59 protein-coding genes, 1 rRNA gene and 1 pseudogene (1 of these 61 only partly in view) are annotated in these 56,937 nt (G+C 58.2%); 42 read left to right on the top strand and 19 right to left on the bottom strand.

Annotated elements, in window-relative coordinates:
• Positions 1-209 precede the first annotated feature (209 nt).
• The 8 genes from rrf to BUB29_RS09600 all read left to right on the top strand — a co-directional run bounded on the left by rrf (position 210) and on the right by BUB29_RS09600 (position 7,541).
• Positions 210-326, top strand: a 5S ribosomal RNA gene (gene rrf / locus BUB29_RS00005).
• Positions 327-467: 141 nt separating this feature from the next.
• Positions 468-1,013 carry an IS3 family transposase gene (locus BUB29_RS00010; protein WP_033523138.1) on the top strand — a complete coding sequence of 182 codons (546 nt, stop codon included), beginning with the start codon at positions 468-470 and terminating at the stop codon, positions 1,011-1,013.
• Positions 962-1,813 (top strand): IS3 family transposase, encoded by an 852-nt coding sequence (locus tag BUB29_RS00015; RefSeq protein ID WP_081966294.1) that lies wholly within the window; start codon positions 962-964, stop codon positions 1,811-1,813. The genes BUB29_RS00010 and BUB29_RS00015 overlap by 52 nt, the downstream gene beginning before the upstream one ends.
• A gap of 572 nt (positions 1,814-2,385) precedes the next feature.
• Positions 2,386-3,075 carry a phosphatase PAP2 family protein gene (locus BUB29_RS00020; protein ID WP_234356134.1) on the top strand — a complete coding sequence of 230 codons (690 nt, stop codon included), beginning with the start codon at positions 2,386-2,388 and terminating at the stop codon, positions 3,073-3,075.
• Between the two features lie 382 nt (positions 3,076-3,457).
• Positions 3,458-4,105 carry an oligoribonuclease gene (gene orn / locus BUB29_RS00025; protein WP_033523137.1) on the top strand — a complete coding sequence of 216 codons (648 nt, stop codon included), beginning with the start codon at positions 3,458-3,460 and terminating at the stop codon, positions 4,103-4,105.
• A 37-nt stretch (positions 4,106-4,142) separates the two neighbouring features.
• Positions 4,143-5,558 carry a DEAD/DEAH box helicase gene (locus tag BUB29_RS00030; RefSeq protein WP_033523136.1) on the top strand — a complete coding sequence of 472 codons (1,416 nt, stop codon included), beginning with the start codon at positions 4,143-4,145 and terminating at the stop codon, positions 5,556-5,558.
• A 279-nt stretch (positions 5,559-5,837) separates the two neighbouring features.
• On the top strand, positions 5,838-7,262 hold the full coding sequence (locus tag BUB29_RS00035) for a polysaccharide deacetylase family protein (protein ID WP_051914911.1): 1,425 nt from the start codon (positions 5,838-5,840) through the stop codon (positions 7,260-7,262).
• A 96-nt stretch (positions 7,263-7,358) separates the two neighbouring features.
• Positions 7,359-7,541, top strand: coding sequence for a hypothetical protein (locus BUB29_RS09600; RefSeq protein WP_143155101.1), 183 nt, complete (start codon positions 7,359-7,361; stop codon positions 7,539-7,541).
• Here BUB29_RS09600 and BUB29_RS00040 read toward each other — a convergent pair.
• Complete coding sequence (locus BUB29_RS00040) at positions 7,521-8,657, bottom strand: sensor histidine kinase (RefSeq protein ID WP_033523135.1); 1,137 nt, start codon at positions 8,655-8,657, stop codon at positions 7,521-7,523. The genes BUB29_RS09600 and BUB29_RS00040 overlap by 21 nt on opposite strands.
• Complete coding sequence (locus BUB29_RS00045; protein WP_033523134.1) at positions 8,650-9,444, bottom strand: response regulator transcription factor; 795 nt, start codon at positions 9,442-9,444, stop codon at positions 8,650-8,652. Before BUB29_RS00045 ends, BUB29_RS00040 begins: the two co-directional genes overlap by 8 nt.
• 339 nt (positions 9,445-9,783) lie before the next feature.
• Between BUB29_RS00045 and BUB29_RS00050 the strand changes: the two genes are divergently transcribed.
• Positions 9,784-11,607: a proline--tRNA ligase gene (locus BUB29_RS00050; protein WP_033523133.1), complete on the top strand. Its 1,824-nt coding sequence runs from the start codon at positions 9,784-9,786 to the stop codon at positions 11,605-11,607.
• Positions 11,608-11,940: 333 nt separating this feature from the next.
• Positions 11,941-12,651, top strand: coding sequence for a single-stranded DNA-binding protein (locus BUB29_RS00055; protein ID WP_051914913.1), 711 nt, complete (start codon positions 11,941-11,943; stop codon positions 12,649-12,651).
• A 12-nt stretch (positions 12,652-12,663) separates the two neighbouring features.
• On the opposite strand, the gene BUB29_RS00060 is transcribed toward BUB29_RS00055, so the two are convergent.
• A complete protein-coding gene (locus tag BUB29_RS00060) occupies positions 12,664-14,745 on the bottom strand; it encodes a M13 family metallopeptidase (RefSeq protein WP_033523132.1) in 2,082 nt (693 codons plus the stop codon).
• 162 nt (positions 14,746-14,907) lie between these two features.
• On the opposite strand from BUB29_RS00060, the gene BUB29_RS00065 reads away from it, so the two are divergent.
• The 3 genes from BUB29_RS00065 (at position 14,908) to BUB29_RS00075 (ending at position 17,759) form a co-directional block, all read left to right on the top strand.
• Positions 14,908-15,513 carry an HdeD family acid-resistance protein gene (locus BUB29_RS00065; RefSeq protein WP_051914916.1) on the top strand — a complete coding sequence of 202 codons (606 nt, stop codon included), beginning with the start codon at positions 14,908-14,910 and terminating at the stop codon, positions 15,511-15,513.
• 24 nt (positions 15,514-15,537) lie between these two features.
• Positions 15,538-16,314, top strand: a complete 777-nt coding sequence (gene map, locus BUB29_RS00070; RefSeq protein WP_033523131.1) for a type I methionyl aminopeptidase — start codon at positions 15,538-15,540, stop codon at positions 16,312-16,314.
• 152 nt (positions 16,315-16,466) lie between these two features.
• Positions 16,467-17,759 carry a citrate synthase gene (locus tag BUB29_RS00075; protein ID WP_051914917.1) on the top strand — a complete coding sequence of 431 codons (1,293 nt, stop codon included), beginning with the start codon at positions 16,467-16,469 and terminating at the stop codon, positions 17,757-17,759.
• Positions 17,760-17,903: 144 nt separating this feature from the next.
• Here the strand turns inward: BUB29_RS00075 and dapD are convergent, their stop codons facing one another.
• Entirely contained in the window at positions 17,904-18,893 is a 990-nt protein-coding gene (gene dapD / locus BUB29_RS00080) for a 2,3,4,5-tetrahydropyridine-2,6-dicarboxylate N-succinyltransferase (RefSeq protein ID WP_033523130.1), read from the bottom strand.
• Positions 18,894-19,050: 157 nt separating this feature from the next.
• Positions 19,051-19,698 (bottom strand): alpha/beta hydrolase, encoded by a 648-nt coding sequence (locus tag BUB29_RS00085; protein WP_033523129.1) that lies wholly within the window; start codon positions 19,696-19,698, stop codon positions 19,051-19,053.
• Positions 19,699-20,004: 306 nt separating this feature from the next.
• Here BUB29_RS00085 and BUB29_RS00090 point away from each other — a divergent pair, with 306 nt between their 5' ends.
• The 18 genes and pseudogenes from BUB29_RS00090 (at position 20,005) to BUB29_RS00175 (ending at position 35,318) form a co-directional block, all read left to right on the top strand.
• Positions 20,005-20,661, top strand: a complete 657-nt coding sequence (locus tag BUB29_RS00090; RefSeq protein ID WP_033523128.1) for an amino acid ABC transporter permease — start codon at positions 20,005-20,007, stop codon at positions 20,659-20,661.
• Positions 20,648-21,322: an amino acid ABC transporter permease gene (locus BUB29_RS00095; protein ID WP_033523127.1), complete on the top strand. Its 675-nt coding sequence runs from the start codon at positions 20,648-20,650 to the stop codon at positions 21,320-21,322. Before BUB29_RS00090 ends, BUB29_RS00095 begins: the two co-directional genes overlap by 14 nt.
• Positions 21,315-22,166, top strand: a complete 852-nt coding sequence (locus tag BUB29_RS00100; RefSeq protein WP_033523126.1) for an amino acid ABC transporter ATP-binding protein — start codon at positions 21,315-21,317, stop codon at positions 22,164-22,166. Before BUB29_RS00095 ends, BUB29_RS00100 begins: the two co-directional genes overlap by 8 nt.
• A gap of 15 nt (positions 22,167-22,181) precedes the next feature.
• Positions 22,182-23,078, top strand: coding sequence for a cysteine ABC transporter substrate-binding protein (locus BUB29_RS00105; protein WP_033523125.1), 897 nt, complete (start codon positions 22,182-22,184; stop codon positions 23,076-23,078).
• A gap of 377 nt (positions 23,079-23,455) precedes the next feature.
• Positions 23,456-24,454, top strand: coding sequence for a ketopantoate reductase family protein (locus BUB29_RS00110; RefSeq protein WP_033523124.1), 999 nt, complete (start codon positions 23,456-23,458; stop codon positions 24,452-24,454).
• Positions 24,455-24,564: 110 nt separating this feature from the next.
• Positions 24,565-25,434, top strand: coding sequence for a MetQ/NlpA family ABC transporter substrate-binding protein (locus BUB29_RS00115; protein WP_033523123.1), 870 nt, complete (start codon positions 24,565-24,567; stop codon positions 25,432-25,434).
• Between the two features lie 101 nt (positions 25,435-25,535).
• On the top strand, positions 25,536-26,615 hold the full coding sequence (locus tag BUB29_RS00120) for a methionine ABC transporter ATP-binding protein (protein WP_033523122.1): 1,080 nt from the start codon (positions 25,536-25,538) through the stop codon (positions 26,613-26,615).
• Between the two features lie 2 nt (positions 26,616-26,617).
• Positions 26,618-27,277, top strand: a complete 660-nt coding sequence (locus BUB29_RS00125; protein WP_033523166.1) for a methionine ABC transporter permease — start codon at positions 26,618-26,620, stop codon at positions 27,275-27,277.
• A gap of 66 nt (positions 27,278-27,343) precedes the next feature.
• A complete protein-coding gene (locus tag BUB29_RS00130) occupies positions 27,344-28,522 on the top strand; it encodes a pyridoxal phosphate-dependent aminotransferase (RefSeq protein WP_033523121.1) in 1,179 nt (392 codons plus the stop codon).
• Positions 28,523-28,955: 433 nt separating this feature from the next.
• A pseudogene (locus BUB29_RS00135) lies at positions 28,956-29,309 on the top strand (ABC transporter permease subunit); the annotation flags it as partial.
• Positions 29,302-30,072, top strand: a complete 771-nt coding sequence (locus BUB29_RS00140; protein ID WP_033523120.1) for an amino acid ABC transporter ATP-binding protein — start codon at positions 29,302-29,304, stop codon at positions 30,070-30,072. The pseudogene BUB29_RS00135 and the gene BUB29_RS00140, both read left to right, overlap by 8 nt.
• A gap of 71 nt (positions 30,073-30,143) precedes the next feature.
• Complete coding sequence (locus BUB29_RS00145) at positions 30,144-31,253, top strand: glutathione S-transferase family protein (RefSeq protein WP_200784140.1); 1,110 nt, start codon at positions 30,144-30,146, stop codon at positions 31,251-31,253.
• A 58-nt stretch (positions 31,254-31,311) separates the two neighbouring features.
• The gene (locus BUB29_RS00150) at positions 31,312-31,542 is read left to right on the top strand and encodes a hypothetical protein (protein WP_033523119.1); all 231 of its coding nucleotides are present in this window, start codon (positions 31,312-31,314) and stop codon (positions 31,540-31,542) included.
• Positions 31,539-31,832, top strand: a complete 294-nt coding sequence (locus BUB29_RS00155; RefSeq protein WP_073117532.1) for a GNAT family N-acetyltransferase — start codon at positions 31,539-31,541, stop codon at positions 31,830-31,832. Before BUB29_RS00150 ends, BUB29_RS00155 begins: the two co-directional genes overlap by 4 nt.
• Positions 31,833-32,094: 262 nt before the next feature.
• Positions 32,095-33,309: a trans-sulfuration enzyme family protein gene (locus BUB29_RS00160; RefSeq protein WP_033523117.1), complete on the top strand. Its 1,215-nt coding sequence runs from the start codon at positions 32,095-32,097 to the stop codon at positions 33,307-33,309.
• Between the two features lie 219 nt (positions 33,310-33,528).
• A complete protein-coding gene (locus BUB29_RS00165) occupies positions 33,529-33,906 on the top strand; it encodes a GntR family transcriptional regulator (protein WP_033523116.1) in 378 nt (125 codons plus the stop codon).
• Position 33,907: 1 nt separating this feature from the next.
• Positions 33,908-34,714: an ABC transporter ATP-binding protein gene (locus tag BUB29_RS00170; RefSeq protein WP_234356113.1), complete on the top strand. Its 807-nt coding sequence runs from the start codon at positions 33,908-33,910 to the stop codon at positions 34,712-34,714.
• Positions 34,715-34,769: 55 nt separating this feature from the next.
• A complete protein-coding gene (locus tag BUB29_RS00175) occupies positions 34,770-35,318 on the top strand; it encodes an ABC-2 transporter permease (protein WP_051914919.1) in 549 nt (182 codons plus the stop codon).
• Between the two features lie 283 nt (positions 35,319-35,601).
• Here the strand turns inward: BUB29_RS00175 and BUB29_RS09865 are convergent, their stop codons facing one another.
• Positions 35,602-35,934, bottom strand: coding sequence for a hypothetical protein (locus BUB29_RS09865; protein WP_162832079.1), 333 nt, complete (start codon positions 35,932-35,934; stop codon positions 35,602-35,604).
• 103 nt (positions 35,935-36,037) lie between these two features.
• Positions 36,038-36,958 carry a MobQ family relaxase gene (gene mobQ, locus BUB29_RS09870; RefSeq protein ID WP_162832078.1) on the bottom strand — a complete coding sequence of 307 codons (921 nt, stop codon included), beginning with the start codon at positions 36,956-36,958 and terminating at the stop codon, positions 36,038-36,040.
• Between the two features lie 571 nt (positions 36,959-37,529).
• On the opposite strand from mobQ, the gene BUB29_RS00185 reads away from it, so the two are divergent.
• On the top strand, positions 37,530-38,402 hold the full coding sequence (locus BUB29_RS00185; protein ID WP_143155102.1) for a hypothetical protein: 873 nt from the start codon (positions 37,530-37,532) through the stop codon (positions 38,400-38,402).
• 86 nt (positions 38,403-38,488) lie between these two features.
• On the opposite strand, the gene BUB29_RS00190 is transcribed toward BUB29_RS00185, so the two are convergent.
• The 6 genes from BUB29_RS00190 to BUB29_RS10375 all read right to left on the bottom strand — a co-directional run bounded on the left by BUB29_RS00190 (position 38,489) and on the right by BUB29_RS10375 (position 41,028).
• The gene (locus BUB29_RS00190; protein ID WP_051914925.1) at positions 38,489-38,830 is read right to left on the bottom strand and encodes a DUF3847 domain-containing protein; all 342 of its coding nucleotides are present in this window, start codon (positions 38,828-38,830) and stop codon (positions 38,489-38,491) included.
• A gap of 66 nt (positions 38,831-38,896) precedes the next feature.
• Positions 38,897-39,091, bottom strand: a complete 195-nt coding sequence (locus BUB29_RS00195; RefSeq protein WP_033523115.1) for a transposase — start codon at positions 39,089-39,091, stop codon at positions 38,897-38,899.
• A 280-nt stretch (positions 39,092-39,371) separates the two neighbouring features.
• Positions 39,372-39,539 carry a DUF4368 domain-containing protein gene (locus BUB29_RS10360; protein ID WP_234945661.1) on the bottom strand — a complete coding sequence of 56 codons (168 nt, stop codon included), beginning with the start codon at positions 39,537-39,539 and terminating at the stop codon, positions 39,372-39,374.
• A 12-nt stretch (positions 39,540-39,551) separates the two neighbouring features.
• Positions 39,552-40,475, bottom strand: coding sequence for a recombinase family protein (locus tag BUB29_RS10365; RefSeq protein ID WP_234945662.1), 924 nt, complete (start codon positions 40,473-40,475; stop codon positions 39,552-39,554).
• Positions 40,382-40,873, bottom strand: coding sequence for a recombinase family protein (locus BUB29_RS10370; RefSeq protein ID WP_327020836.1), 492 nt, complete (start codon positions 40,871-40,873; stop codon positions 40,382-40,384). The genes BUB29_RS10365 and BUB29_RS10370 overlap by 94 nt, the downstream gene beginning before the upstream one ends.
• Before the next feature lie 23 nt (positions 40,874-40,896).
• Positions 40,897-41,028, bottom strand: a complete 132-nt coding sequence (locus tag BUB29_RS10375; RefSeq protein WP_268751040.1) for a hypothetical protein — start codon at positions 41,026-41,028, stop codon at positions 40,897-40,899.
• A 53-nt stretch (positions 41,029-41,081) separates the two neighbouring features.
• Between BUB29_RS10375 and BUB29_RS00215 the strand changes: the two genes are divergently transcribed.
• Positions 41,082-42,413, top strand: coding sequence for an O-acetylhomoserine aminocarboxypropyltransferase/cysteine synthase family protein (locus BUB29_RS00215; protein WP_051914931.1), 1,332 nt, complete (start codon positions 41,082-41,084; stop codon positions 42,411-42,413).
• Between the two features lie 57 nt (positions 42,414-42,470).
• On the opposite strand, the gene BUB29_RS00220 is transcribed toward BUB29_RS00215, so the two are convergent.
• The gene (locus tag BUB29_RS00220) at positions 42,471-43,835 is read right to left on the bottom strand and encodes an ATP-binding protein (protein ID WP_033523114.1); all 1,365 of its coding nucleotides are present in this window, start codon (positions 43,833-43,835) and stop codon (positions 42,471-42,473) included.
• Positions 43,836-44,221: 386 nt separating this feature from the next.
• Between BUB29_RS00220 and BUB29_RS00225 the strand changes: the two genes are divergently transcribed.
• The 8 genes from BUB29_RS00225 to BUB29_RS00255 all read left to right on the top strand — a co-directional run bounded on the left by BUB29_RS00225 (position 44,222) and on the right by BUB29_RS00255 (position 51,451).
• Positions 44,222-45,109: an SPFH domain-containing protein gene (locus tag BUB29_RS00225; RefSeq protein WP_033523113.1), complete on the top strand. Its 888-nt coding sequence runs from the start codon at positions 44,222-44,224 to the stop codon at positions 45,107-45,109.
• Between the two features lie 388 nt (positions 45,110-45,497).
• Positions 45,498-46,190, top strand: coding sequence for an iron-containing alcohol dehydrogenase (locus tag BUB29_RS10380; RefSeq protein WP_420796172.1), 693 nt, complete (start codon positions 45,498-45,500; stop codon positions 46,188-46,190).
• A 40-nt stretch (positions 46,191-46,230) separates the two neighbouring features.
• Positions 46,231-46,653 (top strand): hypothetical protein, encoded by a 423-nt coding sequence (locus BUB29_RS10385; RefSeq protein WP_420796173.1) that lies wholly within the window; start codon positions 46,231-46,233, stop codon positions 46,651-46,653.
• Positions 46,654-46,693: 40 nt separating this feature from the next.
• On the top strand, positions 46,694-47,758 hold the full coding sequence (locus tag BUB29_RS00235; protein ID WP_107315270.1) for a methionine ABC transporter ATP-binding protein: 1,065 nt from the start codon (positions 46,694-46,696) through the stop codon (positions 47,756-47,758).
• Positions 47,755-48,432 (top strand): methionine ABC transporter permease, encoded by a 678-nt coding sequence (locus tag BUB29_RS00240; protein WP_033523112.1) that lies wholly within the window; start codon positions 47,755-47,757, stop codon positions 48,430-48,432. Before BUB29_RS00235 ends, BUB29_RS00240 begins: the two co-directional genes overlap by 4 nt.
• Positions 48,433-48,534: 102 nt before the next feature.
• Entirely contained in the window at positions 48,535-49,395 is an 861-nt protein-coding gene (locus BUB29_RS00245; protein WP_033523111.1) for a MetQ/NlpA family ABC transporter substrate-binding protein, read from the top strand.
• A gap of 51 nt (positions 49,396-49,446) precedes the next feature.
• Positions 49,447-50,301, top strand: a complete 855-nt coding sequence (locus BUB29_RS00250; protein ID WP_033523110.1) for a DUF1684 domain-containing protein — start codon at positions 49,447-49,449, stop codon at positions 50,299-50,301.
• 70 nt (positions 50,302-50,371) lie between these two features.
• On the top strand, positions 50,372-51,451 hold the full coding sequence (locus BUB29_RS00255; protein WP_033523109.1) for an iron-containing alcohol dehydrogenase family protein: 1,080 nt from the start codon (positions 50,372-50,374) through the stop codon (positions 51,449-51,451).
• A gap of 118 nt (positions 51,452-51,569) precedes the next feature.
• On the opposite strand, the gene BUB29_RS00260 is transcribed toward BUB29_RS00255, so the two are convergent.
• The 4 genes from BUB29_RS00260 to murI all read right to left on the bottom strand — a co-directional run bounded on the left by BUB29_RS00260 (position 51,570) and on the right by murI (position 55,783).
• Positions 51,570-52,808 carry a MalY/PatB family protein gene (locus tag BUB29_RS00260; protein WP_143155103.1) on the bottom strand — a complete coding sequence of 413 codons (1,239 nt, stop codon included), beginning with the start codon at positions 52,806-52,808 and terminating at the stop codon, positions 51,570-51,572.
• A gap of 144 nt (positions 52,809-52,952) precedes the next feature.
• Complete coding sequence (locus tag BUB29_RS00265) at positions 52,953-53,954, bottom strand: LysR family transcriptional regulator (RefSeq protein WP_081888376.1); 1,002 nt, start codon at positions 53,952-53,954, stop codon at positions 52,953-52,955.
• Positions 53,955-54,010: 56 nt separating this feature from the next.
• The gene (locus tag BUB29_RS00270) at positions 54,011-54,841 is read right to left on the bottom strand and encodes a patatin-like phospholipase family protein (protein WP_234945663.1); all 831 of its coding nucleotides are present in this window, start codon (positions 54,839-54,841) and stop codon (positions 54,011-54,013) included.
• A 162-nt stretch (positions 54,842-55,003) separates the two neighbouring features.
• Complete coding sequence (murI, locus tag BUB29_RS00275; RefSeq protein WP_033523107.1) at positions 55,004-55,783, bottom strand: glutamate racemase; 780 nt, start codon at positions 55,781-55,783, stop codon at positions 55,004-55,006.
• Between the two features lie 96 nt (positions 55,784-55,879).
• On the opposite strand from murI, the gene dapF reads away from it, so the two are divergent.
• Entirely contained in the window at positions 55,880-56,770 is an 891-nt protein-coding gene (dapF, locus tag BUB29_RS00280; RefSeq protein WP_033523106.1) for a diaminopimelate epimerase, read from the top strand.
• Positions 56,771-56,904: 134 nt separating this feature from the next.
• Here dapF and BUB29_RS00285 read toward each other — a convergent pair whose 3' ends face one another.
• Positions 56,905-56,937, bottom strand: partial view of a vitamin K epoxide reductase family protein gene (locus BUB29_RS00285; protein ID WP_051914933.1) — the 3' end only. It continues 642 nt past the right edge of the window; the window shows 33 of its 675 coding nt (coding positions 643-675); its start codon lies beyond the right edge, outside the window; its stop codon occupies positions 56,905-56,907.

The raw sequence follows: 56,937 nt of genomic DNA on the forward strand, positions 1-56,937 counted from the left end.
AAGGGGTGGAGCTGACCGGTACTAACGGGGGAAAGGCAATCACACAACACGCCATGTTGTTTTTGGCGTTGCCCGTATTGCGTCCTTCGGCTTGTTCCCCCGGCAGGGAGCATCCGTTTGGTCCACGGAACGAATTCGCGTCCATTGTCCGGTTCCCGAACCGCCACATGCCACCGTCCCCCCGGCGGGGGGGGGATAGGTTGAAGATTTGCGGCGACCATAGCCAAGGTGAGACGCCCGGTCCCATTCCGAACCCGGAAGCTAAGGCCTTGCACGGCGATGGTACTGCACCTGAGAGGGTGTGGGAGAGTAGCACGTCGCCGCTTTTATTGTTGATGGCGTTGAGCCCTTGGTAGAGTCCTCCGGGATTCCCAAGGGCTCTCGTCATACTAGGGGGATTTGAACCGCACCCCGATTGTTGGACTGAAGAAATTCAGATTCGATGATCGGAGGTGCGGTTTCTTCATATGCGTACGGACCGCAGGAAACACTACGACGACGAGTTCAGGCGCGAGGCCTTGGAACTCATCAAGGCCGGGGCGGGAAGCAAATCGCTCGCCCGCAGGCTTGCCATACCGAAGCAGACCGCGAGAAAATGGATCCTGCTGTACAGATCCAACGGCGAGGAGGCGGTCATGGGAGCGAAGGGCAACAGGCGGTACGATTGGGAGACGAAGGTCGCGGCCGCGCGCGACCGCGTCGAGAACGGCGCGACCAAGGCCGAGGCCATGGCCAGGTACGGGATCGTGAGCGTCACCGCGCTGGAACGCTGGTGCCGCGACTACCGGGTCGGCGGCGCCGAGGCGCTGCGCCCCAAGCCCAAGGGCAGGCCGAAGGGCGCGAGGTCCAAACCGAAGGCGAAGCCCACGCGCGAGCAGGAGCTCGCCGAGGAGGTCGCGTACCTGGAAAAAGTGCGCGCCCTGCGGGCGTCGAGGTCACGAGGCGCGAGCGGAGCGCCGTCGTGCAACGGCTCGCAGGGCTCGGGCACCGCCTCGGCCACCTCCTCGAGATAGCGGGGCTGGCCAGATCCACGTACTTCCACCACCTGTCGCACCCGGAGCATGTGACACGCCCCGACCTGGAATCCCCGATCCGCGAGATCTGGAGGCGGACGGCCAACGGGTGCGGCCACCGGCAGGTCCGCATGTGCCTGGTCCGCGAGTTCGGTCGGCGCGTGTCGGCCAAGACGGTGCTCCGGGTCATGCGCCGCATGGGACTGCGGTGCCGGATCCGCGCCGCGAACCCGTGGAGGCGCTACAGCTCGTACAGGGGCGACTCCGGCGGACGGGTGCCGGACCTGCTCAAGCGCGACTTCACGGCCGAGCGGCCATTTGCCAAGCTCGGCACCGACGTCACGGAGTTCAAGGTCGCGGGAGGTAAGGCGTACCTCGCGCCGGTGTACGACATGGGCAGCAAGGAGATCGTCGCCTGGGACATCAGCCGCAGCCCCGACCTCGAACAGCAGAAACGGCTGCTCGCGATGCTCGCGGAACGCCTGCCCGCGGGCGCGGCCCCGATCCCGCGCCCCGACATGGGATGGCAGTACCAGCACAAGTGGTGGAGGGACAGGCTCGGGGAACTGGGCATACGCCAGTCGATGAGCCGCAAGGGCAACTGCCTGGACAACGCCGCGACCGAACAGGTGTTCGGCCACCTCAAGGACGAGTTCCACAGGGGGGGGACGTTCGGCTCGTACGAACGGTTCAGGGCCGAGCTCGACGCGTACATCGTGCACTGGAACACCAAGCGACGCCAGATACGGCTCGGGGGACGCACCCCGGAGGAGTTCCGGGGTGCGTCCCCCGTGGCCTGAGACTGTATCCTAATAAACAGCGTCCAACAATCGGGGCGCAGTTCAATTCCGGTTCCCGGGTTCCCTTCCTTTTCCTCGGGGGATCGGCCCCCGGTTTTCCTTTTTTGTTTGTCTTCGGGCCCCGGATGCGCGCGACGCGCATGCCCCGGGGGTCTTCCGCGTATCCGGGGCCTGGGAATACATGGATCAGACGAGACAGATATAGGATGTTCCTCCGTACCGCCCGCGTTTTCCATGCGCTGCGTCCACCATCTTGGAACCATGCCGACGAGTAATCGGTTGATGCTCAATCGCCTGATGACAGTCATGTTCGACATATCGCCCGTTTGATCGACGAATGAATTTGGCGATGACATTAAGCCCTCAAGGAATGTCGGAACATGTGAATTACGTAAAGTTGCCCATCTTTTGAGTCATATCGGTTCTGAAGGGCGTTTCTGTACGATTTTGGCCAATACGTGCGCTTCCCGTGGATGTCACCGACAAAGTGTGGTCAATAACGAGGCTGGAATGCAAGAATGGCGGGTATGCGTTTGAACAGAAGAACAACGGCAAGTGTCATCATCACTGCAATGATTTGTCTGATTATCCCCTTCATAGGGTTCCGGCTACGCTCATCGACGAACGTAGCCGTTTTCGAGACGAACATCCTGCGTGCATTGACGGCATGGCCGGAAAGCCTCAGGGATTGCTCCACGGTGCTCGCGTTCATGTTCTCCACGCTTGGGTGCATATCGATCCTGGTGGTGCTTGCCGTCATCGACTTCAGAATCGTCGGATCGATACGTGCGGTAATAGGTGACGTCATCATCGCCGCACTGCCGTTCGCATATGTGACGGGCATCAAATGGCTTGTGGAACGTCCCCGTCCGGTGACGGCCGCCGATTCCGCGCTGCTGCCGGGCGATCCAAGCTTCCCCAGCGGACACACCGCCGCCGCGGCCATCGTCGCGGTGATGATCGTGCTGACGGTGCGTAACGCCGCCTACCGGAAGTCCGGCAATACGTCGGGAACCGTACCCGAATACGCCGATCAGGTTCCCTCGGCGGAACGACGGGGGAGTGACACCTCATCCATTGTACGAACCTATGAGCATTGCGCGGCCGTCGTGGGCGTGGGCATCGTCATCATGGTGGCATGTTCCCGACTGCTATTGGGATTGCATTTTCCGACCGATGTGGTCACGTCGGCCATCGTCTGCCCGCTGATTTCCTACATGCTGTGGCGGTTGCGGGAGGACATGCGCATAGCGAAGGCATGACGCAAGACCAGACGCGACATTCGAGACGAATGCGTGACGAAGCCCGCGGGTAGGGCGTCGCGATGGGAATAGGGAGAGGCGATTCCGAGACGCCCCACCAGCTGGCCTTATCGTATGCGGTGCGTGGATCGTCGATTCGTATGGCCTGATGCGATAATCAGACGCGCTTGATGCCGAGGACGGAGATGGCTGCGATGGTGGTTATGGCGATGGCGGTCGGGAACATGATCGTGTAGGAGCCGGTCATGCTGACGATGGGCACGGCAGACCTGGATGCAAGGGCAAGGTGCGATCCGCACTGACGTTCTCCCTACCTCGCGGTATCTTCGTATGTTCGGCTTCCCGGCCGTACATGAGAACACGACAATGAAACGAGGCAACGATGGTAGATGCGCATGACGGCGAAACATACACCGCGGAAGGGTCGCGTCTGATTTGGATCGACTGCGAAATGACCGGTCTGGATATCTTCGGCGACGAACTGGTGGAAGTCTCCGTGGTACCCACCGATTTCGACCTGAACGTGCTGGACGAAGGTGTCGACTACGTCATCAAGCCCAGCCAGAAGGCCGTCGACCACATGAACGATTTCGTGCGCAACATGCACACCCGTTCCGGCCTGATCAACGAATGGGAGAACGGACTGTCGCTGGAGGAGGCGCAAGCCAAGGTCGTCGAGTACGTCAAGCGGTTCACCCCGGACGGCGTCAAGCCGCTGCTGGCCGGCAACTCCATCGGATCCGATAAGAAGTTCCTCGACCATTACATGCCGGGACTCATGGAACATCTGCACTACCGTGTCATCGACGTGAGCACGCTCAAGGAGCTCGCACGCCGCTGGTACCCCGCCGTGTACCGCAACCGCCCGCCGAAGAACGGCGGTCACCGTGCGCTCGCGGACATCATCGAATCGCTCGACGAACTGCGCTACTACCGCAAGGCCTTCATGGCCCCGGCCCCCGGCCCCGATGATGCCGATGCCAAGGCCCTGGCCGACGATATCGTGGCCACGAGCATCCTGAACAAGTAAGCAGAGGTGACGCGAACCCCGCGAGGCGAGGAGGGATATGCAACAGTCGGAGGCGCTGGCCATTCTGAACGTCGGGGCGAACGTGTTCCTCACAGGTGCCCCCGGCGCGGGCAAAACGTACGTGCTCAACGAGTTCGTACGTGCGGCGCGTGCGGAAGGCGCGAACGTCGCGGTCACCGCATCCACGGGCATCGCGGCCACGCATATCAACGGTCAGACCATCCACTCCTGGAGCGGCATCGGTCTGGCCACCTCGCTGAGCGACCGTCTGTTCAAGACGATCCGTATGCGCCGCAAACGCAAACTGCAGGCGGCTGACATCCTCATCATCGATGAAGTGTCGATGATGCACGCCTGGCTGTTCGACATGGTCGATCAGGTGTGCCGCAGAATCCGCCTCGACCCGCGTCCGTTCGGCGGGCTGCAGGTCGTGGTCTGCGGTGATTTCTTCCAGCTGCCGCCGGTCAGCACCTCCAACCGCAACCATGATCTGATCGCGCCGACCCCGGAATTCGTGGCGTCACGTGAACGGTACGCCAGTTTGGGCAAGGATCCGGAAGGGTTCATCACCGAATCGTTGGTGTGGGATGAACTCGATTGCACCGTCTGCTATCTGACCGAACAGCACCGTCAGGACGACGGCAGGCTGCTGGGCGTGCTCACCGACATCCGGCAGGGAAACGTCAACGATGACGACCGTGCCGCGTTGGCGACACGTCTCGGCGTGCTGCCCGAACCCGGCCAGCAGGCGGTGAACCTGTTCCCCGTGAACAAACAGGCGGACACGCTGAACGACATGCGCCTGTTCGAGATCCCCGAGGAGCCGCACGAGTATGTCGCGACGGCGGCCGGCCCGGCGAACCTGGTGGAACGGCTCAAACGCAACATGCTCGCGCCGGAACGGTTGCAGTTGAAAACCGGTGCGGCGGTGATGGCCGTGCGCAACGATCAGAATCATCAGTTCGTCAACGGGTCGCTTGGCACGGTACGGGCGTTCGTACCGGAGGCGAAAGGCGGTTGGCCGATCGTCGAATTCGAAAACGGCAATATCGTCACCATGAAACCCGACTGCTGGGAGATGATGGACGGTGACACCGTGCTCGCCAGCGTGAACCAAGTGCCGTTGCGCTGCGCGTGGGCGATCACGATCCACAAGTCGCAAGGCATGACGCTTGACCGCGCGGTAATGGATCTGCGCCGCACCTTCGCGCCCGGCATGGGGTATGTGGCGCTCTCCCGTGTGGAATCGCTGCAGGGGCTGTACCTGGCCGGAGCGAACGAGCGCATGTTCCTCGTCTCGCCGGATGCGGTGATGCTTGATGGCAGTCTTCGCGCGGCTTCCCGTGAAGCCTCGGCGCGGCTGGCCGATGAGGGGGCAAGCGTGTTCAAACCCAGCAACGCCGAAGCCACCGACGAATCAAAAAACGAATTCGCCCAGGACGCGCTGTTCTAGGCGCATACAACATTTGATGGCGAAAAAGACGCTTTTTGCTAATCTGATAACTTATTGCTCCTATCCTCCGATCATGCCTGATCGGAGGCGAGTAAGTTTGTATTAATAAAATCCCAATGATTATCTTGTTGTTCTAGTACAACGTTTGTCTTTTTATGCTTGGGATGGGGAGTTAGCGGCGATAGGATAATCGAAGGGGAGGCCATATCCAAGAATCCGCCGGTACGGAGCGGCAGGGTAACGGATAAGAACCCTGGCTTGATGACGAAGGGGGACTGGATGAGCGACGATCGTAATCGCGACGGCATGGACGAGCTGCGCGATCTTGGCGGTGAGGAGTATGGCGACACCGGTGGGCAATCGGGCGGTGATGGGAGCGGCAAGGCCACCGGCAGGAAACGGCGCGTAATCGTCGGTGCTCTTATCGCGATATTCGCGGCAGGCATGGTATTCGCCGGCTGGAACGTCATCGGCGCGGCCATGGCGAACAATCGACGGGCCCATGCGGCGGCGCTCGCCGACTGCCGGTCGGCGCGCACGGATTACATCAGAACATATACCTCCTATACGCTGGCCATGAGCAAGGCGGCGACTCTGCTGAAGGAGACGAAATCCATCACCGACAGCGACGCCCGCGACCGGCTGCGGCAACAGGTGGACAGCCTGCGCGGCAGCGGCGTCGAAAAGCTCGCAGCGAAGGAATGCTCGGCGAAGCAGTCGCGCGGGGAGCTCTCGGACCTTGCCGACAGTTACGGCAGGTCGAGGACGGTCATGGTGAACGGCCTGACTACGGTGCAATACGATTCGCAGACGCTGCAGCAGATGATTGACGGGATGAACGCGCAGGACATGCGCAAGCAGCTGTCCAAGCTCATCTCCCGCGGCGAACTCGCACTGGAACGGTCCAAGGGCAAGGTGGACGAGTCCAAGCGGAGCACTTTGGAGACGGAACTCGCCTCCGCCAAGCACACCCTTGATACGGCAAGCAGCGACGATGTGACCGCCCTGAACGACGAATTCGCCCGACTGAAGGGCGTTGTCGACGATATTATCGCGTCCATGCCGCTCGACTGCCATTTCACCCAGTGCGTGGCACTCACCTTCGATGACGGGCCGAACAAAACGAACACGTCGAAGGTGCTCGATGCGTTGAAGAACGCCGGTGTGCCGGCTACGTTCTTCCTGCAGGGGCAGTTCGTGAACGGTTCCAATGTGGGGCTTGTCAGGCGCATGACCGGGGAGGGGCATGATGTCGGCTCGATCTCATGGCGGCATACGCAGATGCATGGCATGCCCGCCGAGCAGCTGAGGAAATGGTTCGACGACACTGATGCAGTGATCTCCAAGGCAAGCGGGAAGGACGTCACGCTATTCCGCCCTCCGGATGGCGCATGGGGCGACGCATTGCGCGCGCAGGCCAGGGATTCCGGGCAGGCCATGATCCTATGGGGCGTGGATTCCGGCGATTGGGACAAGCTTGGTGCCGACGCCATAACCAAGCGTGTGGTCGACGGCGCGTATTCCGGTTCCATCGTCTCCCTGCATGACGGCAATGCCACGACCGCCAAGGCGCTGCCGAAGATCATTAAAGGGCTTAAGGACAAGGGGTATACCCTGGTCACGGTGAACACGCTGTTTGCCGGTGACATTCGGCCCGGCGACGTGGCGTACGGCCTGAACGACGTGCAACGCGACGCCGAATGACTGTATTCAGCGGGGCACATAGTGGTCTCTAAGCTGCCGCCAAATCCGGTTCGACGCATAATAGGGGTTTGACGATAGCGAAATGAGGAGCGTGAAGTGATGATTCGATTGGCGGTTTCCGGCCTGCTGACCTGTGTGATGGCGTTTGCGCCGGCGGCGAGCGCCAGCGTGGCCAATGCGGGTGACGGCGATGCAGGCGATAGCACCCGCATCGCATGCCCGTCATACCCTACGTGCAAGAAAATCGCAGCATGCGCATCAGTATGCAAGGCGAAGTAGCGGAATCGTGACATCGATGCGCCACATGCCATCCGAAATGCCGTTGCGCATCGTTCCTCCCGATATCTCAGCCTGATGACGAAGCAGGCTCAGACCGAAGCCCGATGAGAGCTCGTTGGGGTCGCCGTCCGCCGGATTGGTTTCGGTGATCGCGAGCTCTGTCGGGGTCACCGCGATGCCGAAATGATACTCGCCGGATCGCTTCGACATATGGCGGGCGATATTGGCGTAAATTTCCTTGACGCAGAGTTTCGCCAGTAGGAAGGTATCTTCGGACAGGGGCGCCGAATCGACATGGATCGAGACGACTCCTCGGAACCCCATCGATTGCAGATTCCGATCCTGCTCCCTTACATATGCCAGCAGTTCATCCGTGACGTGTGTCGATTCGTCGGAGCAAGCGGTGCCGCGATCTTTGCTGGACAAGGTGCGGATAAGGCCGTGCGTGTTGGACAGGGCGATCTGCGCCACGTCCTTGATGCGATCCAGAGTCGCGTTGGTTCCGCCGCTGTCATGCTCGTCATGCGATTGCGCCAGAAGGACGATCGAGGAGAGTTCGCTGGTGATCGCCGAGTGAAGATCCGACGCTATCAACTGGTTGCGTTCCGTCAGCCTGAGCTGGGAGAGATGCTCCTCATGAGTGAACAGCACGCCGATGAGGTATGCGACGAGATCGATGGTGGCGGTGCCCACAAGATAATCGATAGGCATGCCCGACCGATAGGTCTCCAAAGCCTCCATGGTGATCAGGAGAACGACGGCGGTGACGGAAGGTGCGCGCCGCAGATAGAACGCCAGATACGCGATCGACAGGAACATGCCCCATTCCTCGCTTCCCGCCACAAGGGTGGGGTGGAACAGCAGCATGACGTATACGACCAGACAGAACAGACTTGCCGTTACAGGGTGGAAAGCAAGCAGGGCGAGCGTCAGGAAATACACGCTTGCGACCGCCCACCCATAGGGGCCGGGGTACAGTGCGCTGAAGGAGCCGATGCACATGAACGCGGATATCGCGATGAATACGAAGCTGATCAGTGCCCGGTACTTCGTCTGATTCAGGAAGAACGACGCGTCGGTTGGGCGTAGTACGGCATGACGGAATCGATCAAACATGCTTTGCCCTCTGCCATTTGACCAGTGCTTCGCCCAGCGTGGTGGTGCCGAGCTTGGAACGGGCGCGCATGGTGTAGGTTCGTACGGTCGCGGGCTTGACCCCCATCTGTTTCGCGACTTCCTTCGAACTCATACCGCGGGCGGTGAGATTCAGGGCCGTTATTTCGCTGAGCGTGAGCGTGGCCGCGGGATCCGACGGCATGCTGCTGATGCGGTCGTATGCGGCTTCCGCCGTTTCGAAAATGACGTCTTCCTGCGACGTATATGGGAATACGCCGTCCTCATGCACGCTTCTGACAGCCTTCGCCAAAGTCATGAAATCGTTTTTCGTGATGATTCCCTGGACTCCTGCCTGAGCCGCATCCGCGGCATACATATCCAATGGATACGAGGTGAACGCGAGTATGCTCGGCGTGGGGCCGGTGGCTCTAAGCTGACGGCAGAGCATGGTTCCCGGCATATCGGACAAGGCCATGTCGACGAGGAGTACGTCGGGTAGGTGTTTGTTCTTACAGTGCGTCAACGCCTCTTGCCCGGTTTCGGACGTCCACAGTATGGTGAGCGTCGGCGTATTCTCGATAAGCTTGCGTAACGCGTACAGGGTGATGGCATCGTTATCCACTATCGCCAGGGAAATGGATTCGCCCCTATCTCCATCAAAAGCCGCTTCTCTCATGGTTCTGTAGCATACATCGAGGTGAAGTTTTACGTAGGCGTTTCCGCGCGTGCGATGATGCTTTAGCACCGTGAAAAAGGGCTTGAAACCGCCGATCTGGAGTGATTCCACATGGTGATTCGGACGTATGGATACCGCGTTTTCCGTGGAAAGACAGCGAAAAAACGGTATTTGCGTCGTCATGGGGGCGCGACGGGGGTCAACATTTGTTGCACTTTGTGCATTTTTGCGTGGTGCCGCGTTTCATAGCGTTAAAGTGGAGCGCGGGTGAGGCCCTGAACTCAGATTGTGGCTGGTTTGTTGCGATGTTGCGGCGATTGATCCAGCCAGCCACTTCCGTCGAGTTCAGGCGAGGATGATATCGTTTTCAGCGCAACTGGGAAACCGAATCATGCGCTGGCATCGACGTGACCTCACATCGTGGGTGCGGGTAGCGCTATCTTGGAACCTATGACTTCCAATACTCTTCGTATGTCCACTATGTTTCTGCGCACACTGCGCGAAGACCCCGCCGATGCCGATGTGGTGTCCGACAGACTGCTGCAGCGTGCAGGCTACCTGCGCAAGGCGGCCCCCGGCATCTGGACCTGGCTGCCGCTGGGCCTGAACGTCCTGAACAAGATCGAGAACATCATCCGCGAGGAAATGGCCTCCATCCACGCCCAGGAAGTGCATTTCTCCGGCCTGCTGCCGCGCGAACCGTACGAGGCCACCCATCGTTGGGAAGAGTACGGCGACAACATCTTCCGTTTGAAGGATCGTCACGAGGCCGACTACCTGCTGGCCCCGACCCACGAGGAGATGTTCACCCTGCTGGTCAAGGACCTGTACTCCTCTTATAAGGATCTGCCGGTGACCCTGTACCAGATCCAGACCAAGTACCGCGACGAGTTCCGCCCGCGTGCCGGCCTGATCCGCGGTCGTGAATTCATCATGAAGGACGCCTACTCCTTCACCCTCGACAAGGAGGGACTGGTCAAGGCCTACATGGACGAGCGCGGCGCATACGAGCGTATCTTCAAGCGTCTCGACCTCGACTACGTGCCCGTGCACGCCATGGCCGGCCCGATGGGCGGATTCGAATCCGAGGAATTCCTCGCCCCGATGGAGATCGGCGAAGACACCTTCGCGCAGTCCCCGTCCGGCAAGGCCTGGAACGTCGAAGCCTTGACTACCCCGGAACCGCCCGCAATCGACTACTCCAACACCCCTGCGGCCGAAAAGCGCCCGACCCCGGACGCCGGCACCATCGACCAGATGGTCGCCTTCGCCAACGCCAACCACCCGCGCACCGACGGCCGTGAATGGGAAGCCTCCGACATCCTGAAGAACGTTGTCATCGCAGTCAAGCATGCCGAGGACGAGAACCACGAGGAACCGTGGCGCGAACTCGTGGTCGTGGGCGTGCCCGGCGATCGCGTGGTGGATATGAAGCGGCTTGAAGCGCAGTTCGCCCCCGCCGAAATCGAGGAAGCCACCGAAGAGGACCTTAAGAAGCACCCCGAACTCGTCAAGGGCTACATCGGACCGATGGTGCTCGGCCCGCAGGCGCGTGACGGCAAGAAGGCCGAAAACGCCGAGGAAACCGGCGACGCGCTGCGCTACCTGCTGGACGCGCATATCGCCCGCGGTTCCGCATGGTTCACCGGCGCCGACGAGGCCGGCGTGGATTACTACGATCTGGTGTACGGCCGCGACTTCGAAGCCGACGGCACCGTCGAGGCCGTGCAGGTCCGTCATGGCGATATGAGCCCCGACGGCTCCGGCCCGCTGAGCTTCGAGCGTGGCGTGGAAATCGGCCAGGTGTTCCAGCTCGGTCTCAAGTATTCCAACGCCCTGGGCCTGAAGGTGCTCGACCAGAACGGCAAGGCCGTTCCGGTGTGGATGGGCTCCTACGGTATCGGCGTGTCCCGCGTGATGGCCTGCATCGCCGAAACGCACCATGACGAGCGCGGCCTGGCCTGGCCGTCCTGCATCGCCCCCGCGCAGGTGCATGTGGTCGCCACCGGCAAGGACGAGAAGGCCTTCGACGGCGCCGAACAGCTGATCGCCGAACTGGAAGCCAAGGGTGTCGAAGTGATCTTCGACGACCGTAAGAAGGTCTCCCCGGGCGTGAAGTTCAAGGATGCCGAGCTGATCGGCGTGCCGCAGATCGCCGTGGTCGGCCGCGACTACGTGAACGACGGCACCATCGAGATCCGCGATCGCAACGGCGACAACAAGGTGGTGGTCCCCGCCGCCGAAGCCGTGGAGACGCTGCTCAAGCGCATCTGATCGGTTTGGACCGAGCGCCCTGGCCGTGACGGATCGCGGCCTATGGCGTGTGATGTCGAAATCCCCCGTATGCATGGCATGCGGGGGATTTTTCGTTGGTTGTTGGTTGTGGTGACGGTATTGGTGTCGGCTGTGGCGATGGCATCGGCGGCGCGGTGGATAACCCGAAGGTTATCCACCGGTTATCCACAACACGCCCGGCGTTGGGCGTGTCGACCACAGGGGTCGATTCCGCTGGCTTGGGGGACCGGTGCTACGGCATGCTTGGAACACCGCATTGCCTCAACGGCGCGGCGGTGCGGTCCAACTCGTTGCCGACGGAAAGGAAACATCATGGCAGGGCAGCAAGGAACCATCACGCTTACCGGCAATCTCGGCATGGATCCCGTGAGTTTCTCCCGCGATCCGAACAATCCGGCATGTTCGTTCAATGTGGGGGTCTCCTCCGGGTATTTCGACCAGTCCGCGCAAGCATGGCGATCGCGGGAAACCGTATGGATCAAGGTCCGTGCATACCGGACGCTGGCCACCAACGTGATGCAGTCGTTGCACAAGGGTGATGCGGTGGTCGTGACGGGCGCATTGCGTATGGATCGCTGGACGAAGGATGGAGTGAACCGCACGGCGCTCGTGATGGATGCCAGCGCGGTCGGGCATGACCTGAACTATGGCGCATCCACGTTCTTCAGAATGAACCGTGCGCAGCAAGGAAATGGGGATACGGGGAATGCCGGCGGGGCTCCCGGCGGCGGTGCCATGGGCGGGACTGGCGGCGTGGGCATCGACCCCTACGCGCAGGCGGGTGGAACGCCGCAGCCGCAATATGACGCACAGCTGCAGAACGGTATGCAGAACGGTATGCAGAACGGTATGTCAAGCAATATGCAAAACGGCGGCGCGCTGGACGGGTTCGCGCCCAATGGCGCGGTCCCGTCCGGAACACCGCCGCAAACCGGTCAATCACCGAACACTGGAGGTCAACAGCATGTGGCGCAAAGCCAGTTTGAATCTACCGTCAACCCCTCCGAGGAACCGGAGTTCTGATCGTGGGAAACATCACCAGATGCGCACACGGTCGGCCGGATCGAGCCACATGGCATCACCCTCATGCACATCGAATGCCTTGGCGAACAGATCCACATTGCGCACGATGCCGTTGGTACGGCACTCCGCGGGAGAATGCGGGTCGATCTGCAGATACTGTTCGGCCAGCTCGTCACGGTTCTTCGTACGCCAGATGGAAGCGTAGCTCAGGAAGAAACGCTGCAGGCCGGTGAATCCGTCGATGACCGGAGCATCGTCAAGAGACGCCTCGATGGCCTGTGCGGAAGCGTCCTTCTCACGCCCCGCCACCTCGTCGAGCGCGAAGGCATAGGCCTTCAACGCGATGTTGACGCCGCCGAGATCGCCGATGTTCTCGCCAATGGTGAGCGCTCCGTTGACATGAGGCGCCTTATCCGGTTCGTCGGCGTACTTTTCGGCGAGCTGCGCGGGCACGAAAGCGTTGTACTGCTCGATCAGAGCCTTCGTGCGGGCTTCGAAGTTCGCCTTATCCTCCGGGGTCCACCAGTCGTGAAGCTTGCCGTCGCCGTCATACTGCGAGCCCTGATCGTCGAAGCCGTGACCGATCTCATGGCCGATCACCGCGCCGATGCCGCCATAGTTCGCCGCATCCTCGGCATCCGGGTCGAAGAACGGCGGTTGCAGGATCGCCGCGGGGAACACGATGACATTCATGGACGGCTCGTAATAGGCGTTCACCGTCTGCGGGTTCATCAGCCATTCGTCCTTATCGACGGGCTTACCGGCCTTGGAAAGCTGATAGCCGGTCTCGTACAGGGACGCGGCCTGCATGTTCCTGGCCAGCGGCGCGTCCTCGCTCAGATGCAGCGCCGAATAGTCACGCCAATGGTTCGTGTAGCCGATCTTCGCGGTGAACTTGCCGAGCTTCTCCAACGCCTTGGCCTTGGTATCCTCGCCCAGCCAATCGGAATTCGTGATGGAAGCGCGGTAGGCGTCGATGAGGTTCGACACCAGCTGTTCCATGCGCTTCTTGGAGCTTTCGGGGAAATGACGGCGCACATATTCGACGCCGACATCCTCGCCACATACGCCGTTGACCAGGCTGACCGCACGCTTCCAACGTTCACGCTGCACCTTCTGGCCGGACAGCACCTTGCCGTAGAAATCGAAGTTCGTCTCATCGAATCGTGCGCTCAGCATGGAAGCCGACCCGATGATCATATGCACGCGGGCCCACAGCTTCAGATCCTCCAAATCACTGGCCTGCCAGAAGGAATCAAGGCCTTCCAGGAAGCTCGGCTCATGCACGATCGTACGGTTCAGGATGGTATGGAAGTCGATCGGCTGATCGGCGGACGCTTCGGACGCATCATACGCCTCCTGCCAGGATTCGACCCACGAATTCAGGTCGAAATGCGACAACACGGCGGACAATTCGTCGTAATGGGTCGGATTGTAGGTCTTCACCGAATCACGGGTGGCGACATTATCCCAATGATGCTTGGCGAGCTTCGTCTCGACCGTGAGGAAACGCTCGGCCATCTCATTGGCTGCCACCTCGTCGGCGGCATAGCCTGCGTTCGACAGCTGGGCGGCGACCATCTCGACATAGGCACGGCGGATCGGCTCATAATGATCCTCGCGGTAGTACGCCTCATCGGGAAGGCCGAGGCCATCCTGCTCGATATGCGCGATGTTGACATCCGGATCGCCGGGGTCACCGTAAATGGCCATGCTGAACAGGTCGGGGCCGCCGGTGGGATTGACGAAGCCAAGCGCACGGGTCAGATCGGCCTTGGTTTCCGACTCGTCGATGAGATTCAGCGCTTCGCGGATCGGCTCGATGCCAGCCTTCTTGATGGCATCGGTGTCAAGGAAGGAGCGGTATATCGTGCGGGACAGCGTCGCCGGGCAATCCTCCTCCTCGAGAATATTCCTAATCTGATTCTGCGCATCCTCGGCGAGCTTGTCGAAGGAACCATAACGGGAACGGTCGTCTGGCAGACGATACGTGTCGATCCACGGGCCGTTGACGTAACGGAACAGGTCGGCGGAAGGCTTGATGACGGATGAGAACGATGCCGGATCGATGCCGGACTTCAATGCTTCAATCATAACGCCAAGCCTAGCCGCAGCCACACCCGTGGCCCAAAATCTTACAAATCGCGGATTCTGTACGTACCGCAAACCGCGAACGGCTCGTACCATGGAAGGCACTCTCCCCGGAAGGGGAACGAACCGGCCGCGGTCTCCATACGCGACCGGAAAGGAGGAACCATGACTGACTTCAACTCGATGAACAACATGCCCAACGGAGGCATGGACCCGTTCCGTCTCATCGAACAGGCGCTGCCACAGCACGCCAAGAACCGCATCCGCGGCATGTACGGGGTGATCGGCATCGCATCCGTCCTGCTCGGTGTGGCACTGCTGTTCTGGCCCGGGCGCACCCTCGTCGTCGCGGCGGTCATGCTGGGCATATACCTGCTCATCTCCGGCATGGTCCGCATCGTCACCGCCATCGTCGAACTCGGACTGCCGGGCGGCTGGCGCGTGCTCGGCGTGCTGTTCGGCGCATTGATGGTGGTCGGCGGCGTCATCATCGTCAGAAACACCTCGCTGTCCGCGACCATGATCACCATGCTGTTCACCATGACCATCGGCATCGGCTGGCTGCTCGAAGGCATCATGACCCTATTCGAATGCTGGAACCTGCCGAGTTCGGCCTGGTCGGTGATCTACGCACTGCTTTCCATCGTCGCCGGTTTCGTGGCCCTGTTCAACCCGTTCACCTCAACCGTATGGCTGCTGATGTTCGTCGCCATCGCCCTCGTCGTGATCGGCATCATGGCCATCATCCGTGCGATTCGTTTCGGAAAGTAAGAAGGGTGTCCTAGTCTAGGAACCATGATCGAAATCAAGACAGCCTCCGAAATCGAGGCGATGAAGCCCGCAGGACGTTTCGTCGCGGGCATCCTCAAGGAACTCAAGGAAACCACCAAGGTCGGCACCAACCTGCTGGAAATCGACGAATTCGTGCACAAGAAGATCGTCGACTGCAAAGGCGCCGAATCCTGCTACGTGGATTACGCCCCGGATTTCGGAACCGGTCCGTTCGCCCACTACATCTGCACGTCCGTCAACGACGCCGTGCTGCACGGCGTACCGTACGACTACAGCCTGAAAGACGGCGATCTGGTCAGCCTCGACCTCGCCATCAGCGTGAACGGCTGGGTCGCCGACTCCGCGATCAGCTTCGTGGTCGGCAACGACCCCGACCCGGAAGACCTGAGGATCATCAAGTGTACCGAGGAAGCACTCGCCGCTGCCATCGACGCGGCCCAAGCCGGCAACCGTCTGGGTGACGTCTGCAACGTCATCGGCGATGTGGCACGCACCTACGGCTATCCGATCAACCTCGAATTCGGCGGCCACGGCGTGGGCCACGTCATGCACGGCGACCCGCACGTGCCGAACGACGGCAAGGCACACCATGGTTACAAGCTGCGCCCGGGCCTGGTCATCGCCATCGAACCGTGGTTCCTCAAGACCACCGACGAGATCTACCAGGATCCGAAGGACGGCTGGACCCTGCGTTCCGAGGACGGATCCCGCGGCGCGCACAGCGAACACACCATCGCCATCACCGACAACGGTCCGCTGATCCTCACGAAGCGCGACTGAACCTGATCGGACCCGACAATGGGGCCGGGATAAAGCCTCCCTTCCTCCGGGAAGGGAGGCCTTTTGCTTTTTGAGATAACAAGCGTCGGCGCAACACCGGTGCCCTATAGTTGAGCGATATTCACGAATCAACGGTGTAAGGAGCACGCGATATGGCCACAGCCCAGCTGCGCATCGACTCGAACAACTTCACCCTTCCGTTGGTGGAAGCCACCGCCGGTGCCAACGGCATCGTCGTGTCCGATCTGAGAAACGACGGCTGGGTGACGCTCGACCCGGGCTTCCTGACCACAGCGCAGTGCGAATCGAAGATCACATACATCGACGGCAAGAACTCCATCCTGCGCTACCGCGGCTACTCGATCGAGCAGCTGTGCGAACGGTCCGACTTCCTTGAAGTGGCCTGGCTGCTACGCCACGGCGAACTGCCCAGCAAGGAACAGTACGACCGATTCATCTCCGACATCAACCACCGCACGATGGTGGGGGAGGACTTCCGCACCTTCATGGGATCCTTCCCGCGCACCGCGCACCCGATGAGCGTCATGGCCTCCGCGGTGAACGCGCTCGCCACCTTCTACCCGGACACCACCGACATCAACGATTCCGACCAGCTCGATGAAGCGGCCACCATCATCATGGCGAAGGCCCGTACCATCGTGAGCTACATCTTCCGCCGTCGCCGCGATGAGCCGATGCTGTACCCCGATTACTCGCGTGGCTACGTCGACGATTTCCTGCGCATGTGCTTCGCCGTGCCGTACGAGCCGTTCGAATCCGACCCGCTGTACGTGCACGCGCTCGGCAGACTGCTCATCATCCACGCCGATCATGAGCAGAACTGCTCCACCTCCGTGGTGCGCATCGCCGGATCCGCGCACGCCAACCTGTACTCCGCCGTCGCCGCCGGCATCAACGCGCTGTCCGGACCGCTGCATGGCGGTGCGAACGAGGCCGTGCTCCGCCAGCTTAAGGCAATTCGCGACTCGGACAAGACCGTGAAGGAGTTCGTGGAGGACGCCAAGGCCAACGGCCAGCGTATCTCCGGACTCGGCCACCGCGTATACAAGTCGTACGATCCGCGTGCGGCGATCGCCAAGGGCTACTTGGAGAAGATCATGGGGCGTGCCGATACGCTCAAACTGCCTGCGGACGAACGCGCGCTGTTCGAGGTCGCCACCGAATTGGAGGAGATCGCGTTGAACGACGACTACTTCGTCTCCCGCCATCTGTACCCGAACGTCGACTTCTACACGGGTCTGATCTACCGTGCCATCGGCTTCGACCCGGCCATGTTCACCACGCTGTTCGCGCTTGGTCGTATTCCGGGCTGGATCGCGCAGTACCGCGAGATGCTCGCCGATCCGAACACGAAGATCGGCCGTCCGCGTCAGGTGTACACCGGCTATACGAAGCGCGACTACATTCCCATGGAAGAACGCTGATTCCCGCCGCACCGGGCGGTTCATTCGGACGATTCTACGCATTGGGCGGTTCATTTGGACGAAATCGGGGCTGATTTCGTCCAAATGAACCGCCCAATGGTATGTGCACGGAATGTGCGGGCGCCGGGAACAGCCGGTGAAGGCTCAGTTCTTGTGGAGCTTCTCGTTGAGCTCGATGCCGGTCTTGCGGTAACGGGCCTCGATACGGCCGGACACGGAGTTGCGGATGAACAGGATGTTGTCCTTGCCGGACAGTTCCGCACCCTTGACGGTTTCGAGCGGCTCTCCCGCGGCGACCTTGGCCTTGTCGTAGATGGTGACCTTGGTGCCGGCGGTCACGTACAGACCCGCCTCGACCACGCAGTTGTCGCCCAGCGAAATGCCGATGCCGGCGTTCGCGCCGAGCAGGGAATGCTCGCCGATGGAGTTCTTCAGCTTGCCGCCGCCGGACAGGGTGCCCATGATGGACGCGCCGCCGCCGATATCGGAACCGTTGCCGACCACGACGCCCTGGGAGACACGGCCTTCGACCATGGAGACGCCGAGGGTGCCGGCGTTGAAGTTCACGAAGCCGGCGTGCATGACGGTGGTGCCTTCGGACAGGTGCGCACCCAGACGCACGCGGTCGGCGTCGCCGATGCGCACGCCGGTCGGCACGACGTAATCGACCATACGCGGGAACTTGTCGATGGACAGCACGTTCACATCCGCACGCGGGGCGAGCGGGGAAGCCTGTGCCGCTGCGGACATCACATCAAGCTTGCGCAGCGCGAAATCATCGACCGCGAACGGCCCGTAATTGGTCCATACCACATTGTTCAACTTGGCGAAGATGCCATCAAGATTCAGCGTGTTCGGCTTGGCCAGACGCATGCTCAGCAGGTGCAGGCGCAGATAGGCGTCCTCGGCGCTTTCGATCGGCTCATCCAGCTTGGACACGGTGAACACGGGCACGCGGCGCACGCCACGGGCATCCGCCTCGGTGTGTGCCAGCGCACCGAAATTATGATTGCCACGGTCGGCTTCGGCCGGTGCCGCGCCGAGCGCGAGCTGCGGGTACCAGACGTCCAGGGTGTTGCCGGCGGCGTCGATGCTCGCCAGACCCCAACCGTATGCGGTTCTTTCGTCAGTCATTCTTTGCTCCTTATCAACGCGGGCATGCGCCTGAATCGGCCATACCCGAACAGTCATTGGCAACTGTACCGTGCCTTGGGGATGCGCTTGCGCACGCTCTCGCAGAACGGTATGCGGTATACGGCATGCGGGAGCGTGCGGCGGGTGCGACCCCGCGTCATATCTGCGGTCGGATCAGCTCGTTCGATTCGAGGAAGCGCTGCACGTCGCGCATTTCGTCCAGATTGATCGAATGCCCCATACCGTTGTAGATATGTTCGCTCAGCGTGCCGTGCGCGCGCCAGAACGAGCTCATGGCGAGCACGTCGCGCGTGGGGAAGATGTCATCAGCCGAACCGTGCCCGTAGAACACCGGCGGCTGGGAGGGGACAAGCAGTTTATCGCCCGGAAGCGGGCCGGGCGCAAGCCAGCCGGACAGGCTGATGGCGGCGGAATACCGGCTCGGATTGAAACGCAGCATGTGTGTGGCGAGCAGACCGCCTTGGGAGAAGCCCATGGTGATGATCGGGCGCGCCCCGTTGATATTGGCGGCGACCCAACGGTCGATTGCCTCGGCGGCCTCATACGCTTGCTTGTCGAGCGACCGCCCTTCCGGAACGCCCTCATGCGCCCACTCGCCGAACCACGTGTACCCCATGCCGTAGGCGATGGGCGCGCGAAGCGAAGCGAAATCGGCGGAGGAAGCGCCGCAATATTGCAGCAGGTCGGGCAGATCGAGCTCGTTCGAACCCCAGCCGTGCAACAGAACGAAAACCGGATCGTTACCCGAACCATTCAATCGGGTCAAAGCCTTGGTGATATCCATGCCCCCAGTGTATAACCGCGCCGCACCGCGCGGGCGTCCGCAAAACCGCTCGCAAAACCGCTCGCAAAACATGCCGCAAGCCTGCCACAAGCCGAATAGGTAGCGTTCCATAACAAGCCTCTATAACAACGCCGTAACCTGAACATGGTGTAGGCAATACAATGTTGCGCGGTTATGCCCGTAACGAACCTCGCGGGAACGCATGCGGGTCCGATATTCTGGAACAACGGTTCCACGCCCGCCCGCCGTTCGCCGGGCATTGGAATATGGAATATCGATGGCAAAACGGAGGAAGAAAGGGGTGTTATGTTCGACTGGTCGTTCGTCCAGCGTTATGCGCCTTTTTTCGTGAAAGGCATGGAGATGACGCTGTTCATCTCCGTGATAGGCATCGTCCTGGCGCTGGTCGTCGGACTGGTGTGTGCGGGCATCGAACTCGCCCGTGTACCCGTCGCCCGGCAGATCGTACGCGTGTACATCGAGATCAGTCGTAATACGCCGCTGCTGGTGCAGTTGTACTTCCTGTTCTTCGGATTGCCGAAGATCGGCATCGTCTGGTCCGCGGAAACCTGCGCGATCGTGGGGCTCGGATTCCTCGGCGGCTCCTACATGGCGGAAGCCATGCGCGCCGGATTGCAGGCCGTGCCCGAAGTGCAGCGCGGAACCGCCTACGTGCTCGGATTCACACCATTGCAATCCATCACGCACGTCGTGCTGCCGCAAGCCGTTTCCGGCGCGATTCCAGGCATCGTGGCCAACGTGATCTTCCTGTTCAAGGAATCCTCCGTGGTGTCCGCCATCGCGCTCGCCGACGTGATGTACATGGCCAAGGATCTGATTGGCATGTACTACAACACTTATGAATCGTTGGCCATGCTCATCGTGAGTTATCTGGTCGTGCTGCTGCCGATCTCGCTGTTCGGTACGTGGCTGGAGAGGAGGTTCGACTATGCAAGGCGCTGAGATCCTCCTTCAACCGGGTGTACTGCCGCGACTGCTGCAGGGCCTGTGGGTCACGGTGTGGATCGCCGCGACGTCCGTGATCGTATCCGTTCCGGTGGGACTGCTCGTCGGCTGGCTGATGACGTTGAAGAATCCGGTGGTCCGCGTGCTCATGCGCATCTACCTTGACTTCATCCGCATCATGCCGCAGCTCGCCCTGCTGTTCCTCGCCTACTACGGTTTCGCACGGTGGTTCGACTGGAATCTCGACGCGACCGGCGCCTGCGTGCTGGTGTTCATCCTGTGGGGTGGCGCCGAACTGGGTGATCTGGTGCGCGGCGCATTGCAGTCGATTCCCGAAATCCAGTCCGAATCGGCGTACGTGCTGGGCTTGAGCAATTGGCAGAGCTTCGTGCATGTGATCCTGCCGCAGGCGTTGCGCAGACTGCTGCCCGCTTCGGTGAACCTGGCGACGCGTATCGTGAAAACCACATCGCTGGCCGTGCTGCTCGGCGTGGTCGAAGTGATCAAGGTGGGTCAGCAGATCATCGACGCGAACCGATTCCAATACCCGGATGGCACCCTGTGGGTCTACGGGGTGATTTTCTTCATGTACTTCATCGTGTGCTGGCCGCTTTCCATCGTGGCCCGTCGACTTGAGAAAAGGTGGGCAAATGACTGAAACCACTGATATCGCTGTCGCGACCGCCGCAAACGGCGCAGCGAGCGCGAACTCCGCCGCACTGTCCGTCAGGAATCTCACCAAGCAGTACGCCAATGCGGGCCGGCGCGTGCTCGATGATGTGAGCTTCGACGTGCCCAAGGGCCGTGTGCTGGTGGTGGTCGGTCCTTCCGGTTCCGGCAAATCCACGCTGCTGCGCACCATCGCCGGACTCGAACCGATCCAGGGCGGTGAGATCGCGTTGGAAGGCAAGGTCATCGAAACCGGCAAACCGGGCACCGAGAAGGCCGGGCGTTCGGCGCGTTCCAGCGAGCTGCGCACCCACATCGGCATGGTGTTCCAAAGCTATGAGCTGTTCCCGAACAAAACCGTGCTCGGCAACATCATGATGGCACCCCTGCTGGTGCAGAAGCGCGACAAGGCCGAAGTCGAACGCGAAGCGCTGGAACTGCTCGGCAAGGTCGGTCTTGCCGATCGCAAGGACTCCTGGCCGCACGAGCTGTCGGGCGGTCAGCGTCAGCGCATCGCCATCTGCCGTGCGCTCATCCTGCACCCGGAAGTGCTGCTGCTTGACGAGATCACCGCGGCCCTCGACCCCGAAATGGTGCGCGAAGTGCTTGACGTGGTGATCGGGCTCGCCCGCGCGGGGCAGACGATGATCATCGTCACGCATGAGATGCGTTTCGCACGGGCCGTCGCCGACGAGATCATCCTGCTGGAGGATGGGCATATCGTCGAGCATTCCAACGATCCGGAACGGTTTTTCACCGAACCCGAGACGGATCGTGCGCGCAGGTTCCTGCGCACCTTTGAATTTGAACGTGCACCGCACGATCAGCAATAGAGAAGAAGGTACAACATGAAGTTCAACATCAAACCGTTGAAGGCAGTCATCGCAGCATCCGCGGCGCTGATCATGGGCGCTTCCCTCGCCGCGTGCGGTCCGAGCGCCGCGTCGCCGAGCGACGCCTCGTCGTCCGATTCCGCCACGACGTCCACCGCCAAGGCCCGCAGCCTCGACGAGATCAAGAAGTCCGGCGAGATCAAGATCGCCGTGTTCTCCGATAAGGCGCCGTTCGGCTACGTCGACAAGGACGGCAAGAACGCCGGCTACGATGTGGTCTTCGCCGAGCGTCTCGCCAAGGATCTGGGCGTGAAGGTCAAGTACACCTCCGTCGACCCAGCCGCCCGCGTCGACGTGCTCACCTCCAACAAGGTCGACATCACCTTGGCCAACTTCACCGTCACCGACGAGCGCAAGGAGAAGGTCGACTTCGCCAAGCCGTATATGAAGGTCGCGCTGGGCGTCGTCTCCCCGGAGAACGCCGAGATCACGGACGTGAGCCAGCTCAAGGGCAAGACCCTCATCATCGCCAAGGGCACCACCGCGGAAACCTACTTCGAGAAGAACCACCCCGAAGTGAAGCTGCAGAAGTACGACCAGTACGCCGACGCCTACAACGCGCTGCTCGACGGCCGTGGCGACGCGTTCTCCACCGACAACACCGAGGTGCTCGCCTGGGCCAAGTCCAACAAGGGCTTCAAGGTCGGCGTCACCAAGCTCGGCGATGAGGACACCATCGCCCCCGCCGTCCAGAAGGGCAACACGGAACTGCTCAACTGGATCAACGACGAGATCGACAAGCTCGGCAAGGAGAACTTCTTCCACAAGGATTACGAGCAGACCCTGAAGCCGGTGTACGGCGACGAGGTCAATCCGGATGACATCGTGGTCGAAGGCGGCAAGGTCGACTGATCCGATAGGTTGATCGCAACGCCGTAACGGCATACGGCATACAGGCCCGTCCAATGTGGACGGGCCTTTGTCATGCCTTGTGGGGAAGTCAAGTGGGCGGGGATTAAGGAAGCCGCAGAGATGGGGCGCAGCAGGGGAGCCCCGGTCTGGAAACGGGAAGACACGGCGAAGATGGTCAAGCGGGAAGCGAAAGGATTGGAAAACAGGGGTGATGACGTATATCCGATAATGCTTCATAAACAGGCCTTATAGGTGCTCAAACCCTCCATAACAAGAGCGTATAGCCACGCCGTCCCATCAACGTCGAACCGCGGATAGGTTATGACTATCGGCGGTCGCAAGACCAGCCGCAAGACGAACGGAGGGAGCAAGCAACCATGAAATACGCGGTGATCGGCGCAGGCGGAATGGGTATCCAGTATGGTGTTCTGCTGCAGGAGTTCGCGCACAAGGACGTCGACTTCATCGACACTTGGAAGCCGAACGTCGAGAAGATCCGCGAACAGGGCGGCGCCTACGTCTCCCAGGACGGTCAGGACCGCCATCTGGTGCCGATCGACGTGTACTACCCGGAGGAATACCACGGCGAACCGGACGTGTGGATCGTGTTCCTCAAGCAGATGCAGCTCGACGGCGTGCTCAAGCGTTGCGCCCACCTGTTCAAGGATCATCAGATCGTGTTCTCCGCGATGAACGGCTACGGGCATTTCGAGAAGCTCAACGAATACTTCCCCAAGGACCGCATCTACGGTGGCACGGCACTGATCGGCGCATACGTGTACGGGCCGGGTGATTTCAACTTCACCGGTGGCGCCCACGCCAAGGCCATGAACATGTGCGCCTACGACGAGCAGACCAGGCCGGTCGAACAGGAACTGTACGAGGACTTCAAGGCCGCGACGCTCAACCCGACCATCGTGGACAACTTCATCGGCATGTGTATGGCGAAGATCGTGTTCAATTCGGTACTCAACACCCTGTGCACGATGTATCAGATCCGATTCGGCGAATTCCACGCGCATCCCGACGCACGCTGGCTCACCGAACAGCTCGTGGACGAAGCCTACTCTGCCGCCGAAGCCGCAGGATACCGACTGCTCGGCACCCGCGAAAGCGAAGTCGAAACCATCCTGCACACCGCCGGCGTGGCACATCCGCTGCACTATCCGTCCATGTATCAGGACCTCACCAAAGGGCGCCCGACCGAAGTCGATTACATCAACGGTTACATCGCCAAGGTCGGCCGCGAACACGGCTACGTGTGCAAGCTGCACGAATTCCTCACCAGGGAAGTGCACCTCGCGGAACGCGCCTTCGCCATCCACAACCCGGAAATCGTGGCGCAGGCCCAGGCCGACGCCGAAGCAAGCAAGTGACCGATAACGCCGACGGTTAACACCGACGGTTAACGCCATCGGTTAACACCATCGGCATCGAAACGTTCAACCCATACCAATAAGTCGCACACCAATAAGAGAGGGAAACCATGACCATCAACATCCTTAAGGCAAACGGCATCAAACGTGCCATCGCAACCGTTGCCGCCGTAGCGGCGCTCGTCTCCATGGCGGCATGCGGCAACTCGTCCTCCGCATCCGGCGCCACCAGCGGATCCGCCTCCGGCAAGGTCACGAAGATCACCGTGGGCGTGTGCCCCGGACCGTACGGCGACATGGTCGACAAGGTCATCGCCCCGCTGCTCAAGGACGACGGCTACGAACTCAAGACCAAGCTGTTCAACGACTACGTGCAGCCCGACAAGGCGCTCGCCTCCGGCTCCATCCAGGCCAACCTGATGCAGCACATCAACTACCTGAAGAAGTTCACGAAGGACAACAACCTCGACCTCACCTCGCTCGGCCAGGTGCCGACGCTGGGCTTGGGCATCTACTCCAACAAGTACAAGTCCATCAAGGACATCAAGGACGGCTCCACCGTGTCCATCGCGGCGGACGGCTCCAACCTCGCCCGTTCGCTCGGCGTGCTCGAACAGCAGGGTCTCGTAACCCTCAAGGACGGCATCGACGCGACCAAGGCCTCCGTCAACGCCATCGCCTCCAACCCGAAGAACCTCAAGATCAAGACCCTCGACGCCGCGCAGCTCGCACGTTCCGTCAGCACCGTCGACGTGGCGCTCGTGCCCGGCAACTTCGCCTGGGCCGCCGGACTCAAACCGTCCGAGGCGCTCGCCACCGAAAAGCAGGATGAAGGCGTGATCAACGTGTTCGTCGTCAACACCAAGGACGCCGACTCCGACTTCGGCAAGACCGTCAAGAAGCTGCTCGCCAGCCAGGAGTTCAAGGACGCCATCGCCAAGAGCGAGTTCAAGGACTTCGGCAAGCCGACCACCTGGTGATCGCGTACGGCGAGGACCATACACCCAACCGGCTCGCATGCGTCGCAGCCGCGCCCATGCGGGCTTTCGCAGCCCGAACAACAACGAGGAAACGAGAAGCAATGAGCGTCATCGAATTGCGCGACGTGTCCGTCACCTTCCATGAGCGGAAGCGGACCGTCGAAGCGGTCAAACATGTGAGCCTGACCGTCGACAAAGGCGAGATCTTCGGCATCGTGGGATTCTCCGGTGCGGGCAAAAGCACACTGGTGCGCACCATCAACCTGCTGGAACGCCCCACCGGCGGAACCGTGCTCATCGATGGCAAGGACGTCACGAACGTAAGCGGCGCCGAACTGCGTGACCTGCGCAAGCGCATCGGATTCATTTTCCAAGGGTTCAACCTCATCACCAACGTCACCGTCGGCAAGAACATCGAGTTCGCGCTCAAAGCCGGAGGATACCCGAAGGAGCAGTGGGCGGAGCGCGTGCGCGAACTGCTCGCGCTCGTCGGCCTGGAAAACAAGATCGACAGCTATCCATCCAGCCTGTCCGGCGGGCAGAAGCAGCGCGTCTCCATCGCGCGTGCGCTCGCCAACAAGCCGGAGATCCTGTTGTGCGACGAGGCGACCAGTGCGCTGGACCTTGAAACCACCGAGGGAATCCTGGAATTGCTGCGCCATATCAACAAGGAACTCGGCATCACCATCGTGTTCATCACCCACCAGTTGGACGTGGCCAAGCAGATCTTCGACCGCGTGGCGGTGATGGAGAACGGCATCGTCGTCGAACAGGGCGACACCTTCGACGTGTTCAGCGCGCCGAAGCACCCCACCACCAAGGCGCTCGTGGAACGTTATCTCGGCATTGCGGTGCCGCCGCAACTCGTACCGTCGCTGCCGGAGGGGACCATCGTGGAACTCCGGTACAAGGGCGAGTCGGCGCTTGAACCGCTGATCAGCGCCGTCGCGCAACGCTACGGCGTGAGCATCGACGTTCTGCATGCGAACGTCGAATACTTCGGAGCGCAGGCCATCGGCATCCTCATCGTGCTGGTGTCGGGCGGTGACGGCACGCTCGGACGCGCCTTGGAGGAATTGAAGGCGAACGTGTTCGGGTACCGCGAACTCGACAGGGCGGCATTGGCGGCGGCGCGTGAGAACGCCGGCGTTGCGGGCGAATCTGCGGATAAGGAGGCATGATCATGAGTGAAACACTGGAAATCCTGCAGGAGAATCTCGGCCAGGCCCTGCTCGACACCGCGTACATGGTCGTGGTGTCGGCGATCATCGGCATCGTTCTGGGAACGCTTATCGCATTGCTGCTGTACTTGACCGAGAACCGTCTGTTCAAGCCGAACCATGCGGTGAACGTCGTCGTCGGATTCATCGTGAATGCGATCCGATCCCTGCCGTTCCTGATTCTGATGGTCGTGCTGATCCCGGTCGTGCAGTTGCTGATCGGCGACCCCTACACGCCCACCGGTGGCGCGATCTCACTGTCGATCGCGGCCGTGCCGTTCTTCGCCCGCATCGCGGAAAGCGCATTCTCCGAAGTCGACCCCGGTCTGCTGGAAGCGGCCATTTCCACGGGTGCCACCACGCGGCAGATCATCGTGGACGCGATCTTCCCACAGGCGCTGCCCTCGTTCATTCGCGGTGTGGTGCTCACCATCATCTCGCTGATCGGCTATTCGGCGATGGTCGGTACCATCGGCGCGGGCGGGATCGGCGATATGGCCATCCAGTACGGCTACAACCGGTACGATACCGGCGTGCTGGTGGCGATTGTGGTCATCCTGATCGTGCTGGTGCAGATCATCCAGTGGATCGGCGATTGGGCGGCGCGCAAGGTCACGCACTGACCGATGCGACGCGACGCGTGGCCGGCGCGAACCGGCCCGCATGATATGGATAGGTAGGTTTCCGATATGACTTCCCATAGTTCTCCGGTGGCGTTCACCACGGCCGCCCAGTCGATTCCGCCGAACGTGTTCGCGGATATGGACCGTAAGGTCGCCGCCGCGGTGGCGGGCGGAGCGGACGTGATCGATCTGGCGAAAGGCAATCCTGACTCGTTTCCCGCCGAATTCATCCGCGATGTTGCCAAAACGGCCGTGGATGATCCCGCCAACGCCAGATATTCGCCGTTCGACGGCAAGCCGAGTTTCCTGCAGGCGGCGGCGAATTGGTATCGCGGCACGTACAGCGTGGAATTGGATTGGCATACGCAGCTGTTCGCGGTGGAAGGCGCCGTCGACGGTTTGGCCGCGCTGACCGCGGTGCTGGTGTCGCCGGGGGACGCGGTCGCCTACGCCGACCCGTATTATCCTTCGTACCATTGCATGACGGTGATGGCGCAGGGGGAGGAGATTCTGCTGCCGTCGCTGCCCGAACGCGGCTTCCTGCCCGATCTCGACGCGGTGCCGGGCGAGACCTGGGAACGTGTCAAGGTGCTGATTCTCAACTATCCGAACAATCCGACCGGTGCGCAGGCGCCGCGTGAATTCCTTGAGCGGGCGATTGAACTGGCGCATGAGCATCGTTTCGCGATCATCCAGGATTTCGCGTATGCGGGGCTCGGCGTGAAGGACCAGCAGATCAGCATTCTGTCGTTGCCGGGCGCGTTCGACGTGGCGGTGGAAGTGTGTTCGCTTTCGAAGATGTATGCGATGGCGGGCTGGCGTGCCGGGTTCATCGCAGGCAACGACGACATCGTGAGTCATGTGAAGCAGTACCACTATCAAATGGGTTCCATGATCACGTCCAGTATTCAGGATGCCGGCACCGCGGCGCTGGAATCCGACCAGAGTTGCGTGCGTGAACTCGCCGAGCGGTATGCGAGGCGTCGCGAGATCGTGGCGGGTGGTTTGCGTGAAGCCGGACTTGACGTGTTCGATTCGGACGGCGGCATTTATGCCTGGGTGCATGCGCCCGAGGGGTTGACCGGCGAACGGTTCGCCGACCTGCTGCTGGAACGCGCCGCCGTGGCCGCGCTGCCGGGCACCTGCTTCGGGCATGTCGGCAAGGACTACGTGCGGTTCAGTCTACTGAAGTCGGAGGATCTGCTGCGTGAGGCGGTGGAGCGCGTTGTGGCGATACTAGGGTAACGCCTCGTTTCCGTAAACAGTACCGTGAATATGCGGAAGGATGCTGAAAAACCCGTCTGGTCGGTGGTGGCGTATTACGAATGCCATGCTGGCCGGACGGGTTTCGTGTGTTACAGGAGACGGAAAGGTGTTCCGTTGCCTGTTTCCCTAATGATGTCGCCTCATAATCATTTACGAATACGGCCACAAAGGATTTTGCTATTCCGTAAGTGTTGAAAAGTTTGAAATAGAACATATAGAAGTTGAAATAATGACGCGTTATCAATTCCGTAATCGTTGGGGGGGGGTAGCAGCCTATAGATTAAGGCGATTATTCACATGCTGTGTCGGCTTAATGCGGTGATTATCTTGTGAATCATCACATCAAGTTTTCATTTGAGTTTGGAGTAACGTCATATGTCTCGTATCGTGAAGAAATTCACACGATGGGCAGGTTGAGGCCGCCGAATCGTTGGGTATGACGGCGAACCAAGTACGTATGCGCGTCCTGCTGCCGCAGGCCGGAATCGTGGCTCTGCCTGGCCTGATGAATTCCCTCATCGGACTCATCAAAGGCACGTCGTTGGCGTTCGTGTGCGCTGTCGTCGAAATGACCGCCGAAGGCCAGATCCTGGCTGGCGCCACGTACCGCTACTTCGAAATGTATTGCTCTCCCGCCATCATCTATTGGGTCATCACCATGATCCTGGAATGGCTGGCGCGACTGCTGGAAAAGAAACTTTCGGTTCCCGAGCAGGCTCCGGAACTCAAGCAAGTCATTCAGGAAGGGGCATTGACCAATGATTAAGATCCGCAACCTCGTCAAGCGATTCAACAAGCATACGGTGCTCGACGGAATCGATCTGGACATCGAACCGGGAGAGGTGGTGGCCTTCATCGGTCCGTCCGGAACCGGTAAGTCGACGTTCCTGTGTTCCCTCAACCTTCTGGAGAAGCCAGACAGCGGAACGATTCAGTTCGATGACACCACGTACGATCTCGCGCACATCTCCAAGAAGGAGACGCTTCGTCTGCGTCGCAACACGTCCATGGTGTTCCAGAGCTTCAACCTATTCAAGAACCGCACCGTTCTGGAGAACGTGGAGGAGGGGCTCAGAGTAGTCAAGAAGCTGCCGAAGGCTGAAGTGAAGGAACATGCTCTGGCCGAGCTTCGCAATGTCGGACTCGAAGCCTACCAGGATCATTATCCGCAGCACCTGTCGGGTGGCCAGCAGCAGCGCGTTGCCATCGCAAGGGCGCTGTCCATGAAGCCCGAGTTGCTTCTGCTCGATGAGCCGACATCGGCCCTCGACCCCGAACGAGTCAAGGAAGTGCAGGACACCATCACTCTGGCCGCGCAGGGAGGAAACACCATGCTTCTGGTGTCCCATGAGATGGGATTTGTACGCAAGATTGCCTCGCGTGTGCTGTTCATCGAAAACGGCAAGATTGTGGAACAAGGCAACCCGGAGGAGATTTTCTCCCATCCGAAGACGCCTCGTCTCCGTTCCTTCCTGTCCGACTTCGAATCCTACGACTCCAAGCCCGTGGTGCTTAGCCCGCTTGCCTGATACGAGCCGTACCTGAATCTAACCGACGGTCGCATGACCGCAATATATCGAATTTTGAAAGAGGAACAACAATGGCATTCGGATTGAACAACGGCAGCGCATCCACGACACTGCATCTTGACAGGACGGCAAACGCCTGTGGCGTGCGCGCCCACCGCAAGCAGACGGAGGATCCGCAGGGGCGTAACCGTCCGGTGGAGGAGACGACCGTCGAGCAGACGCCGGACGGCGCGTTCCGTCGCCAGCGTAACGAGTTCACGGTTCGTTTCGGATCCCAGCCGGGCCAGGCTCCTGCGGAACCCGGGCGTTACCATGTACTGGGAGCCACCGGCTGCGGTTGGAACCGTCGCCAGCGCATCGTGATTCGTTTGCTGGGACTGTGGGATGTGTTCACTCCGGAGATTATCTACGGTCGTGATGAGCATGGTTGGAAGCTCACCCAGCCCGAAGGCGGTGTGGCTGAGAAGTTCGGCTATGAACGTCTTAATGATGCGTACAAGGCCACGGAACCGAACTATCGGGGAAGAGCGACTTCCCCCACCGTCATCGACATGACCAACGGCAAGGTGGTCACCAACAACTATCACATTCTGAGCATCGATCTTGAGACGGCCTTCAAGCCGTTCCGCAAGCCCGGCGCCCCTGATTTGTATCCGGAGGATTTGCGACAGAAGATCGATCTGCTCAACCAGCAGATCTTCGATGATGTCCACAACGGCACCTACAAGGTCAACTTCGCCACGTCCAAGGGCGCGGCGAAGGCCGCTTACGAGGTCTTCAAGGCGCGTCTGGCCGATTATGACTTCCGTCTGGCATCGAGGCGTTACCTGTTCGGTCCGAACCTGACGGATTCCGACGTTCGCTTGTTCCAGACCCTAGAATCGTACGAAATCGGTTACAGGCCGGAATTCCTGGAAAGCCTCGGTCTTTCGGATGACGAAGTGGTGCATGTGTGGGATTACCCGAACCTGTTCGCCTATGCACGCGACCCGTTCTCCCCGGCCGACCATACCCTGCAGTCCGTCAAGGATGAGCGCAAGGCGCTGTACGAGCGCTGGCTCGAACCCGCAGGTTGCGAGGTGCTGTCCGGTTCGCCCTACTATTCCGGTCCGGGTGTCGGCGGTTCGTTCGAACTGTGGCAGTTCGGGCCCGAATCCGCATCCCAGCCTTTCCGCGGCTGAGACGGTACAGTTCGGAACAGCAGCTGAATGTGCATGATGATTGGACGGTAAAAGAACGATGACTGATCTGGAACTGGAACATCGCGATATTGGACATGGCGTAACGATTCGAAGGGCCGAGGAGCGTGAATATGATCAGGTCGGGCAGGCCCTGCTCGAAGCCTTCACCGCCAGCGGCAAGATTACCGAACATTACCGGCAGCGGTTGCTGGGTATCACGCCGCGCAGCAAGACCGAGGATGTCTGGGTCGCGGAGGATGTGGATGGTCAGATTATCGGAGCCTATTGACACCGAAGCTCGATCATCTTGAAGAGCCCGACACGTTCGGATTCAATACGCTTGGCGTATTGCCCTCCGCGCGGGGCAAAGGTGTAGGCGGGGCATTCGTCCATCATGCGTTGGACCTAGCCCGTTCCCATGGATTGTGTAGGGTGCTGATCCATTCCGGCCCAGGCATGTTGGATGCCCATCGTCTGTACCAGCATTGCGGTTTCGTCAGGCATCGCGAGCTGGAGACGCTGGTCGTCGACGGCGGACAACGATTGCTGTTCTTCATCTACGATTTCGATGATGAATGATCGGGAAGCCGGCCTTCTGCGGAGAGAATCCATGGAAGGCCGGCTTTTATGAATCTTATGAATGATGGCATCTGAGCGCGTGATAACAAGAATCTATAGGAGAATGACGCGGCTTATAACCAACATCGATAGGGGCATCGCGTGGTGGAATTTGAAATCGAGTTAAGTAGGGAACCGTAATCGCGCGAACGCCGCACAAACAATGCGACCGCCGCGCGGCAAGGAACCGATACTGAAACATACAACCCAAGGGGGTGCACACATGACACGATTCAACACTCAGCTCGTCCACGGTCTGCCGATCAACGACAACAACACCGGAGCCGTGAACCCGCCGATCTACAATTCGTCCACTTATGCTTTCGAATCGGTCGAGTCCATGCCCCGCTGGGATTACGCGCGCAGCGGCAACCCGACCCGTGAATTCTTGGAACGCCAGATCGCGCAGCTCGAACACGGCACCCGCGGTTTCGCATTCGGTTCCGGCCTGGCGGCCATCCACGCCGTGTTGTCCATCTTCCAACCCGGTGACCGCATCGTCGTCGGCAAGAACATCTACGGCGGTACCTATTCGCTGTTCAACGAGTTCTTCACCCGCTGGGGTGTGAGGGTTGAAGCCGTTGACACCGCCGACTATGAGGCGCTTGATGCCGCCGTCGCCGGTCGTAACGGTGAGGATAAGGCCAAGGCCGTGTACTTCGAAGTGCTGACCAACCCGCTGCTGCAGGTCAACAACGCGTCCCGCATCTCCGAGGTCGTGCACCGCTACGGCGCACTGTCCATCGTCGACAACACTTTCGTCACCCCCTACCTGCAGCAGCCGCTCGACCTGGGCGCCGATATCGTCATCCATTCCGCCACCAAGTATCTTGCCGGCCATTCCGAAGTGAACGCCGGTCTGGTGGTCGTGGCCGACGATGTGCTCGGGGAGCGCATCTACTACTCGCAGAACCGTTTGGGCGGCGTGCTCGCGCCCACCGAATGCGACGCGGTGCGCCGCGGCATCCAGACACTCGCGCTGCGCCTCGACCGTCAGCAGGAGAACGCGCTCGCCATCGCCGACTATCTGCTGGCCCATCCGCTGGTCAAAACGGTGAACTACCCGGGCATTCACGGCAATCGTGACGAGATTCTGCGCGATAACGGGCTCAAGGGTTTCGGCGGCGTGCTGAGCTTCGAAGTCGTGCCGGGAGTCAACCCGTCCATTATCCTGAACAACCTGCACATCTTCCACTTGGCCGTGTCCCTCGGCGCGGTGGAAAGCCTCGCCGAACTGCCGTGTCGCATGACGCATTTCGAACTGCCGCGCGAGGAACGCCTCAAGGTCGGTATCAGCGACGAACTCATTCGCTTGGCAGTCGGCGTCGAAGACAAGCAGGATCTCATCGAGGATCTCGGTCAGGCGTTCGAACTCGCATACACCGAATATCTTGAGGAGCACGAGGGCTTGCAGACGTTGGGGAAGTTGTCGGTCTGAGCGACGCCGCATTCCGCAATCATTCGTACAACCAAGTACAACCTCGCATAACATGAAGCGTTTTGTCAAGTGCTTTTTCTGATATATTGACGTTTTTCCTTGACAGCGGATGAAGCGAGGAATTATTTAAAGGTTTCTCTTTTGACTATTGCAATCATAGTTTCTACCTGTTATAATGTACTTGTACAATAAGTACACCTATTCAGAAGGTGGTTAATCATGGATATTATTATCAGCAACAACGCCAGCAAACCGATATATGAGCAGATCACAACCCAAATTAAGGCAATGATAATGAGCGGTAAACTGCAACCAGGAGAAGCGATTCCGTCAATGCGATCATTGGCAAAAGCGATCCATGTAAGCGTAATCACCGTTCAAAAAGCATATGAGGATTTGCAAAGAGATGGATTCATCGAAACCACGGTTGGCAGAGGAAGTTTTGTGTCTGCCCAAAATAAAGAGTTCTATCAGGAAGAGCAGCAGCGTATTGCAGGGGAGCATTTACAAATAGCCGCTGAAATCGGGCGTGGAAACAATATCTCCCTCGAAAAACTGACAGAGCTGCTGTCACTATTCTATCTGGAGGATAAGTAACATGGAAAACATTTTAGAATTGCAACAGGTTTCCAAGTCATTTCCAAGCTCAGGTTTTAGGTTGGAGAATATTACATTTTCCCTACCATATGGCACCATAATGGGGTTTGTCGGTGAAAATGGAGCGGGGAAAACGACTACGATTGGCTGTGTTCTGAACACAATCGCAGAATACAGCGGCACCGTTAAACTGTTTGGAAAAAAGATGTTGGATACCGATACCGATATACGCGAGAAAATCGGTGTTGTTTACGACGGCGATAACTTCCCTGCTTACTTAAACGCAAATCAATTGGCTCATGTAATGGCAGGATTTTATAAACAATGGGATAACGATTTGTTTCAGAAGTATCTTCGCGACTTCAAGTTGTCGGCCAAGCAAAAAATCAAGCACTATTCCAAAGGAATGACGATGAAATTGGCAATCGCTGTTGCATTATCTCACCACCCGCAGTTGCTGATTTTGGATGAAGCAACGAGTGGGTTAGATCCAGTTATGCGAGATGAAATGCTGGACGTTTTTCTGGACTTTGTTCAGGAAGAAGGTCATTCTATCCTGTTGTCATCACATATCACAAGTGATTTAGAGAAAATAGCGGACTATATCACCTTTATTCATAACGGAAAACTGATTATGACCGTGACCAAAGACGACTTGTTATACAACTATGCCGTTATGCGCTGTACAGAAAATCAGTTTACTTCTATAGACAATGATGACATCGTTGCCTACAGAAAGCGGGATTATCAGATTGATGTGCTGCTTGCCGATGGTAAAGCTGCACAGAAAAATATAAAGACGCCGTGATCGATCACGTTTCTGTCGATGAAATCATGTTGCTGCTGATAAAGGGGGATCGGGGATGAAAGGCCTTTTGAAGAACAATTATTATGCAACTATTGCCAATGCTAAATTAATTTTCGTTGTCACAGTTTTGCTTTGTGCATTGTCTATTGTTATGAAAAGTCAAATGCTGCTCGTGACCTTTATTCTGCTTTGCATGATTGGTTTCTCCATTATCTCAATTGTAGGACTTCGCAAAGAAATCGCTTCAAAGTGGAATAAATACAAGATAACCACGCCTTTGAAAAGAGTTGATATTATAAAAGGTTACTTTTTGAGCCATCTTCTATGGCTAATTGTAGGAATGCTTATTGCCGGGGCAGGAGTCGCTTTGTCGATTATACTGTCCGGACTCCTTTTTGATAAGAACATCGACATTTTCAATTTTTATGTCCTCGGTATCGGCATCAGCCTGTTCACAGGCGCCTTCTTTTTCCCCACTGTTCTTTTCCTGGAACGGAGAAGAACGAAACGAGGCTTTTTTGGCTATCAGTTTGCTTTGTGGAATTGGTATTATTGCAGGTCTTGCCACGTTAATGAATGCTGTGTTTCCAACACCTATGAGTAATGCACAGATTATAATAGTTGGTACAATTATTATAACTATTGCTGTTTTTGCGTTTGCTATTTCTTGCTTTTTGACTATCAGTATATATCGAAAGCGAGATTATTAAGTGAAATAAAAGATGATTTCAATATAGGAACCGCAGAGATAATGTTCTGCGGTTCCAATACTCAGCAGGACTGTTCATCTGACTTACCGTTTCATATTTTGTTTGCGCGTGTGTTGCTCCCTGTGGGATTCTTCTCTCAGAACATTTTGAACATTCCTGCGGATTTGTTCCACTTCCTTAACCTCGTCTTTTAGCACATAATACTGGCGGGTTAGCTGTTTTTTCGCCGTTCAGCTTGTCACGCTCCGCTTTCCACGCCTTTAGGGGAATACCTGTCTTGCCGTTCATCACTGCGTCCAGATAACGTTCTGCGGCTTCGTAGTGGGTCAATTCCATGCGGTGACTTTCGTAAAATGCTCCCTGCTTTTTCGGCTTCTGCTGTTTGTATTTCCTGTAAATATCGCGGTACTGGAAATACTTCTCGGCATTTGAAATATGCTCGTCAAGGGTTTTCAATCGCCTGTCAATGGGTTTCAGCTTTTCCGCAATGCCGCGCTGTTTACCGTACATATCCTCAACCTTTTTCTTCCAGTCCCGCCATGTCCTTTATAGCATTGACGGTGAGGAAGTTCAGAGTATTCGCCGCCGCTTTCAGATTGTGGATGGTGGTGTATCAGCTCTGTTTTCCAGTCTGTTCCTGCTTTGACAAGATACCCTGTATCACGTCTGCAAGGGTGGGCGGCTCGGTGTTTGCCGCTTCGTCTTTCAGCCAGTTTTGCAGCTTGGATATGCGCGCTTTAAGCTGCCGCAAACGCTGATTTGAGACTTCGATTTCTCGATTGAGGTTTCCGCGCTCGGTGCGTATTCCTCGCTTCTCCATCTGAAAAGCCGCCACGCCTAAATGAACGGTGGGGATTTGGTCTATCCCTTGCCGCGCATAGCTACGGTGATCTATGCGCTCGGCGTGTCCGTTCTGTTCCAATTCCTGATTGCAGATTTCAGCCCATGCGCTTCGCCATTCCTCCGCTTTTGTCTGCTCGTTCCAATCGGTGGCGGGAATGGATTTGCATTTGTAAGAACGCTTTTTCGGGTCATAGATTTTGTTGCCGTCCCTGTCAAGAATATACTCTTTTTTCTGCTTTGCTCCCCATGTGCCGTCCTGCTCGATTGGGCGTATTATCAGCATGACATGGGCGTGTGGATTGCCGTCATTCTTATCATGGATAGCAATATCAGCGCACATTCCCGCATTTACAAACTGCTCTTTTACATACTCCCTCACAAGAGAAATGCCCTGTTCCCTCGTCAATTCTTTGGGCAGGGCAATTTCAATCTCCCTTGCAAGCTGCGCGTTTTTTGCTTTCTCGATTCTCTCAACCGCGTTCCACAAAACAGCGCGGTTTACATACTCGGAGGGGGCGTGGTCGGGCAATAAAACCTCGGTATGAACAACGCCGCCTTTGCGGGTGTAGTCGTGGGTTATTCCGTCATATTCGTTGGTGAGATTATCACCGCTTCGATATGCGGCGGCAGCAACGGCAGACTTGCCCTTGCCGCGTGAGATGATTTTGATACTGCAATGGTAAATCGCCATGCGCTGCGCTCCTTTCCGCGGGCATTGCCCGCTGTTTTCCTTTGTGCCGACAGGTACAAAACGCCGTCTGCAAGACCGCACATACCACATTCATGTGGTATATAAGTGCCCCTTGCTAAAAGCAAGGGTATGGGATTAGTCCCTTACCCTTGCGTCGTTGCTTCCATTCTGGTTTCCTCTATCATCTTTATTGCTTTTCGCTTTAGGATTTTCGTGCTGGTAGATTTGTTCACATTTCTGTGGTAGAATGGGAGCGTCTTTAGTGCATTTTGCACTGGGTAGTGGCCACCGGTGCGTTTGCCAGTGGCCAGTCAGCGTTGCTGAGTGGCCACCCCTTAACTGCCCATCCTTGGATATCTGTTCGAGTGAGACCCGTCAAGGGCAAGCCTTGTGCTACGCACCCTTGACAGGTCTCACTCGAACAGGTGATGGGCAGACAAGCGGTTAAGGCTTGGTGTGATCCTATCCGGACACTGGCTTCGCACTGCGGCCATTTACGGCCGCAAAAGCGGCCACTGAACTTCGCAATATGCACTTTAGAGACAAATCGGGATTTGACGAGGTAATTATTATGATAAAAACACTGAAAAAATTGTTCGGCGGGATAAATCTGACGTGGCCGAAATTGATTATATCCGCAATAGTTGCGGGAATTCTGACCGCAGTAATTGCGATGATTCCGGAACTTCACTATACTTCCTTCAATGCGATTACGGTAACACTTGAAGTATGGATACTGTTTGGCATCATTATTATCATGAACAGCAAATCCAATATTGATTCCGCATTGAAATGTTTTGTTTTTTTTCTGATTTCTCAACCGCTGGTCTATCTGATTCAAGTACCTTTTAATACGTATGGATGGGGAATATTCACATATTACAGATATTGGTTTATCTGGACGCTTCTTTGTCTTCCGATGGGTTATATCGGTTATTACATGAAAAAAGGAAAATGGTGGGGGTATCTCATCCTATTGCCGATGATTGTACTGACAGGATATTCCTATCAGACTTATTTTTCGGATTTTCTGTTTAATATACCAAGGTATATCCTTATTTGCCTGTTCTGTGCCTGCATGATGATCATGTATCCTGTGATGATATTTGAAGACAGAAATATCAAAGCAGTCGGAGCAGTGATCGGCGGAATCGCTGTCATTACCCTGACTGTCATCGGCCTTATGAACCCGCCTGTATACAGTACGGAGATCCTGGTCAACAGTGAAGATCATGTATTTGATGATACCTATCAGGTTACTCTTGCAGACGAAACATACGGCAATGTAAAAATAATATATATGGATAGTGTAGAAGACTATTTCGTGCACGCCGATTTTAAGAAGGCCGGCAAGACCGTTCTCGTTCTGGAGTCGCCGAGTGGAGAGAAAAAAGAATTTGACCTTTCTATTGAGAAGGATACATATGAAATAACACAGAAATAAGGATGCGGATCATCGGAGATAATTGATCAATTCCTGTTTTGCACTTATATAGCATAGCGGCCATGCTCCTACGGCATGACCGCTTTTCAATATCGCCCTATTCGTCCTCGTCTGCCTCGTCCTGCGCTTCCGTATAGGCGGTGTCCCTTGCGGACGTCTGTACGCTCCGCTGCGCTGTCAATCCGTCCAGTATGCGGCGGCTGTGATCGGCGGCTATGGTTTTCAAGGAAGATTTGAAACTGCTCGTCTGTCAGTGATATGCTTTCGGGCAGCATACTTTCAAATAGCCCCATGCGCTTGCAAAGGCGTTTCGTCCTGTCCTTTCGTTCCTGCTGCTTCTGCTCTTGGATCAGCTTCTTTCTCTGGTTTTCAAGCTGCGTCATCTGTAATTCGATGGCTGCGATTTTCTCTGCTTTAGTTTTCGCCATGTGTGTTTTCTCCTTTCGATTTTTGGATGGGATAGGATAGGAAGGGAATGGAAAAGACGGCTTGTTTTACTCTGTTTTCTCGGAACTGATTGCCTTTAGCAGCTTATCTTGAAATGTGTCCCTGCTGCTGTGGTTGAAAAATATCTCGGCAATGAAAGTCTTTGCTCCAAACTTCTTTGTCAGAACGCCGTCCGGCTTTCGGGCTGCGGTCTGTTCCTCGGTCTGAATTTCTTCGGTCTGTGCTTCGGTTTTTTCTGTCATTCAAGTCCTCCTTCGCTTAAAGCAAAAAAGAGATTTCCCGTTGATAGGAAACCTCTTTTCGTGGTGTTGGTTATTCGGTTTTAGGTTGCGGCTTGCAGCTTTTTCTTTGCCCTGTACTCCCTTGCTTTCATTCGCTCATATTTGCGGCATCTTTCAAGGCTTTTCTTACGGTATTCCTTGTAATAGGCTCGATGGTAGGCGCGGGATTTCTCTCTTTTGGCTTCTTCGATTTCAGCCCTTATGCGTTCGCACTCCAGCTCCGTAAGCTCTATCTGTTCGGTCAGCTCATTTTCAAATCTGCCGATATGGTTGAAATATATCTCAATGCGGTGAACGGCGTATTTTGACCTTTTACGTCGCGCTCATGGACAAGGATTTTGCTGATAAACTCGTTTAGGATAGCAGGCGTAAGCTCGGTAAAGACGGCATAGCGTTCTGTCAGCTTCATAAACCTTTGCGCTCATCCGTCCGCGTTCTCAAATTCGGAAAGCTGCTCCTTGATTTCTGCAAGCTCCGTTTTCAGCGTGTAGTATTCTGCGGAATACTTCTGCGACATCTGCTCATAGCGGTCTTGCTCGATCCTGCCGAGGGCAATATCCTCATAGAGCCTGTTCAAAACCGTGTCGATCTGTTCAAGCCTTGCCGTGATCTGCGGTATGCGCTTTTGCTGCTTTTTAACCTTGTCCGTCTGCTGTATGGCAAGGCTCTTTTTGACTAAGGCTTCAAAGTCCGCTCTGTTGCTGATAGAGTAATCCGCGATTTTGCGCAGCACGTCCGCGACGGTCTGCAAGAGTAAATCCGCGTCAATGTTGTGTGGGGAATGGCACTTTGGATTTTTGCCTTTGCCTTTGCGGTATTCGCTGCAAAAAGCAATGTGTTTTTTGCCGCCGCGCCTGTAGTCTATGCGTATGTGCATTTTTGCCCCGCAATCCTTACAGAAAAGCAAGCCGGACAAGGGATGGATTTCTCCGTCCCCATTGGGGCGTCTGACAGGCGCGTTTTCCAATATGCGCTGCACGTTTTCAAAGATGTTGCGGTCAATGATCGGCTCATGCACGTTTTCAAATATCTGCCACTCGTTTTTATCCACATAGTGGTTGCGCTTATCTCTGTAATGCTTCGCCGTCTTGAAGTTCACCACATCGCCGCAATACTCCTGTCTTGTGAGAATGCGGGTCAAGGTCGCCTTGTTCCAGTTGTAGCGGTTTTCCTCGTTCAGATTTCGGCTTTTTGATGTTCCTCTGTCATGGTATTTGAGATAAAAGGTTGGGGTCAGAACTTCCTCATTTTTCAGATAAACGGCAATCTGATTTCTGTTTTTACCCTCAAAAACAGGCTGAAAATAAGACGGACAACGGCTGCGGCTTCCTCGTCTATTATCCAATAATCCTTGTTGTCGGGGTCTTTCATATAGCCGTAGGGGGCTTCGGTGGCAACAGGCTTTCCGCTCATGCCTTTGGTCTTGATGCCTGTTTTTACTTCCTTGCTGATGTCCTTTGCGTACCACTCCGACATGATATTGATAAAGGGCGCAAACTCCAATGTGTCGGGCTTCTCGCTGTCTATGCCGTTGTTGACCGCGATAAAGCGCACCCTGTTTCTGCGGAAGATTTCCATTGCGTTTCCCACTTGGAGATAGTCGCGTCCCCAGCGTGTCATGTCTTTCATAACAACAATGCCAATTTTCCCGCTTTCCACATCGTCCATCATTCGCACATAGGCAGAGCGGTCAAAGAATCTGCCGCTTTCATCGTCGTCGATATAGTGGCGGATGTTCGTCAGCTTTTCCTGCTTTGCGTATCGTTCTAAAAAGCCTTTTGATTGACTATGCTGTTGCTCTCGCCGCCGTCCCTGTCCTCGTCACCAACTGAAAGGCGGGAGTATAGCGCGGTGATCTTGTTGTATTGCGTCATGGCGTTATCCTCCTTTGCGTCCATAAACAATTCCTTACAGTTGATAGTATGCACCCCAAGGACGGTCATACACCACCATGACAAGCACGACGAACACGCACTGTACCGATGACGCGTCACTGAGCTTCGAAACCAAAGCCATCCACGCCGGATACGACCGGCAGGCCAACGCCGACGCAATAAGCGTTCCCATCTACGCCTCCGCGGCGTTCGACCTGGAGAACGCCCAGCGTGGCGACGCGCTCGCGGGTGGTGCGATATCGGGCTTCGAATACTCCAGAGTCGCCAATCCGACCGTCGATGCGCTGGAACGTCGCATCGCCGCGTTGGAAAACGGCATCGGTGCGGTCGCCGTCTCGTCCGGCATGGCGGCGGTCAGCTACGCGCTGATGTGCGCGGGCGAAGGCGGCGGCAGGATCGTCGCACCGGTCAACCTGTACGGCGCATCGGTGGACGCGTTGGGCGACTTCCTCCCGCAGTTCGGCATCCACGGTGATTTCGTTGAGAACATCAACGATCTTGCCGCCGTCGAAGCGGCCATCGGCCCCGACACCAAAGCCATCTACACCGAAAGCGTCGTCAACCCGAGCACGGCCGTGGCCGATATCGAAGGATTGGCGGAACTCGCGCATCGTCACGGCATTCCGCTGATCGTCGACAACACCGTACCCACGCCGTACCTGCTGCGACCCATCGACTTCGGCGCGGACATCGTCGTGCACTCCACCACCAAAGGCATCACCGGTCACGGCAACGCAATCGGCGGCGTGATCGTGGATGCGGGCCGTTTTGACTGGACCAACGGCAGATTCCCGCAGTTCACGCGCGACGATCTGGTCATCAGCGACCAGAAAGCAGGGGAGTGGAACAGCTTCGCCAGCCGATTCGGCAACCAGGCCTTCATCAAACGCGTCCGCACCAAGTACCTGCGCACCTTCGGCGCCGTGCAAAGCCCGTTCAACGCCTACCTGCAGCTCATCGGCTTGGAAACGCTGGCCGTGCGAGAACGGCAGGAAGTCGGCTCCGCGCTCGCCATTGCCAAGCATCTGCAGGGCCTCGCGCACGTCACCCGCGTGAACTACGCCTCGCTCGAAGGCCAAAGCACCTATGATCTGGCGCGGAAATACTTGCCGGAAGGCGTCGGCACTATCCTGTCGTTCACCGTGGAAGGCGATGCGGACGATGTGCGCCGCATCCTCGACGGCACCAGGGTGTTCTCCTATGTGCCGAATATTGGTGATTCGCGCTCGCTGATCGTGGACCCGACCCACGTGACGCATCGCGAGGTGCCGCAGCGGTATTACGATGCCGCCGGCGTGAGCGACAATCTGATTCGCCTGTCCATCGGTCTAGAGAACACCGATGATCTGATCGCCGATCTCGACCAGGCGATCCAGGGAGCGTACTGACGGGTTCGCAGGTCAGTATGTGCGGGTGCACCCGGCTTACTGGTGCACCCATGGGATTCACAGCAAATGCGCCATGTATAGCGGCAGTCGGAGCGTATGATTCTCCGCTTTCAACGGCAGTGGATGCAATACGATTCGGGTACCCACGCGCTTGCCGAACTTCTCTGTGAATTTGTCCAATGACCGCGTGCTGTATCGCTTGCCTGATTTGACCTCTATGGGTGAGATGCGCAGTCTTCCGGCTGCGTCATCGTATCCACGCGATATCAGGAAATCGATTTCCATAGTGTTCTCATGGTTGTTGGAATCCCGTTTCGAATAGAAATACAGTCCATGTCCGCCTGCCATGAGTTGTTGGGCGACGATGTTCTCCGTGAACATGCCTTCGTTTGTCTCCAGCTTCCCTAAGAGAATGTCGCGGTACACTTCGTGGGGCGTGGAGGCGTTGTCGGCGAACATCTGGGTGATGAGCAGGCCAGTGTCGGCCATGTAGCACTTGAAACTGCTTTCGTTCGTCGAGGATGCCAGTCCGACTTCGGGATCGTCGACGTTGTATGCGGTGACACTGATGCAGGCGTCGGCAAGCCAGAAAAACGCGTCGGCGTATTCACGACTTCGTGCGCTGTTGTCCAATGAGGCCAGTTTGAATTTTTTATCATGCCGGGCGAGCTGCCCCGGGAGCGTGGAGAACACGCGCCTGATACGCATGGCATCCGCCGCCCCGAACTGGGCGATGTCGTTGCGGTACAAGGATAGGATGTCGCGTTTGACCACATCGACCATGCCGAAATCCTTGTCGGTAAGGTAGGTTTCGACTGCCTGTGGCATCCCGCCGACCAACATGTACTCGCGGAACAGTCGTTCCGCTTTACGGTGCAACGGTTCCGGCATGGGATGCAGACGATCGAAGGAATCACGGATTGCCGAAGCGAGCGTCTCTTCTCCTCTGGCCCAAAGGAATTCCTCGAAATCCAGCGGATTAAGGCGCAGGGAACTTTCTTCGGAGGGAATGACGATGCCTTCGACGTTTCGCTTGAGAGAAATCAGTGACCCGGTTTCGATGTAGTCGTATCTTCCATCAGCCACCAACTGTTTGATGAATTCGCGTGCCGGCGGAAAACGCTGCACTTCATCGAATACGATGACGGCGTTTCGGCGGGGCAGGGATACACCCGTGTATGCCTGCAGATACATGAAGAAATCGTCCACATTCGCGCGATAGTGTCGGAATAGGTCCTTGATGTCCTCCGAGGCTTCGGAGAAATCGATGATGAGGTGTTTGGCGTATTCGCGTTGCGCGAATTCCTGTGCCAAGGTACTTTTCCCTACGCGACGTGCTCCTTCGATGAGCATGGCGCGCTTGCCCTCAGACTGGCGCTTCCATGTCATAAGTGCTTGATAGGCCTTGCGTTGAAAGAACATGCTAAACCCCTTGGAAATAAAGGCATTTACACGAAATGCAGAGTAAACTTACCCTTAATCATACACGAAATGCAGAGTATGGATAGGTCGATTTATACACGAAATGCAGAGTGTGAGTGGGGGTGATTCATACACGAAATGCAGAGTGTCGCGTATTTCGGTCAGATGATTCGGTGGTGCATCGGTGGCGCGTGATGTTCGATTCGGATGTCCTACGCATTGCCGCCTATCCGACCGATGACCGGCTCGCGGACAGGTGCCGGTCAGCTCGCGGACGCGCCTCATCCAGCTCCTGAACAGCCTCCCGGGGAGCACATCCCCCTTTGGTACGCTGAAATGGTGCGTCGCAACGGATGCGGCGTGCTATTCAAGGAAAGGGAGAGGACATGGAATTTCTGATTGTGCTTCTCGTCATTGTTGGCATCATCGCCGTGCTGTTTCTGTCCACGTTGTTCATCGTGCCGCAGCAGCAGGCGTACATCATCGAACGATTCGGCAAGTTCCACACCGTTCAGTTCGCGGGTATTCATATTCGTATCCCGTTCGTGGATCGCATCGCCATGAAGACGAACATGCGTGTGAACCAGCTCAACGTGCAGCTGGAAACCAAGACGCTCGATAACGTGTTCGTCACCGTCGTGGCATCCACCCAGTTCCGCGTGGATCCCAGCAACGTCGCCACCGCCTATTATGAGCTGCGCGATCCGGCCGGCCAGCTGCGCTCCTACATGGAGGACGCGCTGCGTTCCGCCATCCCGGCGTTGACCCTCGACGACGCGTTCTCCCGTAAGGATGATGTCGCCTTCGACGTGCAGAAGACCGTCGGCAATGAGATGTCGCGCTTCGGTTTCACCGTGGTCAAGACGCTGATCACAGCCATTGATCCGAGCCCGCAGGTTAAGAGCGCCATGGATTCCATCAACGCCGCGCAGCGTGAGAAGGAAGCCACCCGCCAGCGTGCCGAGGCCCAGCGCATCCAGATTGAGACGCAGGCTGCCGCCGAAGCGGAGAAGACCCGGCTGCAGGGCGAAGGCCAGGCGAACTACCGTCGTGAGATCGCCAACGGTATCGTCGACCAGATCAAGAGCCTGCAGGCCGTCGGCATGAACGTGAGCGATGTGAACAACGTCGTGCTGTTCAACCAGTATCTCGACACCATGCGCAACCTCGCCTCGTCGCAGAACGCGAAGACCGTCGTACTTCCGGCTTCCACGCCGGGCGGTTTCAACGAGATGCGCGACCAGGTCATTGCCGCCATGGAGGCCGGCAAGTAAGTCAGGCAACATCGTCCAGACACCATCGCCAAGTAACATTGCGATGATCTCGGGCGAATAGCCTTACCGAGGCTATGGTGTTTTCGTGGTGCACCGTGGCCGTGTGAGGGGACGTTCCGTCAGGGGCGTCCCCTCGTCGTGTTCGTACGGTGGTGCGGGGTGGCTCATTGCCGTTACCGCCGACCAGCATAAGGAACCGCAACAAATGTGTATATAGATTCTTTCTATAGATGAGGCCTCTGCTATAAATCAGATTAATTACTCGACGTGCTGAGAGCCGATAATAACAGCGCCGTGTTGCCCTTGGAACAAACATATTCTCTCAATCAATCAGGAAATGAAGCCCATGCGCTTCCCGTTGAATCGTTTGAAAAAGAAAGCTTGTCCCATGACCTTCACCTACTACACCCAAAGCAAACTCGTCTTCGGACCCGGCGCCCAGAACAATTTGGAACAGCTGCTGCGCGAGCAGAACGCCACCTCGATCCTGCTGGTCTACAGCGGCGATTACGTGTTCGACCTGGGCATCCATGACGTCGTGGAGAAGGCCGTCGCCGCAATCGGCGCGAAACTTATCGAAAACGGCGACGTCGTCCCGAATCCGCGCATCGACCTCGTCCGCGACCTGATCGTCAAGGCACATGAGGCGGACGTCGATTTCGTGCTCGCCGCCGGTGGCGCAAGCTCGTTCGATACGGCGAAGGCAGTCGGTGTCGGCCTCGCCTACGACGGCGACGTGTGGGACCTGTTCGACGGTACCGCCGAGCCGCAAAGCAGCATCCCGGTCGGCGTGATCTCCACCATTCCCGGCAGTGGCTCGGAGGTTTCCGATTGCGCCGTCCTCCAGCAGAGGCAGGACAAGCGTGCACTGGAGAACCGCATCGTGATTCCCCGCTTCGCCATCGTCAACCCGGAATACTCCGACACCACGCCGTACCGTTACCAGGCCGCTGCCGTCGCCGATCTGGCAGTCGGCTTCCTGGAACCGTATTTCACCGTGAAAGATCATCTGGAATCCGCCGACAGGCTGCTCGAAGGCGGTCTGAAAGCCGCGCTGCTGGCGGGCCGCCGATCCGCATGACCTGAAGAACCGCACCGAACTGCACTGGCTGTCGGCGACGATGTTCAACCATTGTTTCCTCGCCACCGGTTCGGAAAACGATTGGACCACCCACCGTCTGGAACATGAGCTCGGCGGCGAATTCGACGTCATCCACGGTGAAGGCATCGCGGCCATCCTGCCATCGATCATCCGCGTGGTGGTCAAGCGGCAGCCGCAGCGTTACGCGCAACTGGCGGTCAGGGTGCTCGGCGAGGATCCGTACGATCACAGCGAATACGAACTCGCGCTCATCTTCGCGAAGCGTCTCGAAGACCACTTCAAGACGCTCGGACTGGGCACGAGCCTGCACGAACTGGACATTCCGCGCGAAGCCATCAGGCACATCGCCGACCAACTCACGCACGACGGCACGTCCACGGTCGGCAACTATTCGCCGCTCACCCGAGACGACGTCATCGAAGTACTGGAACTTGCATATTGATATGCGCTGATATGCGTTGATACGCGCATCTGGAGGAAACATGCCGAACGTAAACGAAAACACGGCACCCGTGGCGGTCGCCATACGGGAACTCAAAAAGGTCTACCGCTCCGACGGTGAAGAGAAAGTCGCGCTGCACGACGTGAGCCTGGACATCGCCGAAGGCGACATCTACGGCATCATCGGTCTGAGTGGTGCGGGCAAAAGCACACTGGTGCGATGCATCAACGGTCTGGAACGCTATGACGGCGGATCGCTGACCGTGCATGGTCGGGAAATCGCGAACCTGCGGGGCAACGACCTGCGTGCGCTACGCCGCAAAATCGGCATGATCTTCCAATCCTTCAACCTCATGCCGTCGCGAACCGTGGCAGGAAACGTCGAACTTGCGCTTCTGGACTCCGTCAACAGCAAGAGCGAGCGCAAGCATGAAGTCGAGAAACTGCTGGAACTCGTAGGATTGGCCGACAAGGCCGACGCCTATCCGAGCGAATTGTCAGGCGGGCAGAAGCAGCGCGTGGCCATCGCGCGAGCCCTGGCCAACAAGCCCGACATCCTGCTCAGCGACGAGGCGACCAGCGCACTCGACCCCAATACGACCAAATCCATCCTCAAACTGCTGCGGAACCTGCACGATACGCTCGGATTGACGATCATCGTCATCACACATCAGATGTCCGTCATCAAGCAGATCTGCAACAAGGTCGCGGTGATCGACCACGGCACCATCGTCGAGGAAGGGCACGTCTTCGATATCTTCGCCAATCCCAAAGCCGCATTGACCCAGTCGTTCGTCGCGACCACCTCGAACCTGGGCAAGATCCACGACCTGCTGGACGAGCATTCGCCGCTGGTTCAACTGGAACCCGGTCAAGTGCTGCTGCGCATGAAATACATCTCCAAGGAAGTGTCTGAGGCGCTGGTATCCCACATTTCACGCACGTTCGGCATCGACGTCAACATCATCTTCGGCGATATCGACGTGATCGACAACGCTCCGCTCGGCGGTCTGGTCGTCATCCTCGACGGCGCCGCCGACCGCATCACAGCGGCCGTCGACTATCTGAAGGACCGCAATATCGGAATCGAGGTTCTCGCACAATGAACATTCTCACCCAATGGTTCCCCAATGTAGCCAACCGTCTTCCCGAATTCATCGACAGTTTCGTCCAAACGGTGATCATGGTCGCCGTGACCGGCGTGATCTCATTCATACTGGCCACGCTGATCGCCGTGACGCTCACGCTGACCGAACCCGCGGGGTTGAAACCCAACGCCGTGGTCTTCAATATCGTCGACAAACTGATCAACCTGTTCCGATCCATCCCATTCATCATCCTGGCGGCAGCGCTGGTCCCCGTCACCAGGGCGCTCGTCGGCACGGCGATTGGCACGAAAGGCGCGATCTTCCCACTGATCATCGGCATCACGCCGTTCTTCAGCAGGCAGATCCAGTCGGCGCTCGCCGGAGTGGACGTCGGTTTGGTCGAAGCGGCCGAATCGATGGGCATGAGCGTCACGAAGATCGTGTACCGCGTATACCTGCGTGAGGCGATTCCCTCCATCATCCGTGTCAGCGTCATCGCCATCGTCAGCTTGGTCGGATTGACCGCCATCGTCGGCATCGTCGGAGGCGGCGGTTTGGGTGACTTCGCCATCCGTTACGGCTATCAGCGGTACATGCTGGACGCGACCTATGCGACGGTGATCGTGCTGGTGGTCTTCATCGGCATCATCGAATTCATCGGACGGCAGCTGGTCGAAATCACGGAGCACTGATCGCCGTCCCCGAATCGGCGTTCAGACGCTTCGATCCCACTATCAATTCCCCAACCCCAACCATCACGATACCCAACGCAACCACCTGAGAGGAAGAGAATCATGGCAACGAAGAAGAAGGCGAAGCGGAAACTTATCGCGGTGCTGGTCGTACTGGCGATCATCGCAGCGGCCGGCATCGGCTACAGCGTGTACCGTTCCACCCGCAACGCGGGTGAGAAAACCATAACCGTCGGTCTCGTCGGCAATGCCGACGACGCGATCTGGGATGCGGTGCAGAAGGAACTCGACAACGAGAAGGCCGGCATCAAGATTGAGAAGAAGGCGTTCCAGGACGGCATCTACGCCAATCAGGCGCAAGCCAACGGCGAACTCGACCTGACGGCGTTCCAGCACTACGCGTTCCTGAACCAGGAGAAGTCGGAGAAGGGCTACAAGCTCACGGCAATCGCCGAAACCTACATCTCGCCGCTGAACCTGTACTCCAAGAAGTACAAGAGCCTCAAGGATTTCAAGTCCGGCGACAAGGTGGCCATCCCGAACAACGCCACCAATACCGGCCGTGCGTTGAAGGTGCTCGATGCCGCCGGGCTCATCAAGCTCAAGGACAACACCAAGACCAATCCGACCGTGGATGACATCGCCGAAAACCCGAGCGGCATCGATATCGAACTCAACGATCCGGCCTCCATCATCAACCTGCTTCCCGATTATGCGGCGGGCATCACGAATACCAACTTCATCATCGATGCGGGCATGAGCGCCGATGATGCCCTGTACCAGGCGCCGATCGATACGAACAACAAGAGCTTCAAGCCATACATCAACATCATCGTCGCGCGTTCCGATCAGAAGGACAACGCCGATTATCAGAAAGTCGTGAAGGCCTACCACACCAAGTCCGTGGCCGATGCCATCAACGAGAACTACAAGGGCGCCGTGGTGCCGGTGTTCAAGTACTGAGCGCGGGCTGACACGCAAAACGGCAACGCACGTCAACAAGGAGAGCATCACATGAGCGAAACAATCGTCCCCGGCAACGCAACGCAGGTCGATCCCTATGTCCAGCAGTGGCATATCTGGCATGCGCAGAGGATAGAGGAACTCACCTCGCCGCACGGCTATCTGGCCCCCGCGTCCATCAACTGGATTTCCAACGGCCAGAGCAAAAGCATCAACGGCATTCCCGGCACATGGAGGGCTGACGACAATGCGCTCGTCTACACGCCTGAAGGCCGCGAAGTCTACAACGCCGGATCCCCGGTCATCGCGCCCATCGCCTTCGTGCCGACCGCATTCGGCGAAGAGGCTTTGAGCTACCTCGACTATGGTGAGATCCGCGTCGAAGTGAACGCACAGACCGACGCCATCAGCCGCGACGAGCATCATTTCTGGGTGCGCGTGAAGGATCCAAACACCGAACGCCGCAGGAACTTCACCGGCATTGACCATTTCCCCATCGACAAGCGGTGGAGGATTCCCGCCACGTTCCGCTGGGCCAAGGAGGATGAGCTCGACATCCACGATTCCGTCGTGAAAACCGTGCTGCAGTCCTACCCGGTTCTCGGCTTCGTTGAATTCGAATACGAGGGCGCGTCCTATTCGCTGGTCGTTTCGAACGTGTTTGGGCATGTGACGGTGTTCTTCTCGGACGAGACGACGGGCAAGGAAACCTACGATATCGGCCGTGTGCTGCATCTGGATCCTCTTGAGCTGAACAATCTCGATTCGATTGACTTCAACTACGCGTTCAACTATCCGTGCGCGTTCTCCACCTACTGCACCTGCCCGATTCCCTCGAAGCGCAACCACTTGCCCTTCGCGGTCACGGCGGGGGAGAAGACACCGAAGGAACACGCCCAGTACTGATTGGCAGCGCGCGGCAACAGGCGGCAAACAGCAGTAGGCAATGATATGAACGGGAAGACGGGAGCGAGGCATGAGTTCGAATATTCGCGATACGGACGTCCGCAGCGGCCCCGACCGCTACGTCAGCGGCATCGGAGTCGCACGCGACATCGGCGGGTATCTTGACGATTACCGTCAACCGGTGCTGATTACGGGCGAACGATCCTGGGAGGCGTTTTCCGGGTATGCCGATGCGGTTCCCGACCTTCCCGTACTGCGGTACGACGGCAGCGCCACAGTGCGCAACGCCAGTGAACTCGCCGATCGGGCGCGTGCGCTTCACGCGGACGCCGTGATCGCCGTGGGAGCAGGCAAGCTTTCCGACACGGCGAAGAACGTCGCCGAATTCACGGGCGCCGAACTCATCATGGTGCCCACGTTGGCGGCCACTTGCGCCGCCTATTCGGCGCTGTCCGTGAACTACGACGAGAAGCATCGCTATGCGAACGCACCACTCCACCCGCGCAACAGCAACCTGGTGTTGGTCGACGCCGCGCTGATCGCACGCGGACCACGCGAATACCTCGTGGGCGGCATCGGCGACACGCTTGCGAAATGGTATGAGTCCAGGCCGGTGTTCGCGCGGGCCGCGTCGCTGTCCGCTTTCGACAGATTGTCGCAACAGGCGGCGGCCGAACTGCGTTCCATCCTCCTTGAGGAAAGCGAAGCCGCGTTGCGTGCCCACGACAGGGGAGTGGTGGACGAGCATCTGCTTCGGGTCATCGATACGAATATCGGATTGGCCGGTACGGTCGGAGGCTTCGGCGGCACTCGTGCCAGGGCGTCGGGAGCGCACTCCATGCACGATGCGCTGACGCAGATACCGGGAACATCCTCCACCGTGCATGGTGCGAAAGTGGCGTATGGCATCATCGTCCAGCTGCTCGCCGAAGGTGATGCGGATGAGGCGCGTTCCCTCGTACCGTTCTACGACTCGGTGGGGCTTCCTCATTCGCTTCGACAGATGGGATTGGATATCGACGACGCCGACGCGGTGCGCGTGGTCGCCGAATTCGCAGCCGGCGATAAGGCCGCGTTCGCCCAGGCGGTGCCGGGCATCACGGCCGATGATGTGGTTCATGCCATGAGGCTTGCCGAATCGTTGGCATAGCCAGCTGTTTCCTATGAAAAGGAGAGATCCTCCGAGGTTTCCAGCCACGATGGCTGGCGCTTCGGAGGATCTCTCCTTCTTTCCCGCGTGACTGGGAACCTTCGCCTTTGAAGATTTCCTACAGCAACCCGTCCGCGTGCAGCGCCTCGTACATGCGGTCGAAGCAGTCCACCAGCAGCGGGCGTGGCATGGCGAAGTTCATGCGTACGCAGCCTTGGCCGATTTTGCCGCATTCCTTGCCGTCGGTGAGCGCCACCTTGGCCTTGTTGAGGAAATACGCGGCGGGGTCGTCGATGCCGAGCGGTTTGAAATCAAGCCACGCGATGTACGTGCCTTGCGGCCGCACGTAGCCGACCTTGGCGAACCTGCCGTGCATCTGCTCGTCGACCAGCCTGAAATTACGCTTCACATAGGCCAGCGCGTCCTGGAACCACGGGTCGCCTTCGGTGTAGGCGGTGGTCGTGGCGATGGCGCCGATGGTCGCGGTCTGATGTTCGCTCCATTCGGCGCGATCCATCCACATGGCGAGGTCATCCGGATTGGTGAGCAGCACCTGCGCGCATTTCGTGCCGGGAATATTGAAGGATTTCGAGGCGCTGGTGGCGGTCATGGATTGCATGGCGGCCTGTTCGCCGATGGTGGCGAACGGGATGTGCCGGTAACCGTCGAACACGAAGGGCGCATGGATCTCGTCGGAGAAGATACGCACGTCGTATGCGGCGGCGAGGTCGCTGACGCGCTGCTCCTCTTCAAGGGTGAGCACCTTGCCGATCGGGTTGTGCGGATTGCACAGTACGAAGGCGCGGCAACCGCTGCGGAACGCCTGTTCGATGGCATCGAAATCGAACGCCCAGTCGTCCCCGGATTGCAGCATGTCGATTTCCAGCACTTGGATGCCGTACAGGCGCGGCACGCTCAGGAACGGCATGTAGGCGGGCGTCGGCACGATGACCGAATTGCCCGCGCCGACGATTTCGCGCAGGAAGATCTCATACGCTTCGAGCACGTCGGGAACCGGGCGGATGATGCTCGGATCGACATCCCAACCGTAGTGGTTCTTCTGCCATGCCGCGCAGGCTTCGGCCACGCGACGCTTCCACGGGTCGGGGATGTAGCCGAGCTTGCAATGGTCGCAGGCGTTGTCGATGGCCCGCTGGATGCAGGGTGCCAGACCATAATCCATTTCGGCGATGAACGCGCCGATGCAACCGGGGTAGCGGGTCCACTTGTCGCCGCCGATGGCGGCCAGATCGGCGGCGGAGGTGCGGTCGATGGTGTCCGCGTCGAAGCCGGAGCCGTTCGCGGTGGCGGGTTCCGCCATGGTCGGCATTGTCGAAGTCATGGTCATATCGTTCATGCTTCAATCCTGCATGACCGGTGCCGGTCGGGCGAGCGTGTTCCTCGGCCGGTTTATTTGACTGCTATGAGCTTTGCTTATATCACGACACGTTTTCGTCATGAAAAAGGTGTCGGTTATTCAAAAAACGATGGTCTGCGGCCGTCAGACCGTCATATCGGCATCGGTGTTGGTGCTGGTGTTGATATCGGTGCCGGTACCAACACCAACAGTCTCACGCACCGGTTCGAGATAGCGTCTGGACGCTTTGCCGATTTCACCGCGCACCCGTTCGATGGCCGGCCTGTCATCGCCGTTCCTTGTGACGAAGCAGACTTGCCGGAACGCGTTCGCATCGCTGATCGGACATGCGACGAGATCGTCACGCAGATTCGCGGTGGTCGCCAGCCGTGACACGATGGATACGCCCATGCCGACCTCGACCAGATTCTGCGTGGCCCAGTAATCGTCGGTGGAATGCGTGATGTCCGGCGAGAATCCGGCGGCCTTCGCCAAGGAGACGAGATTCGCCTGGCAGGTTTCGCAACCCGCGATCCATGATTCGTCACGCGCATCGCACAGGCTCACCGGTTCGCGCGTCCGTTCGTAGATTTTGGCGATGCTGCTGGACTTGGCGACCAGCAGCATCAGCGGGTCGATGCCGAAGCATTCGGTGCGCAGATCGGACAGCCGATCATCATCGGGCAGCGAATTGTACCGGAACGTGATCGCGCAATCCGCCAATCCCTGTTCCAACGCCTCCACGGCTTCCGGCGGTTCCATCTGCATCAGGCTGACGCGGATATCCGACGAATGGCTCACATGCACCAGCACACGCGCCACGAACGAGGAACATACCGATGGAGGAGCGACGAGCCGGATATGCGTGGAGCCGTTACGCCGGTACTCTTCGATATCCTTGCCCGCCTGCATGAGCCGGTTTTCGATAAGCTGCCCGTGACGCGCCAGAATCAGTCCGGCCGGCGTAAGCTCTACCCCGTGGGAGGTGCGGCGCACCAAGCGGATGCCGAGCTCCTTCTCGCATCTTCCGATCTGCTGGCTGACTGCAGGTTGCGAACAGCCGCTTTCCCGCGCGGCCGCGGAGAATGAGCCGAGTCGCTCGACATTCCACAACGTCACCAGGGTTTGTGGGCTCAGTCGCGCCATCATGCCGCCTTTCATACCGGTCGGGCCGTACGTTTCGAAAATCCCGAAGCGGTGGTTCAGCTGTTGAGGAATGCGGGGATCGCTTCGGCGGCCGCATAGCCGGCGCGGTACATGCGTTCCAGACCCTCGTAGGATTTGCTCAGCGTGTTCAGGCCATACAGGCTTTCCGGTGCGAGGATCAGCACGCGGCCATCCTTCTCGTACTCCTTGGCCAACGCCACTTCGTCGTTGTAGGTACGGGAGCGGTTCAACAGACGCTCCGCGGCAGTGGGGTGGCTGCGCCTGAGAATGGCGGCCGGTCCGATATCCTTCTTCTGCTCGCGTAGTACATCCTTGAGACGCGTCAGAATCACCACCACGCGGTCATAGCCGTCATCCAGCGCCTTCTGCACGGGAACGGGATCGGCTATGCCGCCGTCGTAGTACGGCACGCCGTCGATCACATACGGTTTGCACGCCACTGGTACCGCGGAGGACGCCTTCATGATGTCGAAATTGTCGTAGGAGACATCCGACTTGTCGAAATACTTGGTCGAACCGTCTTCGGCGTTGCATGCGATCACGGTGAAACCGGTGGGATTGGCGGCGAAGGCCTCATAATCGACTGGGTATTCGCCGTCATGGTTGCTCAGCGTGCTGTACACATATTCGAGGTTGGCGTAGTTGTGGTTCTTGATGTAGTTGTCGAGGCTCGCGTATTCCTTGCGGAACGCGTACTCGGTGTAGAACTTGTGGGTGCGCCCGTGCTGGCCGGAGATGAAGGACACCATGTTCGCACTGCCTGCGGAAACGCCGTAGCAGTGGTCGACCGTAACGCCGTCCTCCATCATGCGATCCATCACGCCGGCGCCGAAAATCGCACGGAACCCACCGCCGACATCGATCATTGCACTCCTGTTCGCCATAGTCTGCCCCTCCCTGAATGGCCTTGCCTGTTATCTGCTCGCCCACATTGCGTGAGGCGCGTTTTTCCCAAAGCTTATGCCGTGTCGGCGGACATTTTCCCGTATGGCATAGGCCATGCAGGGACGCGAGTCCGCTGTCTGCGGCTAGCTGCGATGCAGCAGCGTCGAAGCTAATTCGGCGATGCGCTCGGAACCGTCGGAATTGGCGAGTTCCACGCTGCCCTGGGCGTCTTCCGGTGCAAGCTTGCCCAACGATTCCAATACCACGTGCAAGTGGCGCACGGTGCCCTCGTTGCCGTCGATGATCGCGGCGCCATCCGGCAGCAGTTCGCGGAAATAGTCACGGTAGAACACGAAATGCGTGCATCCGAGCACCACGGCGTCGATGGTCTGCAGATCGTAGGCGCCGAAATAGCCGTGCAAGGCGTTCATCACGGTGTCATGCTCGTCGAGAAGGCCCTGTTCGACGATTTCCACAAGACCGGGGCAGGGTTCGGGGAAAATCGTGTGATCGGCTTTGAACCGGTCCATGAGCTTGGCGAACTTGCGTTCGCGCAGGGTGAGCGGGGTGGCGGCGACGATGATGCGCTGCCGCTGGCCGTGCCCACGGTCGCAGGCGACCTTGAGCGCCGGTTCCATGCCGATGATCGGGATATCGTGCGTTTCGCGCAACGCATCCGCCGCAGCCGATGTGGCGGTATTGCAGGCGATGACCACGGCCTTCACGCCCTGTTTCACAAATTGTTCCACGATGGCGAAACTCAGTTCACGCACCTGTTCGGGGGTTTTGATGCCATACGGTGCGTTGGCGGAATCACCGAAATACAGCACCTTCTCGTTCGGCATGTCCTGCGCGATCTGACGGACCACCGAAATCCCGCCGAGACCTGAATCGAAAACGCCGATCGGCGCCGTTGAGCTCATATGCGTCCCTTTCCGTCCGTCCGATCGTCCAAACGACCGCTTCTGACCACTTCTAGACTACTCGTCCCATCCGCGCCGACGGGTAGGGTGGGGCGCATGAGTATTCCGCAGCAAGTCACCAAAACGCATGCCACCGGCAACGATTTCGTCGTATATGCCGATCCCGAAGGGCGTTTCGAGCCGACCCCCGACGAGGTGCGCTTCCTCGACGACCGGCATTTCGGCATTGGCGGGGACGGCGTGATCCGTCTCGCGCACCCCGAGGATGTGTCCGATCTGACACCCGAGCAGGTCGCCGAATGCCGTGAGTCCGGAACCGAATGGTTCATGGATTACCGCAATGCCGACGGTTCCCTGGCCCAGATGTGCGGCAACGGCACACGTGCCATCACACTGTTCGCCTACGACCGTGGCTACGCTTCGGGCGACGCGTTCCGTCTCGGCACCCGCGCCGGCGTGAAGATCCTCACCTCGCTCGACGACGATGAGCGCCTCGGCCATAACGTGTTCCGCGTGGAGATGGGCGCGTGGAAGCGCGGCGAACTCGATGCTTTCGACGTGACGATACCGGGCACGCCGGGGTCCGCCCGCGGCACCTACGTGGACATGGGCAATCCGCATGTCGTGGCGGTGCTGGAGGACGGCAAGGCCACGCTTCCCGCGGTGGAAGACCTTGATTTGGTGACCAAGCCGGTGGTCGCCCCCGTGCTGGAATCCGATCAGAACGTGGAATTCGTGCGCATCGACTCGATGGACGCCGAAGCCGGCGAAGGCACGGCGACCATGCGCGTCAACGAACGTGGATGTGGCGAAACGTTGTCCTGCGGTACGGGCCTGTGCGCCACGGCGGTCACGCTTCGCGCCAAAACCGGCATTGATCATTGGACGATCACCGTGCGCGGCGGCGTGCTGCGCATCGACGTGAGTGACACGGACGTGAAGCTCACCGGTTCCGCGACCCTGGTGGGCGATATCACACTGCTGTAGTCCCGTCGTTGGAGTTCCATAACCAATTCCGTGGCAAATCACGTTGCGAATCCCGCAGTGGAAACGACGAGGGCCGCGCATCGGCATCAACCGGTGCGCGGCCCTCGCATACCCGCAAACGTGAATCACGCGGCTCAGCGGAATATCATCGGACCATCCTTGACCAT

The sequence above is a fragment of the Bifidobacterium merycicum DSM 6492 genome, from assembly GCF_900129045.1.
GTDB lineage: Bacteria > Actinomycetota > Actinomycetes > Actinomycetales > Bifidobacteriaceae > Bifidobacterium > Bifidobacterium merycicum.

Bases quoted from the DNA above. Each gene is read 5' to 3' on its own strand.
- BUB29_RS00170 (WP_234356113.1), top strand. From the start codon at position 33,908: ATGGAAAACATTTTAGAATTGCAACAGGTTTCCAAGTCATTTCCAAGC.
- BUB29_RS00075 (WP_051914917.1), top strand. From the start codon at position 16,467: ATGGCCACAGCCCAGCTGCGCATCGACTCGAACAACTTCACCCTTCCG.
- BUB29_RS00190 (WP_051914925.1), bottom strand. From the start codon at position 38,830: ATGGCGAAAACTAAAGCAGAGAAAATCGCAGCCATCGAATTACAGATG.
- BUB29_RS10385 (WP_420796173.1), top strand. From the start codon at position 46,231: ATGTTCAACCATTGTTTCCTCGCCACCGGTTCGGAAAACGATTGGACC.
- BUB29_RS00130 (WP_033523121.1), top strand. From the start codon at position 27,344: ATGACTTCCCATAGTTCTCCGGTGGCGTTCACCACGGCCGCCCAGTCG.
- murI (WP_033523107.1), bottom strand. From the start codon at position 55,783: ATGAGCTCAACGGCGCCGATCGGCGTTTTCGATTCAGGTCTCGGCGGG.
- BUB29_RS00110 (WP_033523124.1), top strand. From the start codon at position 23,456: ATGAAATACGCGGTGATCGGCGCAGGCGGAATGGGTATCCAGTATGGT.
- BUB29_RS00175 (WP_051914919.1), top strand. From the start codon at position 34,770: ATGAAAGGCCTTTTGAAGAACAATTATTATGCAACTATTGCCAATGCT.
- BUB29_RS00185 (WP_143155102.1), top strand. From the start codon at position 37,530: ATGATAAAAACACTGAAAAAATTGTTCGGCGGGATAAATCTGACGTGG.
- map (WP_033523131.1), top strand. From the start codon at position 15,538: ATGATCGAAATCAAGACAGCCTCCGAAATCGAGGCGATGAAGCCCGCA.
- BUB29_RS00120 (WP_033523122.1), top strand. From the start codon at position 25,536: ATGAGCGTCATCGAATTGCGCGACGTGTCCGTCACCTTCCATGAGCGG.
- BUB29_RS00040 (WP_033523135.1), bottom strand. From the start codon at position 8,657: ATGTTTGATCGATTCCGTCATGCCGTACTACGCCCAACCGACGCGTCG.
- BUB29_RS00255 (WP_033523109.1), top strand. From the start codon at position 50,372: ATGAGTTCGAATATTCGCGATACGGACGTCCGCAGCGGCCCCGACCGC.
- BUB29_RS00150 (WP_033523119.1), top strand. From the start codon at position 31,312: ATGACTGATCTGGAACTGGAACATCGCGATATTGGACATGGCGTAACG.
- BUB29_RS00085 (WP_033523129.1), bottom strand. From the start codon at position 19,698: ATGGATATCACCAAGGCTTTGACCCGATTGAATGGTTCGGGTAACGAT.
- BUB29_RS00010 (WP_033523138.1), top strand. From the start codon at position 468: ATGCGTACGGACCGCAGGAAACACTACGACGACGAGTTCAGGCGCGAG.
- BUB29_RS00240 (WP_033523112.1), top strand. From the start codon at position 47,755: ATGAACATTCTCACCCAATGGTTCCCCAATGTAGCCAACCGTCTTCCC.
- BUB29_RS00245 (WP_033523111.1), top strand. From the start codon at position 48,535: ATGGCAACGAAGAAGAAGGCGAAGCGGAAACTTATCGCGGTGCTGGTC.
- BUB29_RS00105 (WP_033523125.1), top strand. From the start codon at position 22,182: ATGAAGTTCAACATCAAACCGTTGAAGGCAGTCATCGCAGCATCCGCG.
- BUB29_RS00050 (WP_033523133.1), top strand. From the start codon at position 9,784: ATGACTTCCAATACTCTTCGTATGTCCACTATGTTTCTGCGCACACTG.
- BUB29_RS00235 (WP_107315270.1), top strand. From the start codon at position 46,694: ATGCCGAACGTAAACGAAAACACGGCACCCGTGGCGGTCGCCATACGG.
- BUB29_RS00035 (WP_051914911.1), top strand. From the start codon at position 5,838: ATGAGCGACGATCGTAATCGCGACGGCATGGACGAGCTGCGCGATCTT.
- BUB29_RS00095 (WP_033523127.1), top strand. From the start codon at position 20,648: ATGCAAGGCGCTGAGATCCTCCTTCAACCGGGTGTACTGCCGCGACTG.
- orn (WP_033523137.1), top strand. From the start codon at position 3,458: ATGGTAGATGCGCATGACGGCGAAACATACACCGCGGAAGGGTCGCGT.
- BUB29_RS00225 (WP_033523113.1), top strand. From the start codon at position 44,222: ATGGAATTTCTGATTGTGCTTCTCGTCATTGTTGGCATCATCGCCGTG.
- BUB29_RS00215 (WP_051914931.1), top strand. From the start codon at position 41,082: ATGACAAGCACGACGAACACGCACTGTACCGATGACGCGTCACTGAGC.
- BUB29_RS00220 (WP_033523114.1), bottom strand. From the start codon at position 43,835: ATGTTCTTTCAACGCAAGGCCTATCAAGCACTTATGACATGGAAGCGC.
- BUB29_RS00020 (WP_234356134.1), top strand. From the start codon at position 2,386: ATGATTTGTCTGATTATCCCCTTCATAGGGTTCCGGCTACGCTCATCG.
- BUB29_RS00065 (WP_051914916.1), top strand. From the start codon at position 14,908: ATGACTGACTTCAACTCGATGAACAACATGCCCAACGGAGGCATGGAC.
- BUB29_RS00195 (WP_033523115.1), bottom strand. From the start codon at position 39,091: ATGACAGAAAAAACCGAAGCACAGACCGAAGAAATTCAGACCGAGGAA.
- mobQ (WP_162832078.1), bottom strand. From the start codon at position 36,958: ATGGCGATTTACCATTGCAGTATCAAAATCATCTCACGCGGCAAGGGC.
- BUB29_RS00090 (WP_033523128.1), top strand. From the start codon at position 20,005: ATGTTCGACTGGTCGTTCGTCCAGCGTTATGCGCCTTTTTTCGTGAAA.
- BUB29_RS10380 (WP_420796172.1), top strand. From the start codon at position 45,498: ATGACCTTCACCTACTACACCCAAAGCAAACTCGTCTTCGGACCCGGC.
- BUB29_RS00260 (WP_143155103.1), bottom strand. From the start codon at position 52,808: ATGAACGATATGACCATGACTTCGACAATGCCGACCATGGCGGAACCC.
- BUB29_RS00250 (WP_033523110.1), top strand. From the start codon at position 49,447: ATGAGCGAAACAATCGTCCCCGGCAACGCAACGCAGGTCGATCCCTAT.
- BUB29_RS00145 (WP_200784140.1), top strand. From the start codon at position 30,144: ATGGCATTCGGATTGAACAACGGCAGCGCATCCACGACACTGCATCTT.
- dapF (WP_033523106.1), top strand. From the start codon at position 55,880: ATGAGTATTCCGCAGCAAGTCACCAAAACGCATGCCACCGGCAACGAT.
- BUB29_RS00270 (WP_234945663.1), bottom strand. From the start codon at position 54,841: ATGATCGATGTCGGCGGTGGGTTCCGTGCGATTTTCGGCGCCGGCGTG.
- BUB29_RS00265 (WP_081888376.1), bottom strand. From the start codon at position 53,954: ATGGCGCGACTGAGCCCACAAACCCTGGTGACGTTGTGGAATGTCGAG.
- BUB29_RS00055 (WP_051914913.1), top strand. From the start codon at position 11,941: ATGGCAGGGCAGCAAGGAACCATCACGCTTACCGGCAATCTCGGCATG.
- BUB29_RS00115 (WP_033523123.1), top strand. From the start codon at position 24,565: ATGACCATCAACATCCTTAAGGCAAACGGCATCAAACGTGCCATCGCA.
- BUB29_RS10360 (WP_234945661.1), bottom strand. From the start codon at position 39,539: ATGAAGCTGACAGAACGCTATGCCGTCTTTACCGAGCTTACGCCTGCT.
- BUB29_RS09865 (WP_162832079.1), bottom strand. From the start codon at position 35,934: ATGTACGGTAAACAGCGCGGCATTGCGGAAAAGCTGAAACCCATTGAC.
- BUB29_RS00165 (WP_033523116.1), top strand. From the start codon at position 33,529: ATGGATATTATTATCAGCAACAACGCCAGCAAACCGATATATGAGCAG.
- BUB29_RS00100 (WP_033523126.1), top strand. From the start codon at position 21,315: ATGACTGAAACCACTGATATCGCTGTCGCGACCGCCGCAAACGGCGCA.
- BUB29_RS00160 (WP_033523117.1), top strand. From the start codon at position 32,095: ATGACACGATTCAACACTCAGCTCGTCCACGGTCTGCCGATCAACGAC.
- dapD (WP_033523130.1), bottom strand. From the start codon at position 18,893: ATGACTGACGAAAGAACCGCATACGGTTGGGGTCTGGCGAGCATCGAC.
- BUB29_RS10375 (WP_268751040.1), bottom strand. From the start codon at position 41,028: ATGGACGCAAAGGAGGATAACGCCATGACGCAATACAACAAGATCACC.
- BUB29_RS00030 (WP_033523136.1), top strand. From the start codon at position 4,143: ATGCAACAGTCGGAGGCGCTGGCCATTCTGAACGTCGGGGCGAACGTG.
- BUB29_RS00060 (WP_033523132.1), bottom strand. From the start codon at position 14,745: ATGATTGAAGCATTGAAGTCCGGCATCGATCCGGCATCGTTCTCATCC.
- BUB29_RS00125 (WP_033523166.1), top strand. From the start codon at position 26,618: ATGAGTGAAACACTGGAAATCCTGCAGGAGAATCTCGGCCAGGCCCTG.
- BUB29_RS00140 (WP_033523120.1), top strand. From the start codon at position 29,302: ATGATTAAGATCCGCAACCTCGTCAAGCGATTCAACAAGCATACGGTG.